Source organism: Methylomonas stagni (genome assembly GCF_050154735.1).
GTDB classification, from domain to species: domain Bacteria; phylum Pseudomonadota; class Gammaproteobacteria; order Methylococcales; family Methylomonadaceae; genus Methylomonas; species Methylomonas koyamae_A.
Genome location: NZ_CP189557.1, coordinates 3,490,462 through 3,548,132, shown reverse-complemented (window position 1 = coordinate 3,548,132; position 57,671 = coordinate 3,490,462). Strand labels below are relative to the sequence as shown.

Here is a 57,671-nt window from a genome sequence, read left to right as displayed (position 1 = left end):
CTGGGCAGTAATCTGGAAGACTCGGTAGCTCACGTCACGCAGGCCAGAGGCGAGATTGCCGAGCTAGCCGAGGTTGTCGAACTGGGTTTTTCGGCCTTGTATCGCAGTTTGCCGGTTGGACCGCAAGATCAGCCTGAGTATGTCAACGCGGCAATGCGGATCGCCACCGCGCTGCCGGCCATCGATTTACTGCGCCAATTGCAAGCCATCGAAAACCGCCACGGCCGGGTGCGTGGGCAGCGTTGGGGCGCTCGAACCCTGGATCTGGATCTGTTGCTCTACGATGCCCAGATCATCGAACAACCGGATCTGATCGTACCGCATCCCGAATTGGCCAAGCGTGCCTTTGTCCTGTATCCGCTGGCGGAGCTTTCAGTACCGGATTTGACGGTGCCCGGTCTCGGCTCGCTGGCCGAACTGATGAGCCGCTGTCCGCCGGACGGTTTGACCCAAATCGATTCATGACCCTGTACGGCGAGACCACCAAAATGTTGACGGTCAGCGATCTGGCGGCAATGAAACGCGCCGGCGAAAAGATTAGCTGCCTGACCGCGTACGACGCGAGCTTCGCGGCGGTACTCGATAACGCCGGCATCGACGTGCTGCTGGTTGGCGATTCGTTGGGCATGGTCGTCCAAGGCGAAGCGAGCACATTGCCGGTGACTATCGACGACATGGTCTACCACGGCCGCTGTGTCGCGAAAACGCGTCGCCGAGCATTTTTGATCGTCGATCTGCCATTTGCCAGTTACGCACTGCCCGAGCAAGCGCTGAACAATGCCGCGCGGCTAATGCGCGAGGGCGGCGCGCAAATGGTCAAGCTGGAAGGTGCCAAGCCTGCCATCGTTGCCTTTTTGGTCGAGCAAGGCATCCCGGTTTGCGGACATCTGGGCCTGCTGCCGCAATCGGTCAACCGATTGGGTGGGTATCGGGTGCAAGGTCGGGACGCCGATCAGGCCGAGCGGATCCTGGCCGACGCCGAGGCGCTGGAACAAGCCGGCGCCGGCGCCCTGGTGTTGGAGTGCGTGCCGGCCGAGTTGGCCGAGCGCATCAGTCGGCGGTTGGCGATACCGGTAATCGGCATCGGCGCGGGCGCGGCTTGCGACGGCCAGGTGTTGGTGTTGTACGATATGCTAGACATCGGCGCAGGCAAACGGCCGCGTTTTTCGAAAAACTTCATGGCCGGCGCGGCCGGTATCGCGGATGCGGTCGGCCGCTACCACGCCGCCGTCAAATCCGGTGAATTTCCCGGTTCCGAACACACCTACTGAATGATGCAAACCGTCGAACGCATCGAAGCATTGCGAACGCTGCTGAAACCCTGGCGACGCGCGGATTTGAAAATTGCCTTCGTCCCGACGATGGGCAATCTGCACGCCGGACATCTCCGGCTGGTCGAGGCTGCCCGCCGTCATGCCGACAAGGTTGTGGTCAGTATTTTCGTGAATCCGACCCAGTTCGGTCCGACCGAAGATTTTGCCAGTTACCCGCGCACCGAAGCCGACGACTCGGCCAAGTTGAGCGAAGCCGGCGCCGATCTGCTGTTTCTGCCCGGCGTCGCGGAAATCTATCCGCGGGCTTCCCTGACGACTATCTCGGTTGCCGGTTTGTCGACCATCCATTGCGGCGCCAGCCGGCCCGGCCATTTCGACGGTGTGGCGTTGGTTGTCTGCAAATTGTTGAACATGGTTCAGCCCGATCTGCTGCTGCTTGGCGAAAAGGATTTTCAACAATTGACGCTGATTCGGCGCATGGTGGCCGATCTGAATCTACCGGTGGCAATCCAAGGTATCGCGACGGCGAGGGACGACGACGGCTTGGCGCTGAGTTCGCGTAACGGCTATTTGACGTCACCGCAGCGCGCTAGCGCGCCTGAGTTGTACCGATGTTTGCGGGCCGCTGGAGATGCGATACAGCGCGGCGAGCGCGATTTTGCCGGGATAGAAGCCGCCCAGTCGCTACGCCTGACACAAGCCGGGTTCGTGGTGGATTACTTTACGATTTGTCGCGCCGCCGATCTGGCGCCCGCCACTTCCGGCGACATGGATCTGGTGATTCTTGCCGCGGCCAAACTCGGCAATACCCGCTTGATCGACAACCTGGTTTGTCGTTCAAATGGTTGACGAGACAAGGCTTTCCGGCGATAAAGCCAATGCCGATATTTGATAGCCCGTTCAATTTCAGGCATAATCGCCATCCCTGTCTTCGAACTTGTTTACCATGCAAACCATCATGCTTAAAGCCAAGTTACACCGTGCGCGGGTAACGCATTCAGAACTGGATTACGAAGGATCCTGTGCGATTGACGGCAAGATTTTGGATTTTTCAGGGATTAGGGAATACGAGCAGATCCATATTTATAACGTCAACAATGGCGAACGCTTCACGACGTACGCGATTCGCGCTCAGGACGGCTCCGGTATTTTTTCGATCAACGGCGCGGCGGCTCGTTTGGCGTGTCCCGGCGATCTGATCATCGTCGCGGCTTACGTCAGTCTCGACGAAAAAGAGTTGAAAAACTATCAGCCGACGCTGGTGTATTTCGATGGCAATAACCACATCAGTCATTCCAGCCACGCCATTCCGGTACAAGCCGCATGACCTAAGCAACCGCCGCATTGCGTCGGCGGTTGCCGAAGGGCTTTACGCTTCCGATACGTCGATTTCGCTGACTTTCTCGGTTAGCGTGATGCTTTGTTCTATCGTCACCAAAACTTTCTGATAGCCGATGCGCTTGTTACTGTTGATCAGTAGCGGCGCTTTGATAGACCCCTTGATGGTCGGCTTGCCGTTTTCCTGTTCGTTATCCTTGTGCAGTAAAATCAAAATCAATAAATCGTCGCCTTCCTCGATCTTCAACAGCGCTTCTTCGTCGTCGGTCAGCGTGAAGTTGTAATTGATGTTGAAATGGGCCGGATGCGCGACCGAGAATGTCAATTCCGCGTTATCCACCGCTTGCAGCCAATAAACGATTTCGCTGCCTTCCTGATGAAACAGCTTGAAACGGGTTTGATCCTCGAAGCCAGGAATACCGCGCGGAAAGGTGATAATGGTGTCCGGATTGATGTCTTGGTTGCCTAGCAATTTCGATTGAATTTCCATGATCCCGCCAGTTTCTATTGAAGCCTTCTGAGCGGCTTCGTTGATAAATGCCCCAAGTTATAGCATGTAACCGGTGATTTGCAATCCTTACCGGGAGACTTGCCTTGCGCAAACGACTATTCCGGCCTAAAATCGCCTTCCCTCTTTCAGGTGTCCTGGACCGTATGGTCCGGCTTAAACAGGAAGTCGGTGAGCCGGTGTCATCCACCGTTCATGCCGACGCTGCCCCCGCAACGGTAGATAAGTCAAGAATTGCGAACAAGCCACTGTGCGATTGCGCATGGGAAGGCCGCAACTTCAGGCCGCTAAGGCCGCTTATGAGCCCGGAGACTGGCCCGAAAGATCATTCGAGACAGCGGAGGGCTGTTTACGGAATGGTCGCAGCCTGTCTACGCCTTTTTCGTGCCCCGTTCTCCTCTGTCGTTTTTATACCCCGAATGCGCGGTGGGCGCAGAGGACAACCATGCACAAACCTTACTATCCCTTGCTGGCGTTGGCGGGAGCCGGCACCGTATTTTCCGGGGCGACACCGGCCGAATCGAGCGTTAATTTGCCGGATACCGTCGTTACGGCGACTCGCACCGCCACGCTTACCGACGAACTCGCCAGCGCGACCACGGTATTTACACGCGCCGACATCGAGCAATCGCAAGTCAAAACCCTGCCCGATCTACTCAAAACCGCGCCCGGCCTGGACATTACTCAGAACGGCGGCTACGGTCAGCAAGCGAACGTCTATATGCGCGGCACTAATTCCGACCATATTTTGGTGTTGATCGACGGCATCAAGGCCGGTTCGGTCACTTTGGGCACCACGGCGTTTCAATGGTTGCCGATCGATCAAATCGAGCGGGTCGAAATTACCCGAGGACCGCAATCGGCGCTCTACGGTTCGGAAGCGATCGGCGGTGTCATTCAGATTTTCACCCGCAAGGGCGCTCGGTCCGAAACCCCCAGCATCAGTCTGGATGCCGGTGCCGGCTCGTTCGATACCGTCAACGGCGCGGGCTCTATCAGTGGCAAATGGGGCGACAACTGGTATAGCCTGGGCGCTTCCCACCTGGGCAGCCAAGGTTTCAATACCCGCAGTATCGGCACGGAAACCGATAGGGATGCCTATTACAACACCGGCCTGAACGCCCGTGTCGGCCATCGTTTTGCGAACAACGCGGAGGTCGAAGCCTTTTTCATGCGCGCCGAAGGCAAATCCGAATACGACGGCACACCGAATCGAACCGATTTCGTCAATCAAGTGGTCGGTACGACGGCCAGCTTCGACGTAATGGAACATTGGCGCTCGATATTCCGTTTCGGCCAGACCGAGGACAGGGCCGACAATTTCAACGCTAACGGCCAGTTCAACAGCCAATACAACACCACCCGCTGGAATGCCAGTTGGCAGAACGAATTTCGCCTGACCGAAGCTCATCGTCTGACCTTGGGTAGCGATTATCGCCTCGACGAAGTGCGCAGTTCGGTGAACTACAGCGAATCCTCGCGCTATGACGTCGGGGTATTCGCTGATTTGCACAGCCGGCTATTCGATCGCCATTTCATCAACGCGGCCTTACGCTGGGACGAGAACCAAGCCTTCGGCGACCGGGTGACCGGCAATTTCGGCTGGCGCTTTAATTGGGATTACGGTTTGAGCGCGTTCGCCAGTTTCGGCAACGCGTTCAAGGCGCCGACCTTCAATGACTTGTACTGGCCGCACAACCAGTCCGACTTTGCCGGCTTTACCTACATCACCGAGGGCAATCCGCGTCTGAGGCCCGAGGAATCGACGACCTTCGAAGCCGGTCTCGCTGGACAGCATGACTGGCTGAATTGGCAATTGCGCGCCTATCACACCAATATCGACAATCTAATCGATTGGGCCGGCGAAATCCTGAATTCGACCACCTATCGCTATCAGCCGCAAAACGTCGATAAAGCCCAAATCGACGGTCTCGAGGCGGAACTGGGCGGCCAATGGCTGGGTTGGCAAAATAAGTTGAGCATGAGCTTGCTCAGCCCGCGCAATCGCCAAACCAATCTGGATCTGGCCCGGCGCGCCGAGCAAAGTCTGTCTTATGATTTGTCGCGCTCGTTTGGTGCCGTCGACGTTGGCGGCCATGTGCTGGCGCAAGGCCATCGCTACGACGACCGGGCCAACACCCGGAAAGTCGACGGCTTCGTGACCGTGGACTTGCGCACCGCCTTCCACATCGACAAGCATTGGACGCTGAGCGCGAAATTGAACAATCTGCTGGATAAGCAATACCAAACCGTCGATACTTATAATACCGCCGGCCGGAACTTTTACTTTTCCGTACATTACAACAATTGATTTCCTTGGAGACCTCTCGATGACCATGCCTAGTTTTGCCGTCAAACCCGGTGCCGTCGCGTTGATGGCGCTGATGGCCGCCACCCGCTTTCACCATTTCGGCACGCCGTTCGCGCTACCCGATGCCTCGTTGGCGATTTTCTTTCTGGCCGGCTTATGGCTCGGCGGTCGCTATCTGTTCGCGCTGCTGTTGCTGGAAGCCGGGTTGATCGATTACCTGGCCATCACCAAGCTGGGCGTTAGCGATTTTTGCGTATCGCCCGCCTACGGATTTTTGATTCTTGCCTATGGAGCGATGTGGCTGGGCGGGAAGTGGTGCCGGCGATACAGCGGCCTTACCGCCGCCAATGTCGCACAGCGCTTCGCGGCGCTGGTCGTTTCGACATCGGCCGCCTTTTTGATTTCCAACGGCAGTTTCTACTGGTTGTCGGGCCGTCACGCCGAAACCTCGCTGGCTCAATATGCCGAAGGTTTAGCGAAATACTATCCATCCTATTTGTCGGCCACCCTGATTTACGGCATTGCGATTTTTGCGGCGGTCTCGGCCGTCAAGGTACTGTTAGCCCAGAAAGCGGCACGCGCGGCGATTTGACAGCCTTCGCGAGTGCTGCTCGCGATTCGGCCGCTAAGCGGTTTGGAGCGGTAATCCCGATTCACCGCTCCGCCGCTCGGTCAAGATTACATGATTCAGTTTTGCACCTGCCATCCCGAAAGGTCGGCCTCGCCGCATACCTTCATCCCTTAACCGCATGACCTTGACCCTGATCGTCCTTTTAGCCGTCGGGCTGGACCGCTGCCTGGGCGAGCCGCGCAATGCGTTGCATCCGTTGGCGGCATTCGGCCGCTGGGCCGGCATCCTGGAACGAAGTTGGCTCGATCTGGCCGCCTCCCCGGCCAAGCAACGCGGGGCAGGCATCCTGGCTTTGCTAGGCGCGGTGGCGCCGGCGTTGTCGTGCTTGTTGGCGCTTCCGGCGATACCGGCACTGCAAGCCGGATTGGCGGTCGCGATCCTGTATTTTTGCATCGCCGCCCGTAGCCTGGAGCAACACGCCACGGCCGTTGCCTCTGCTTTGGAAGCCGGCGACTTGGCATTGGCCCGGCAACGGGTCGGTTACATCGTCAGCCGTCAAACCCAAACAATGTCCGAGGAAGACGTGCGGCGAGCCGTAATCGAATCGGTATTGGAGAACGGCGCCGACGCGGTATTCGCGCCGCTGTTCTGGTTTGTACTGGCCGGCCCGGCCGGGGCGGTCGTTTATCGGCTGGTCAACACCCTGGATGCGATGTGGGGCTACCGGAATACTCGCTATCGGTATTTCGGCTGGCCGCGGCGCGTTTCGACGATGCGTTGAACTGGCTGCCGGCGCGGCTGACTGCGTTGAGCTATGCGGCGTTGGCCGACACGGGACGGGCACTACGCGCGTGGCTGCAATTCGCGCCGTTACTGGATAGTCCGAACGCCGGTCCGGTGATGAGCGCCGGCGCCGGCGCGTTGAATCTGCGGTTGGGCGGTCCCGCCGTCTATCACGGCCAGCTCAAGCAAAAACCCTGGTTCGGCGGCGACAGATCGCCCGAGTTGGCCGACATTGCCCGCGCTTGCGGCTTGGTGCAACGAACTTTGTGGTTGTGGCTGGCGGCGATCGCGCTGGGAGACTACCTTGCTTGAGCACGGCGGCCGATTGCGCCGGGCCGCTCGGTATTACGGCATACCGCTGGCCGATTGGCTGGATTTGTCCACCGGCCTGAACCCAAACGGCTGGCCGGTGCCGGCCATTCCGGCCGAATGCTGGCAACGCCTGCCCGAGGATGACGACGAATTGCCGGATGCCGCGCGTCGTTACTACGGGAATCCCCACATTCTGGCGGTGGCCGGTTCCCAGGCCGCGATTCAAGCCTTGCCGTCGTTGCGCCCGCCGGGGCGAGTCGGCGTACTGCATCCGGCTTACGCCGAACACGCCGCCAATTGGCAACGCGCCGGCCACCCATTAGTCGTGTTGAGCGAAGCGGACATCGAACCGGCACTGGACGACTTGGACGTGCTGATTGTGGTCAATCCGAATAATCCGACCGGTAAGTTATGGCAGCCGGCCCAATTGCTGGCTTGGCAAATTCGTCTCGCCGAGCGCGGCGGCTGGCTGATCGTTGACGAGGCGTTCATGGACAGCCGGCCCGAATCGAGTTTGGCGGGCTTGCCGGTGCGGCCGGGCTTGATCGTGCTGCGCTCGCTGGGCAAGTTTTTCGGGTTGGCCGGCCTGCGTTGCGGTTTCGCGATCGCCGAAGCGGACTTGCTGGCCAGACTGGCGGAAACGCTGGGGCCGTGGCCGATCAGCCATCCCGGCCGCTATGTCGCGACTCAGGCCTTGGCCGATACGGTTTGGCGGCAGGCGACCATCCGGCACTTGCATAGCCAGGCGGCTCGGCTGGCGGCGTTGCTGAGCGACCACGGCTGGCCACCCGACGGCGGATGCGATTTGTTTCAATGGCTGCGTTGCCCGGCGGCGCCGGCCTTGCACGCCGCGCTGGCCGAGCATGGCATTTTGACCCGTTTGTTCACCGAACCGGATGGCCTACGTTTCGGCTTACCGGGCGACGAGGCGGCCTGGCAGCGACTGAGTCTGACCTTGGCCCGGCCGGAAATTCAAGCATTGCGCCGTTACTGAGCCTCGTGCCGCGAGGCGGCCGGCGCCAACTGATATTCCTCGCCTTCCTTGGCCAGATAAATTGGCGGCTCGCTGCCGATGTTTTGCAGGATGGCGTTATAAATCGATTCCAGATCGGCGTCGCCGCGCGTTGGCTCGTGGTGGGTCAGAAACAGGCGCTTGGCGGCGGCCTGCTTGGCATGCGCTATCGCCGAGGCATAGGTGCCGTGGCCCCAGCCGCGCCGATGGGCGTATTCGGTTTCGGTGTACGACGAATCGATAATCAGCGCATCTACTCCGCTCATCGCGGCGATAACTTCGGCCAGTTTTTGTTCGGTCAAATCCTGCATTGCTTGAAAGCCGGGATGGTCGCCGCAGTAGGGATTGGTCGGCGGTTCGTAGTCGCCGGTAAAGAACAGCGAGCTGCCGTCGGCATCCTCGATCCGATAACCGAAGTTATAGACCGGGTGGTTCAAGACCGTCGGCGTGACTTTCACCCCGCCAACCGCCATCGTTTCGCCGGCTTTTAGCGTGAAATAGCGGATGTCGGCTTGCAACTGGGCTTCGCTGATCGGGAAATAGCTGTGTTGCAATTGCACGTTCATCGCCCGCTCTATGCCTTGCTGGGTGAAGGGATCGAGTCCGCCGTAGATGTTGATGCGATTGCCGGCCTTGAACATCGGCAGAAAGAAGGGTAGGCCCTGGATGTGGTCCCAATGGGTATGGGTAATCAGAATGTGCGCGGTCAGCGGCTGACGGCTCTCCAGGCTCTGAGCCAGCGCGTGGATGCCGGTGCCGGCGTCGAGAATGATCAAGTCCCCGGACGAGCTGGCGATTTCGATACAGGTGGTATTGCCGCCGTATTTGACCGTATTCGGGCCGGGGGTCGCGATGGAGCCTCTGACACCCCAGAATTTGACTTTCAACGCCCGTCTCCCATGCCGATCAATGCGCCTCGTCCCAATTCGCGCCGGTTCCGGCTTCCACGAGCAGGGGCACGGCCAACTCGGCGGCGTTGGACATGATGGCGACGATTTGGGCGATGCTGGCGTCGAGCTGGGTTTCGGCCACTTCGAACACCAATTCGTCGTGTACCTGCATGATCATGTTCAGGTCGGCGCCGCTGGTTTCTATCCAGTGATGGCAGGCGATCATCGCCCGTTTGATAATGTCGGCGGCGCTGCCCTGCATCGGCGCGTTGATCGCGGTGCGCTCGGCATATTGGCGCTGGGCGGCGTTGCGGGCGTTGATGTCCGGCAAATACAGGCGGCGACCGAAGATCGTTTCGACGTAGCCAAGGCGCTTGGCCTGTTCGCGGATGTCGTCCATGTAGCGTTTGACGCCGGGATAGCGGCTGAAATACAGATCGATGTAGGACTGGGCCTGATTGCGCGGCAGACCCAACTGTTGCGCCAGACCGAAGGCCGACATGCCGTAGATCAAGCCGAAATTGATGGCCTTGGCCGAACGGCGCAAATCGTGGGTAACTTGGTCCGGCGCGACTTCGAACACTTCGGCGGCGGTGGCGCGGTGAACGTCTTCGCCGTCGGCAAAGGCTTTCAGCAAGCCGGCGTCGCCGGACAAATGCGCCATGATCCGCAGTTCGATCTGCGAATAGTCGGCGGCGACGATTTTATAGCCGGGTGGAGCGATGAAGGCCTGGCGAATTTTGCGGCCCTCTTCGCTACGGATCGGAATGTTCTGCAGATTGGGATCGGTGGACGACAGCCGGCCGGTCGCCGCGACCGCCTGATGGTAGGAGGTATGCACCCGGCCTGTCTTAGGATTGATCTGTTGCGGCAGTTTGTCGGTATACGTCGATTTCAGCTTGCTCATGCCCCGATGCTCCAAAATCACTCGCGGCAACGGATAATCGATTGCCAGTTCCTGCAGCACCGATTCATCGGTGGACGGCTGGCCTTTCGGCGTCTTCTTAAGTACCGGCAATTTTTGGCGGTCGTACAGAATTTCCTGGATTTGCTTGGGCGAGCCCAGGTTGAAGGTCGAACCGGCCAGATCGTGGGCCTGGATTTCCAGGCCTATCATCCGATCGGCGAGTTCCTGGCTTTGCTGCGCCAGCATATCGCTATCGATCAACACGCCGTTGGCTTCGATGCGGGTCAACACGTCGATCAGCGGCACTTCGATCTCGTTATACAGCGCCCAAAGACCGGGTTGCCGTTGCAATTGCGCCGACAAGGTTTGGTGCAAACGCAAGGTGATGTCGGCGTCTTCGGCGGCATACTCGGTGGCTTGGTCGATGGCGACCTCGGCAAAGCCGATCTGCTTGGCACCCTTGCCGCACACGTCTTCGAAATGAATGGTTTCGACGCCGAGGTAGTGCTTGGCTAGGTCGTCCATATTGTGCTTGGTGGCGGTACTATTGAGTACGTAGGATTCCAGCATCGTATCGTGGCGGATGCCGCGCAACGCGATGCCGTGGTTGGCCAGCACGTGGGCGTCGTATTTCAGGTTTTGGCCGAGCTTGGCTTTCGCGGGATCTTCCAACAGTGGCCGCAAGGCCGCCAACACACTTTCCCGGTCGAGTTGGGCCGGCGCGTCCGGATAATCGTGCGCCAACGGCAAATAGGCGGCCCGACCGGCTTCCACCGCGAACGAGACGCCGACGATTTGCGCGTCGCTGTAATTCAGGCCGCTGGTTTCGGTGTCGAACGCAAACAGATCGGCTCGCGCGAGCGCCGCCAGCCAGGACTCGAAATCGGCTTGATCGAGGATGGTTTGATACTCTCTGCTCAACGCGGCGGCGGATTCGGAGCTTGCTCCAGCGTTTCCGTCCAGGCTCTCCGCAATGTCGGAAACCGCGGTAGTCGAAGGCGCGGCGTCGCCGTTCAAGGTCTTTAGCCAGCTGCTGAAGCCGAGTTGCCCCAACTGGTTTTTCAGGGCCGGGATGTTCGGTTCCTTGCGTTTCAGGTCGTCCAGCGTGTAGTGCAGCGCCACGTCGCATTTGATCGTGGTTAGCTCGCGCGATAGCGGCAACTGACCCAGCGCGTCGCGGAGGTTGTCGCCGATTTTGCCTTTGATGTCGGAGGCGTGGGCGATCAGATTGTCCAGCGTACCGTATTCCTGCAACCACTTGGCGGCGGTCTTCGGGCCAACCTTGGGCACGCCGGGAATGTTATCGACCGCGTCGCCCATCAAGGCCAGATAATCGATGATTTGCTCGGGCTTGACGCCGAATTTGTCGATCACGCCGGCGATGTCCATCCGGGTATTGGTCATTGAATTTTCCAGGATGATTTGATCGTTGACCAATTGCGCCATGTCCTTGTCACCGGTGGAAATGACGACCTGGAAGCCCTGGCGGGCCGCGCTTTGCGCCAAGCAGCCCAACACGTCGTCGGCCTCGACGCAGTGCTCGATAATCAGCGGCAGCCCCAGCGCCCGAATCAGTTCGTGCAAGGGTTGGATTTGCACCCGCAAATCGTCCGGCATCGGCGGGCGATGGGCCTTGTATTGCTCGTACATGTCGTGGCGAAAAGTCTTGCCCGGCGCGTCGAACACCACCGCGAAATACGGCGTGTTGTAATCGTTGATCAGTTTGCGCAGCATGTTGGAAACGCCGTAAATCGCGTTGGTCGGTTCGCCTTGCGCATTGGTCAGCGGCGGAACGGCATGAAAGGCGCGGAACAGGAACGACGAACCGTCGACCAGGATCAGTTTTTGTGTGGCGGAATCGGACATGTGAGCTTATCGGCGCAAAGATTCGGGCAACGATACAGGGCCGAATCAGGCCCTGCAAGTGTTGAATATCACAGACCGGTGGCGATTGGCGCGAAACTCGCGTGTTGCGCGGCATATCCCGGCCGGCGGCTTACTCGGCTTCGGCCGGTTCGGGCTGGTTCACCAAGGCGGCGATCACCAAATCGCCGCTAACGTTTAGGGTAGTCCGGCACATGTCCAAGAAACGGTCCACGCCCAGGATCAGCCCCATGCCTTCGGCCGGAATGCCGACCTGTTGCGTCAAAATCATAATCAGCGGCAGCGAGCCGCCCGGTACGCCGGCGGTGCCGATGCCGGCCAATATCGCCATCATCACGACTCTAACCTGTTCGGCCATCGACAGATCGACCCCGTAGACCTGGGCCAGGAACAGCACGGTAATGCCCTCGAACAGCGCGGTGCCGTTTTGATTGGCGGTCGAACCTATCGTCAGCACGAAGCGGGCGATTTCCGGTTTGATCGCCAAATCGCGCTCGGCCAGTTCCAGCGAGCGCGGCAGTGTGGCATTGGACGACGCAGTCGCGAAAGCGTATAGATAGACTTCCCGACAATCCCGAAAAACGCCAGCGGCGACCGCTGGGTAAAGGTTTTCAACAATGCCGAATACACCAGGGCTTGCTGCAGCAGCAAGCCGCCGACGACAACGGCCACGTAAAATCCCAGCGACACCAAAATGTGGTGGCCGAATTTGAAAGTCGATTGAAACACCAACGCGAATACCGCCAACGGCGCCAGACGCATCGCCCAATCGACGACGACCAAGCTGGCGGTATAGCTTTCTTCCAGCAATTCGACCCAACGCGACGCCTTGCCGGCCGTGATCGCGGCCAAGGCCGCGCCGAACACCAGCGAGAAAAACATCAGCGCCAGCATTTCGCCTTCCAACGCTTGCGAGGCGGTCGCGAATGGATTCTTGGGAATAATATCCAACAAGGTTTGTTCGATGGGTTTGGCTTGTTCGGCGTTTCGGCGGATGCCGCCGACCGCCGTGGTTTCGCCGTTTTGGGGAATTTCGACGCCGACACCGGGTTCGGCGATATTCACCAGAGTGATGCCGATCGCAACCGATGCGGAACTGGCCAACAACGTGAACAGCAGCGTGCGCCGCGCCACCCGCGCCAGGCCGTGGTGGCTGCTGAGTTGGAATACCCCCAGTATCAGGCCGCTGACGACCATCGGCACCACGACCATGAAAATCAGCCGCAAAAAGATTTGCCCCAACGGTTCCAGCACATAGCGAACGCTCAGTTGCAGCGGCAACCAGCCTGCGTATTCGTGGCCGATCAATCCGGCCGCGGCGCCCAGTACGAGGCCAAGTAACAAGCGATGGTGATTTTTCATGGCGGTCTAGGACGAAATCGCAAAGTTCGGATGATACTGCGAATCGGCGCGAGGACCGAGATTGGATTGTTATGTTTGGGAATGGGTGCGGATGGCACGATGGGTCGTCCCTGCCTGGATAAAAGCCGATGTCCAAGCTTTTATCCAGGTATTCCTTGGCGTCGTTGTTTTCCATGTTCACGGGGGAGAGAACTTAACATCCTTGATGCCGCCTTTAATTTAGCAAGTGGTATGCCAAAACAACCAGGCCAAGCGCGATGCGCCATGCCTAGGTCGATCGACACGGAATTCGTTAAAAACTATGTTAAATTCCGTAAAAAATACAAATCGTAGCGGCATTTCCCGCACTTCGGTCGCTCTGGCGCGAATCATGGATAATGTCCGGGAAATTTACCGCCGCCGAACTTAGCTTGAGACATTTCCGACATCCCGAACGTTACCGCACCCCGGCCCGCCGCTTTCGGCCGGCCGCGGCTTCATCTTGGTGGCGTTCTCTGAAACGGGGATTCGGCTATGCGCTTGCCGCTTTCGTCGTGGGGTCGGTGCTGAGCGTCGCGGTATTGCGCTACTTACCGCCGCCAACCTCGGCTTTCATGTTGAACCGGCATTGGGAAGATTGGCAGGCAGGCAAGGACTATCGGCCGATCTCCCAGCAGTGGGTCGACGGCGGGCGTATATCCCCGCATGCCTATGCGGCGGTGGTGGCTTCGGAAGATCAATTGTTTTTTCAGCACAACGGCTTCGATGTCGAGGCGATCGGCAAGGCATGGTCGCACCATGCGCGCGGTGGCAAGCTGCGGGGCGCCAGCACGATCAGTCAGCAAGTCGCGAAAAATTTGTTTCTGAGTCCGGCCCGAAATTGGACCAGAAAGGCACTGGAGATTTGGTTTACCGTGCTGATCGAGGCGTTCTGGAGCAAACAGCGGATACTCGAGATCTATTTGAACATTGCCGAATTCGGCGATCATTTATTCGGCGTCGAAGCGGCCAGCCGCCGTTATTTCGGCGTTCCCGCCCAACAGATGACGCCGGCGCAAGCCGCATTGTTGGCCGCGACGCTGCCGAATCCTCTACTGCTGAAAGCCGATAGACCCAGCGCTTATGTCGCTAGGCGGCAGAGCTGGATATTGGCGCAAATGCGCGTGGCGGGTCGCTGAGGCGGACCCGTTCGGGCTCATTCGATGCTTTCGGTGTCGTCGTCGGATTCGCTTTGGTAGGCCGCGCCGGCATCGGCGATCAGCTGTTTCAAGTATTGATACAGCTGCCTTGCGGCCTTCGGCGGTTTGCCATCCTTCGCTTCTTTCTGAGCATTGCGTTGCAACTGACGCAGATGCTGGGTGTCGGCGTCCGGATATTCGCCGACCAATTCGGTAATTTGACCGTTACCGGAGTCGGCCAATAATGCGTCGCGCCAGCGTTCGGCCTGGTGGTGCTCGCGCACCGCATGGGCGCTGCGGTTTTTGAGGCGGTCCAGCTTTTCGCGGATCGCGTCGGTATCGAGCTCGCGCATCCGCGCGGTGATGTATTTCAGCAGACGCTTCTTGGCGGCGTTTTGCCCCATTTTGCCGGCATCACGCAAGGCTTGCTCTATCGGTTCCGGCAGCTCGAATTCGGCGATTTGGGCTGCCGACAAGCCACAGATTTCCTCGGCCATCGCAAACACTTCGGCGATTTCCTTTTTGATGCGCGTCTTGTTTGGGCGTACCGCGTAATACTCGACTTCGTCGTCTTCGTCTTCCAGATAAAATTCTTCGTTCATTTCAAACCATTGCGATGAGGAACAGCACAAACATCACGACCATGACGAGCGGCACGATCAAGCCGCCCCAGTCGGATGGTGCTTGCCGGCTGCGGGCCAACGCGGCTTTGATGCCGGGTTGCATCCAGAATAAAATCAAAAGCGCCATGGCGCCAATCAGCAGATTTTCCCAAGTGGAAAGCATGGTGTCGCCCCAGTTACGGCCGATAGACGGCGGCCGGAGTGCCGTGTTCGGCATATCTTAACAAACCTGATGGAAAGCCATGGTCAGGTTTTGTCCGGCGCTTTAGGATAGTCAGGGAGTTGTCGCCGATAAATGATTGCCCCGGCAGGGAAAAGTCCGGATAGTCACAGAAGCTGTGGATAAGTCTGTGAGTTGAGCGGCGATTTCCGGTCGAATTCCCCGGTTTTCCTGAAGCGAGCTTAAATTGTACAGAAATTGGCCAATAAAAATACATTATTTATCAATGGCTTGTCTTTACTCTTTTGAATTCAACGAGTTATTTTGTCAAGCTTTTTTACAGTCTCGTCTTTAATGGCTAAATGTGAATAACTGATAATGAAGCGATCCGTCCGACTTGGACGATTCGGCGGTTTCCCCAATTGGCCAGTTCTAAGGATTCAACAAATTTGCGATAATGGCCGGTTTTTGACAGAGTCTTTTCATGTGGTTTAAGAATCTTGCCGTCTATCGGTTTTCCGAGCCGTTCGAGTTGTCCGCCGACGCCGTGCAACAAAAACTGGCTGAGTCTCCTTTCAAGCCATGTGGTAGCCACGACACCTTCAGTTTCGGCTGGACTTCGCCGTTGGGGCGGGCGTCCGACGACCTCGCGCACGTCAACAATGGCTTTTTGATGGTTTGCGCCAAGAAAGAGGAAAAGGTGGTTCCCGGTTCGGTCGTTAACGAGATGCTACAGGATCGGATTACTGAAATCGAAGAGCGCGAAGCTCGCAAACTGCCGGCCAAGGAACGCAGTCGGCTGAAGGACGAATTAATTTTTGATTTATTGCCGAGAGCCTTTTCCTTTTCCAAAAAGACCTATGCCTACATCGACAGTCGAGGTGGTTGGCTGGTTGTTGACGCTGCCTCGGCGAAGAAAGCCGAGGACTTATTGAGCCTGTTACGCAAATGCCTGGGCTCGTTGCCGGTGACGCCGATTGCCGGCAACGGCATGGCCTCCAGCGTGATGACCCGGTGGCTGCTATCAAACCAAGCCCCTGGTGACATTGTCATCGAAGACGAATGCGAATTGCGATCACCCGAGGAAGAGGGCGCAATTATTCGCTGCAAGCGCCACGACCTGGGTTTGCCGGAGATCAAAAATCATTTGGATACCGGAAAACAAGTCATTAAATTAGCGATGAATTGGACGGATAGGCTATCGTTTGTGCTCGACGAGAATTTGGCGATTAAGCGCCTGAAATTCCTGGATTTAGTGCAGGAACAAGCCGCGAATATCGAGGCGTTCGACGAAGTCGAGCAATTCGATGCCGATTTTTCGATTATGACCGCGGAACTTGCCCAGTTCCTGCCGCGTCTGCTCGAATTATTTAACGTTGAAGGTAAGGTTCAATGAAAACCCGATTATTGATAAGCCTGTTGATAGGTGTGGTCGCGGCCGTCCCGTCGGCCTCGGCCTTGACCTTGCCGCCGCCGGACCGGCCCGGCGATAGCCTGATCGGCAATCCGCCGCACGAGGTCAAATATGTTGCGGCCAAACAAGAAGACACGTTGATCGATATCGCCGTCAATTTCAGGCTGGGGCAGGATCAAATTGTGTTGGCCAACCCTTACGTCGACCGCTGGTTGCCGGGCGCCGGCGCTCAGGTGCGTATTCCCAGCAGTTTTTTACTGCCTAATGCGCCCCGCGAAGGGATTGTGATCAATTTGCCGGAAATGCGAATTTACTACTTTCCGGACGCTACCAAGGTAGTGACGTATGCGATCGGCATAGGCAGGGAGGACGACTGGAAAACGCCGCTTGGCAAAACCCGGATTCTCGGTAAAACCGAGCGGCCATCGTGGACGCCGCCTAAATCCATCATTGCCGAACATTTGGCCGATGGCGATGTTCTGGAGCCGTATTACCCGCCCGGTCCCGACAACCCGTTGGGGTTGTACGCGTTTCGCCTGGGCATTCCCGGTTATTTGATCCATAGCACCAACAAAACCAATGGCGTCGGCATGCGCGTCAGCCATGGCTGCATCAGGATGTATCCCGCCGATATTGAGCAGTTCTTCCCGATGGTGAAAACCGGTACCACGGTCAATATTGTCAATCAGCCGATCAAGGTTGGCTGGTATCACGATACCTTGTATCTGGAAACCTATCCGCAAATGGAAGAGACGCCCGCGACTTTCGAGCAACGCTTGCATGTGGCATTGGATTTAATCGAACAAGCCAATGGCGGCAAGATGCCGGTCATCAAGGGGGCGATTTTGAAAGCCGCTCTCGAAAAAGCCAGCGGCATTCCGATTGCGATTTACGAGAGACCCGTGCAAACGCCGGCTATCGTACAAAGTCAGGCGCACTGACCGCTAACTCGGGACAACAAAAAAAGCCCGTGAACCTTTCGGTTCACGGGCTTTTTTAATCGGCAACTCAAATAATAAAGCTTATTTGTGTTGTGATTTTTTGAACATGCGGTCCAATTTGCTGTTGGTGTCTTGAGCATATTGAGCGGCACGGTTAGCAGCAGCTTCGGCAGCGGCAGCTTTAGCAGCGGCTTCGGCAGCGGCAGCTTTGGCGGAAGCGGCGTCAGCAGAGGCAGCGGAAACTTGTGGTTTCAGGCTGTCGATTTGACCTTGCAGGTTTTCGATATCTGAAGTGCTGGCGCAACCAGTAGCCAGAGCTGCAACGGCAACAACTGCTGATAATTTAATGGCTTTCATCATGGTGTTTTCCCCTTGATTGTGGTTTCAAAAAATAAAATGAAAAAACGGTGGCAATTGTCCAACATTTTTTTGGTTTTTACCAACATTATTTCACGGTGACAAGCGTCCCTTTTTCCACCCATTGACTTAACAAGTCTATTTGTTCGTTAGTCAATGCGATACATCCGTGTGTCCAGTTTGTGGTTTTATGAATGGCGAGATTGGCACTACCCAAGCCATGGATACCAATCTGACCTCCCAATTCGGTGTTTTGCGGCGGAATTTGGCCGGCAGTATGCGCCCGGGCGATGGCTTCGTAGGTGCCCAAATCGATTTTGCCTTGTTTCAAGGCTTCGTCGGCGTGGTCGACATCCGGATAGGTCAAGCCGAAAAACTTACGAAACGAGCTTTTCTGATTGATCCAGCCGATACGGTAGTTGCCGAGCGGTGTCACATCGTCGCCGCGATGGCTTTTCTTGCCCGCGCCGCTACGGCCTATGGCGATATTTTCCAGCACGGCAAGCGTTTTTTCGCCTTTCTTGACCTCCATGTTCAGCTTTTCGGTATCGACCAGCAGCCAGACGTCCGACGCCAGACTTACCGAGGACCCTAGACAGCCAATTAGGACAAAAACCTTCGATAATTTTTTCTTCAGCATGGCAATCTGTAAATAACCGGGGTTTTGGTGTAATTTAACCCTTTCGAAACGCGGTAAAACAAAGGGTAGCATATGACAATAACAATCACCAAAACCACTGCCTATGACGATCAAAAGCCCGGCACATCGGGGCTACGGAAAAAAGTAAGCGTTTTCCAACAACCGAATTATCTGCAAAACTTCGTCCAATCCATATTCAATAGCTTGGACGGCTTCCAAGGCGACACCCTGGTCATCGGCGGAGACGGTCGCTATTTCAATCGACAAGCCATTCAGATCATCATCAAAATGGCGATCGCCAACGGTTTCGGTAAGCTCATTATAGGCCAAGGCGGCTTATTGTCCACCCCTGCCGCGTCGAATATTATCAGGAAATACAAAGCCTTCGGTGGCATAGTTCTATCGGCTAGTCACAATCCCGGCGGACCTGACGAAGATTTCGGCATCAAGTACAACGTCGGCAACGGCGGCCCGGCCCCGGAGAAGTTCACCGATGCACTCTACGCTAATACCAAAGTTATTGCCGAATATCGGAGCGCGGAGGTCGCGGACATCGATCTGGATACGCTTGGCGAGCAACAAATCGCCGGTGTGAAGGTTAGCATCATCGATCCGGTGGCCGATTACGCCGCGTTGATGGCCGACATTTTCGATTTCGAATTGATTAAACAAAGCATTGCCGCCGGTTTGATCACGCTAAAGTTCGATGCCATGCATGCCATCACCGGTCCCTACGCCAAAAAAATATTGGAAGAGGAGCTTGGCGCTACGCCGGGCTCGGTGTTCAATGCCGTACCGCTGGAAGATTTCGGCGGCGGTCACCCTGACCCGAATCTCGCGCATGCCCATGAGCTGGCCGAAATCATGTTCGGCGCGGACGCCCCGGTGTTCGGCGCGGCATCCGACGGCGATGGCGACCGCAACATGATCATGGGCGCCAATATTTTCGTCACGCCCAGCGACAGTTTGGCGATCATGGCCGCCAACGCCAAACTGATTCCGGCCTATGCCAAGGGTATCAGCGGCGTGGCTCGGTCGATGCCGACCAGCCAGGCTGTCGATCGAGTCGCCGACAAACTCAGCCTACCCTGCTACGAAACCCCAACCGGCTGGAAGTTTTTCGGCAATTTGCTCGACGCCGACAAAATCACGATCTGCGGCGAAGAAAGCTTCGGTTCCGGTTCCAATCACGTGCGCGAGAAGGATGGCTTGTGGGCGGTCTTGTTTTGGTTGAACCTGATCGCCCGCAAACGCCAACCGGTCGCCGATATCGTCCGCGAACATTGGCAAACGTATGGCCGCGACATCTATTGCCGGCACGACTATGAGGCTGTCGATAGCGATATCGCCAACGGCATACTCGATCACTTGCGCGGCCTGCTGAACGGCTTGCCCGGCAAAACTTGGGGCGATTACACGGTCAAATGTGCCGACGAATTCAGCTACACCGATCCGGTGGACGGCAGCGTCAGCAGCGCGCAAGGCATACGCATCGGCTTCGCCAACGGCTCGCGTATCGTGTTCCGTTTGTCGGGCACCGGTACGGTGGGCGCCACGTTGCGAATCTATCTGGAGCGTTACGAACGCGACGTCGCCAAACACGATCAGGATGCTCAAGAAGCCTTGGCCGATTTGATCGCGCTCGCCGAGCAGTTTTGCGAAGTCAAACGGCGTACCGGCCGTAACGCACCTGACGTGATCACCTGATTCGGCGTTTTCAGGCGCCCCGGAATTTGGGTCGGTGCCGAGCGGCGCGGTTTTCTCCTCGGGTCGAACGCGGCAAGCCGCGCTTCGGCCTGCTAACATTAACGGCCAAAAGCCGGCCGACGCAGTTGGCGGGTTAGGTATCGCCGTCGCGATTGGCGCCGGCGGCTTTGCTGTTAACGCAGCGTCGAATGCGGCGCATTCGAAGTTCGGGCGATAGAACGGGGAGGAAGGGACATGTTGGATATTTTCGGTCCAGGTAGACGGGCGGACTCGTCGATTCGAGCTTTCGCTCGATGGGTATTTTCAACTTGTCCGGCCGCGGTCCCCGATAATCCGCGCGTCGCAGCGCTCTCAATCGGGCTATGCTGGACCCTCGCCGGGTTGCTGACGCTGGCTTGCGCCGGACCAGCCTGGGCCGGGAGTCCCTTTACCTGACCGCCGAGCGCAGCTTTTCCAATACCGAGTCGCCGGCCGTACGCCTCGATTACACCGTCACCGACCAGCCCATGTTGCTTCGGGTATTGAAGGCCGACAACCTGGAAAATTTTTTGAATGGTCAATTCAATGTCAGTCGCAGTTACGAACAACCCGTTAACGAACTCAATCCGGGCCACTATTTCGCCAAGGGTCTGAATAACGCCCAATCGCCGTTGAAGCTGTTGCGCGGCCTGTTGGATGTGGAGTTCCGCAAGGCGTTGAAAGAAACCAACTTTAGCGGCTCGGTACTGACCGTCACCGAAAAACCGCTGGTCTCGGTGCCGCAACAGATTTTGGTCGCGGCGCCTAAAGGTTTTAGCGTTGTCAGGGAAAGCTATCTGGATTTACAACGCAACGGCCGGCAAACCCACGATTTGGGTTGGTGGTTTAACGAAGACGCCTGGAGTGAAAACCGTTACAAGGTTAGGCAAGTCGCGCTCGAGCCCTTGCCGGACGGCCTTTATTTATTGCAGGCCGTGCAAGGCAAAACCGAGGCGCAATGCTTGATTCAGGTCAGCAGCTTGGCGGTCCAAGTCAAGCAATCCAGCGAGCAATTGCTGGTGCGGACGATGAACCGCGATCTGCAACCGGTGGCCGGCGCCAAGGTCAGCGTTCGCGACGGGCGCGGGCGTTGGCGGGCGATCCCGGGTGCTTCCGATACCGTCGGCGAATTGCGTTTCGACAACCCCGACGGAATTCTGGACGGCAAATTGCTGGTCAGGGTCGATGCGCCGGCCGGCAAGCCGGGCGAAGCACCGCGCACCGCGCTGACCGCGACGGACTTTCTACCGACTCAGGCCAAGGACGACGCGGTGTTTGTCATGACCGACCGGCCGATCTTCAAGCCCGGCGAAACCTTTTTCTACAAGGGTATCGTCCGCAACATGCAGGATGGACGGTTGCAAATACCGGCTTTTCAATCCAGGCAAACCGACGTTTCGTTGCTGCGCGCCGACGGCAACGCCACCGGTTTGCAAGGCCAAACCCTGTTGACCGATTTCGGTTCGTTTTCCGGCAGCTTCGATTTGGACCCCGCACAGACGCCGGGCTTGTACCGCTTGCTGGCCCAGATCGACCAAAAAGCCTATGGCGGCGAATTCCGGGTGCGCGATTACATCAAGCCGACTTTTTATCTGGAATGGCTGGATCGCAGTTCCAGCGTGCAACCCGGCCAAACCTTTAACTTGAAATTCCGCGCCAAGCGCTACAGCGGCGGTGCACCGCAGAACGTCAAGTTCGAGGTGTTTCTGTACCGTAAGAAATTCGAGGTGCCGCAATTCGTCAGCGAGGCCGGCGCCGGTTTGACGGCCGGCAACGATTATTTTGGTCAGATCAAATCCGCGGCACCGCTGAGCCAGCCGCAGCGATTGTTCAGTTCGATCGAAGCGCGTCAAGCCGTCGATGCCAGCAACCCGTGGGAAACCGCCGCCAAACTGGCCGAAAACGGCGACGGCAGCTTCGAATTCACGGTGCCGGTCGAGGCTCAAGCCGATGCCAAACAGCCCAAACCCGAACAGGAATGGATTTATACCCTGATGGTGCGCGCCCAGGATACGGCCGGCGGCAGTGCGATTTTGACCGACAACCTGTACGCGACCCTGTCGGAAGCCCAGCCGGCGTTACGCTTCAATAAAACCGTCGCAGCGGTTGGCGACAACGATCTGCAACTGTTGCTGCAAACCAGCTATCCGGACGGCAATCCCGCCGCCGGGGCCGGTGGCGTGGTCGATGTTTTGATTGACCAACCCGGTTCGGCTAAGCGCGGTCTGGTCAAACTGGAATTCCAAACCGACGAACGCGGCCAGCAAGTATTGACGATCCCGGCCCTGCAACAATACGGTCGCTTGTCGGCGGTCGCCCGCTTGGAAACCTTGGCCGGCAGAGTGATGAACCATGCCGCGGAGTCGCAAGCGGCAACCTTGATTGTCGCCGGCAGCGGTGGCGAAGCGGTGGCGGACAATCCGGAACTGGAGTTGTACACGCCGACCACTATTCTCAGCCCCGGCGAGCAAGCCAGGATCTTCGCGCTGCTGCCCAAGGCCTGGGGAAATAACGAGCGCGGGGCAATCTGGGAAACCGTGGCGGGTGCCAAGTTGTTCGATAGCCGTAGCGCTCAGGTGCAAGGCCGCAGTCGATGGTTCGACGTGACCGCCAAACCCGAATTTGGTACCGGCTTTTACCATACCGTGACCGTGCCGGTGGCTGGCGGCAAATTTAAGGAACAGACGCTGGGTTTCAGAATCGTGCCGTGGGACAAGCGTTTGCAAATCGCCATCGAACCGGCCCAAGCCGAAGCCGAGCCGCTGAAGCCGACCCAAATCAAACTTCAAGTCAAGCGCGCCGACGGCACGCCGGCCGCCGACACCGAATTGGCGGTGTCCATTGTCGATCGCGCCGTTTACGCGGTGCAAGCTGAATTCCGGCCCGGCATTTTCGACTTTTTCTACCCGCTGCAACGCAGCAATTTATCCACTTTTTACTCCGATGACCTGCAAGGCTACGGTTACGCCGATTTGTTACGCAAACCCAATTTCGCGCTGAGTGCCTTGAAAAGTCAAAGCAAGCTGGCGAAGAAAGCGATGCGCGATACCGCCGGCTGGTTTCCGCATGTCGTTACCGATGCCAACGGGGTTGCCGCTATCGATGTCGATATGCCTGCCAACGTCACCGAATGGCTGGTCACCGCGATCGCCAGCGACAAGGACGGCAGGCTCGGCGAAACGACCGGCCAATTTCGCACCAAGACCGACATCGCCGTCGATACCGTCGGCCCGCAATTTTTGCGCGGCGGCGACGAAGTCGAATTGGCCGTGAAGTTGACCAACCACTTGGCCGATCCGGTTAAGCTGACCGGCGATCTGAGTCTTTCGGAATCGCTGCAGCGACAAAGCGGTGAGCTTGCCTGGGCTGCCGAACTGGCCGGCAAGGCCGAACAACTGTGGCCGCTGCGTTTACGGGCGGCCGTCGAATCCGGCAACGCGTCCCTGAGGGTGGGTTTGACCGCGCCGGCGCCGGTCAAGGTCGGTGGTGCCGAGACCTTCGATCTGTCTATTCAGCCGGCCGCGCTACCGCAAGTCTATGCAGCCGAACGCCGCGATGGCGGTTTGCATTTCGATATTCCGGAACCAGCCCAAGCCAAGCAACTGACGGTGCGGGTCAATTCCGGCTTGCTCGGCGCGGCCTTGCAAGCAGCGGCCATGCTGGCGCAATACCCTTACGGCTGTACCGAACAATTGGCGCATAGCACGGTGCCGAATCTGGTGCTGCTGGACTTGATCGAGCGGGCCGGTTTGAAAGCCGAGCAACTCGGACCGCTCGAAAAGCCCTTGCAGCGTGCCAAGCAAAATGCCGCGCTGGGTATCCGCAAATTGATACAAAACCAAAAAGCCGACGGCGGTTTCGGATTGTGGCCCAACGACAGCGCCGCCAGCGTACCGGTTACCTTGATTGCGATGCAGGCCTTGAAATACGCCGAGGAGTTGAAGATCGACGGCGCCGCCTCCGCCTACGGGAAAGGCGTGGTCTGGCTGGAGCAGCAGGCCGCTAGCAACCAAGCTTCGGACGGTTTTACGCTGGCCGGCTACACCGCCGCCACTTACATTTACCAAGGGCCATGGCAGCAGCAGGCCGATTTCGTCGCCCGAGTGTATGCCGACGATCGGGCCGGTGCCGCCGACTTGACCGCCGCGCTACGTTTGGTCACCGCCTATCGAACCATTAGCTGGCACAGTTTCAATCAAGCCTTGCAGGACAAATCCGATCTGCAAAAACGCTTGGTTGCCCGCTTGCAACAAGCCTTGGACGCGATTGATCCGGGTACTTATCAGTCCGAGCGCGGCGAGTTGTATGGCCGATTGGGTTTTGGCTTCGGATTGCCCAGCGCGGTTTCCGAAGGACTAGGCGTTTTGTTTACGGCCGGTGAACTACCTCAGGCTCTGGAAACCAAACTCAAACGCCTGCTGCTGCAAACTCAGCAACACGGCTATTGGACTTCGACTTACGACACGGCCCAAGTGATCTTCAACACCCGCGAACTACTCAGCAAGGAAGCCGCCGCCGCGCAAAACGCCAAGGCAAGGTCCTTGAAAGCCAGCGCGGCCGGCCGCGTGCTGGGTAATTTGAATCGAATACCCGGCGGTTATCTGGGGCGTTTCGACTCATTGCCGGCGGCCGGCGAGCTGGCGGACATCCGCATTGCCGAGTTAAGCGATACCGACGTGGCCTCGGCCAGCTTGCAAGTGGATGTGCCGTATCCGGCGGTTAGCGCTCGCGCGGCCGGTCTGACCGTCGAGCGGGTTTTTCGCCGCATCACGTCGAGCGGCAACGAATCGATCGACTTGAACCAGCCGCTAAGCCTCGGCGATGTGGTAGTCAGCGAAATCCGGATCAAACGGCATGACGAGCCGGGTCGTTTGCCAACCGGCAGCGAATTCGTCGTCGTCGAAGATGGAATTCCGGCGTTGGCGGAAGGCCAGGAGAACGACCAAACCTACTTGGCCGACGCCAAATTGCAAGCCAGCGACGACAACTATTGGGCCAACGTCAAGGAAACCCAGCGCTACCCGGACCGCATCGTTCGCGTCGCCAAGCTACAACCCGGTGGGGATTTAACCTTATACCAAGTTTGGAAAGTCGGCCGTCCCGGTAATGTTGCGATACCGCCGGCCAGCGGCTTCGACATGTATAACGAGGCGGTTAGGGGGAATAGTCCGGCCGGAAGAGTGATTGCGCGTTAGAAAAGAGGTGCCGGACTATCCGCCAAGCTCCGGCTCCGACCCGGAGCATCCGGCAAACCTGGTTTTTGACGGTGGCTTGTTGGAGCGTAACACCGGAGGATTTGCCGCTATTTTGGCGTTAGCTGGTGGCGAGCTTAGCAGTGGCAAACCGTCGCCGCCTGAAAACAAAAATCGAATAACAAGCGCCATTCCAGCGCTTGAATCCGTCGGCACAGCATTTCGATTTCCGCGTCACCCTTTCGGCCCAGCTCGCACAGGTCGACGAAACCGTAGGCGTCCCATTCGGGCAGTTTACCCAAAAAGCCCGCCATGCCGGGCAATTCCTGATCGGCAAGCAACCGTTGAACTTGCCGGTTCAAGTCGGGAAAAATCGGGTGGCGGCCGGTGCGATCCAGCCAATACTTGCTGTTGCCGCTGTCCGGTTCGCGGCGGTGCATGATCGCGTGCCAATAACTCCCGGAAGGCCCGGTTATTTTTTGGCTGATTCGATGGCTTTGTTCGAGATAGTCGTAATACAGCCAAAGCCCGGCAATACACAGCGCCGCATAATTGCTGTCCTTGACGACGCGCGGTGCGAATGCCGTTTCGGTTTGCAGTGAGTTCAAGGTGTCGTAAACACTCGGTTCAGGCTGTCCCGGACCTAAATCCATCAAGCGCTGTTCGGCCAGCAATTGACCGAAAACCGGGCCGTAAAATTGGCTGTCGAAGGTCATTTCTTATCTCATCCGTCCCATCGATCTATACAACCATGCCGCCGATTCCGTTTGCACCCTGAATTCTATCGACTGAAGCGAGCTACCCGAACATAACCCCGATTGTAACTCGCATTCTAATGCGCGATCTTGTAGCCAAAAATGGAAACCTGTCTACAACAACAAGCGCCGAATATCCGCCAGATTGGCTTTCAGCGCTTCCATGAAACGCGCGCCCTCGGCGCCGTCGATGACGCGGTGGTCGTAGGTGATGTCCAAGGGTAGCATCAGTTTCGGTTCGAATTCCTTTCCGTTCCAGATCGGTTGCACCTTGGAACGAGTCACGCCCAGGATCGCGACTTCCGGGGCGTTGACGATGGGCGTGAACGCGGTGCCGCCGATGCCGCCCAGGCTGGAAATGGTCATGCAACCGCCCTGCATGTCGGCGGGTTTCAACTTGCCGAGTCTGGCCAGTTCGCTCATTTCGGCCAACTCGGTCGACAGTTGGAAAATGCCTTTCTTGTCGACGTCCCTTATCACCGGCACCACCAAACCGTTCGGGGTATCGACGGCGATGCCGATATGGAAATATTTCTTGAAGTACAGCTTGTCGCCTTCCGGAGACAAGGAACTGTTGAACGCCGGATACTTTTGCATCGCCGCGACCAACGCCTTCATGATGAACACCAGGCCGGTCAGCTTGACGCCGTCCTTGCCTTGGCCGGCGTTGACGGATTTGCGGAATTCTTCCATCTCGTCGATAGAAACTTCATCATGGTAAGTCACCAGCGGCAGGTTCAGCCAGACGCGGGTCAAGTTTTGGCCGGTCAGACGCTTGATTTTGCTTAACGGTTTTTCCTCGATTTCACCGAACTGGCTGAAATCGACGGCCGGAATCGCTGGTATGCCGGCACCGCCGGTTGTCGCCGGCGCCGAGGTCATCGCTTGCTTGACGAAGTTTTTCACGTCGTCTTGCAGGATGCGTCCCTTGCGGCCGCTGCCGGCGGGAATTTTGCTCAAATCGACGCCGAGTTCGCGGGCGAACAAGCGCACGCTGGGCGTGGCGTGAGGTTTAAAGCCTTCGGCGCTGGCAACGACCGGAGCGGCAGGCGCTGGCGCCGGTTTAGCCGCTTCGGGTTTGGGCGCTTCGGCGACCGGAGCGAGAACGACTTCGGCGGGTTCCGCTGGGGCCGGCGCGGGCGTTGCCTCGGCAACCGCGGGCACGGCAGCGGCTTCGCCGACTTCGACGGTGGCGATCAGGCTGCCTTCGGCGACTTTGTCGCCCGGCTTGATATGCACGGCCTTGATGATGCCGGCCGCGCTGGATGGCAGGTCCATGGTCGCCTTGTCGGTTTCCATGACCGCCAGGGTTTGCTCGATGGCGACGACGTCGCCGGGCTGGACCAATACCTCAACAATGTCGATTTCCGGCACGTTGCCGACGTCGGGGACTTTTACTTCGATTAAAGAACTCATGTGTCGCTTTCCGTTAAATCAGCCGTTAAATCAACCAGGGCGCGGTGACGTTGGGATTGATATTGTATTTGGCGATGGCCACCTCGACTTTCGCGGCGTCGAACTCGCCGGCTTGGGCCAGCGCGTGCAGCGCGGCGACGGCCACGTGGTAGCGGTCCACCTCGAAGAAACTGCGCAAATTGGCGCGGGTGTCGGACCGGCCGAAGCCGTCGGTACCCAAGACCGTGTAAGGTTGTTTGACCCAAGGCCGAATTTGTTCGGCAAAGGCGCGCATGTAGTCGGTCGCGGCGACGATAGGGCCTTTCGCGCCGCCCAGACAATGTTCGATATGCGTGGTACGCGGCTTTTCGGTGGGATGCAGCCGGTTCCAGCGCTCGCAGCTTTGACCGTCGCGCGCCAGTTCGGTGAAACTGGGGCAACTCCACAAGTCGGCATCGACGCCCCAATCGTCGTGGAGTAATCCGGCGGCTTCGATGACCTCGATAAAGATCGTGCCGGAACCCAGCAGCTGCACGCGCGGCTTTTTGCTGTTCGGGCCTTTCTTGAACAAATACATGCCCTTCAGAATATCGGTTTCCGAACCTTCGACCAACACGGGTTGATCGTAGTTTTCGTTCATCAAGGTGATGTAGTAGAAAATGTCTTCCTGTTCGACGTACATGCGGCGCAAGCCGTCGTGGACGATCACGGCCAGTTCGCAGGCGAAGGTCGGATCGTAGGAATAGCAGTTCGGTACGGTCGCCGCCACCAAATGGCTGTGGCCGTCTTCGTGTTGCAAGCCTTCGCCGTTCAAGGTAGTGCGACCGGCGGTGCCGCCTAGCAGGAAGCCGCGGGTGCGTTGATCGGCGGCGGCCCAGATCAAATCGGCGACGCGTTGGAAACCGAACATCGAGTAGTAAATGAAGAACGGAATCATCGGCACGCCGTGGGTCGAATAGGCGGTACCGGCCGCGATCCAGTCGCACAGACCGCCGGCTTCGTTGATGCCTTCCTGCAACACTTGGCCGTGCTTGTCTTCCTTGTAGAACATCAGTTGTTCGGCGTCTTGCGGCGTGTAAAGCTGGCCGACCTGCGACCAGATGCCCAATTGGCGGAACATGCCTTCCATGCCGAAGGTGCGGGATTCGTCGGGGACGATGGGCACGACCCGCTTGCCGATTTGCTTGTCCTTGACCAGGATGTTGAGGATACGGACGAAGGCCATCGTCGTTGAAATCTCGTGACCTTCGCCGGTGCCTTCCAGCAGGGCTTTGAAGGCCGGCAGAGCCGGAATTTCCAGAGGATAGGATTTAGGGCGTCGCGCGGGCAAATAGCCGCCCAGATCGACGCGGCGTTGCCGCAAATATTTGAGTTCTTCGGAATCTTCCGCGAAGCGGATGTAGGGCAAATTGGGTAGTTCTTCGTCGCTAATCGGCAATTGGTAGCGGTCGCGGATGGCTTTGATCGACTCCAGACTCATCTTCTTTTGCTGATGGCTGGTGTTTTGCGCCTGGCCGGAATCGCCCATGCCGTAGCCTTTGATGGTTTTGGCCAGAATCACGGTCGGCTGGCCTTGGTGGTTGGCCGCCGCGTTGTAGGCCGCGAACACCTTGATCGGGTCGTGACCGCCGCGATTCAGTTCCCAGATGTCCCGGTCGGTGTAATCCTTAACCAATTCCTTGAGTTCCGGCGTATTGAAGAACTTTTCCCGGACGTAGGCGCCGTCCTTGGATTTGAAGGTCTGGTAGTCGCCATCGACGCATTCCATCATGCGTTTGACCACCAAGCCGTCCTTGTCGCGCGCCAGGATGGCGTCCCAGCGCCGGCCCCAGATGACTTTGATGACGTTCCAGTTGGCGCCGCGGAAGTTGCCTTCCAATTCCTGAATGATCTTGCCGTTGCCGCGTACCGGGCCGTCCAGACGTTGCAGGTTGCAGTTGACGACGAAAATCAGATTATCCAGTTTTTCGCGGCCGGCCATGCCGATCGCGCCCAGGGTTTCCGGCTCGTCGGTTTCGCCATCGCCGAGGAAGGCCCAAACTTTGCGGCCGTCGGTATTGGTCATGCCGCGATCCTGCATGTAGCGCATGAAGCGGGCTTGGTAAATCGCCATGATAGGCCCCAGGCCCATCGACACGGTCGGAAATTGCCAGAACTCCGGCATCAGCCAGGGATGCGGATAGGACGACAAGCCGTTGCCGCCGACTTCCTGGCGGAAATTGTCCATTTGTTCTTCAGTCAAGCGCCCCAGCAAGAAGGCGTGGGCATAGGTGCCGGGCGCCGAATGGCCTTGCGAGAAAATCAGGTCGCCGCCGTGTTTGTCCGAAGCGGCGTTCCAGAAATGATTTTGGCCGACGTCGTACAAGGTGATCGCCGACGCGAAGCTGGCGATATGGCCGCCGACATTGGTGTATTTGTTGGCGCGCAGCACCATCATCATCGCGTTCCAGCGCACGTAGGAGCGGACGGTACGTTCGATGTCGGTGTTGCCGGGGTATTTCGGCTGTTTATCGACCGGAATGGTGTTGATGTAGGGGGTGTTGGCGGAGAAGGGTATGTCCAGACCGGATTGCCTGGCGGTTTCAAGCAGGGTTTCGATCAGGTAGCTGGCGCGGTCGCTGCCTTCCTTTTCGATGACCGCCTGTAGCGCCTCCATCCATTCTTGCGTTTCCGCGGGGTCGATATCGTGTTTGCCGGCAATGTCGGTATTGTTGGTCATTTCGGAACCTGGAATAACGTGGGATGAGCTTAAAAAGGATACCCGAAATGGTCGGCGCAAGCATGTTTTTTGGGAGGCTTTCGGCCAATTTGTTGGCTTTGCGCCGCGATCGAAAAATCGCAATCGGCGGCGGCTTGCCGCTTGCGGACCGATACCGAACATTCCGTATCGTAAAGAGACGAGTTTCCCGTTAGTCCAGTGGCCTGCCGAGCGTGGATCGCGTAGAATTGGACCATCCTTTTTAGTCATGGGTAAGTCCTTATGCAGACCACGTTATCCAAACTCTTCGCCTTGCTGGGAATGGCCTTCGCCGCTTCTCACGCGAATGCCACCACGGTTACCTACACCCCGCCCAACCAGGTTACCTACACTTCTGAAGTCTTCTCGCCGAGCAATACCGCCAGAACCTTCGACTTCGAAATTCCAGAAGCCGTCATCGCCACCTTCATTGATGGCGTGTTCACGATCAGCGCCACCGGCGATTACACGATCGACGCCGCCAACGAATCGGTCAACGCCGTCGTGCTCGACAGCTACGTCCCCGGCGACGATTACTATCTTTACGATTGGGATGCGCGGCCGCAAACCGGCTACGGCACGGCCACCGAATTGGGCGCCGAGGGCGGCGACATTTCCTGGGTACGTTGGACCAGAAGTTTCGATATTAGCGGCGACGACATCGTTAACTGGACTCAGGACGGTCGGGTCGTGATTCGATTGACCTTGTCCGATGGGGTCGATCTGGATTTGTTCAACAGCGGCTTGTCCGACCAATTTCCGCCATCCTTGCAAGCGACGCTGACTTATTCGGTGGCCGCGGTACCTCTGCCGGCCGCGACTTGGCTGTTTACGACCGGCTTGCTCGGTGTGTTGGGCGTTGGCGGACGCCGGCATTTGATTTAGCGTTACGCTGTCAGCAAAAAAACCGGCGCGAGCCGGTTTTTTTATGCCTGGAGGTTTCGATTTTACGGCGTGGACAGCGCGTGCAAGCTATCGGGGTGTTCCAATACGCTGGCCGGGGTTTGCAATTGTGTCGTCAGCAAGGCCCCGGTGTCGACGGTAAAGCTGCCGGTCACGCTGTCGCCGTCGCCATCGGTCGCGGTAAAACCGAATTTCAAATCGAGCTGCTGGGTGTTGGGCAAATTCAGGTATTTCAGACCGCCAACCTCGAAACCGCCGGAGATCACCTGAATCTTCAGCGTATCGTAACCGCCGTCCACGGTGATCGCCGGCGCGTAATCGCCGCCGGCCGTCGCGGTAAAACTCACAGTCTTACTACCGACCACGGCGCCGTCGCGATAGGCGGTCCAGCGAAACGCATCGGCGCCGCTATTGGTGTTGAATTCCTGCAACTGTACCGAATTCACCAATTGTTTGACGGATACATCGAAGTTATCGACCGTTCCGAACTGGTAGGTAATCGATTCGCCCTTGTCCAGGCTGGCGTTGCCTATCCCGATGTGACCGTTGGCGACATTAAGGTCGCTGCCCGTCACCAGCAGAGAATTGCCGACCGCCACTTGTCCGGCGGGCCCGGTGCTGGTGGTGCCGAAGCCGAGCGTCACGCTATCGGCCGGGGGCAGATCCAGTACTTGGTAGAGCGTTAGCGTGTAATCGCCGATTGCGGAGCCGTTTTGCGTCGGCGTCAACGTAAACACCATCCGGTCGCTGGCATCCAATCCCTGAGGGCCTTTGTCGATGAAGGCGTAGATTTCGTCCAAGCCGTCCGCGTTGGTGTCGGCAACCGCGAAGCTGACCGCGTCGGCGTCCGACGTCAATTGCCAGGGCGCGCCGTTAGCGGAAATTTCGGGCAGGTTCAGCGTAACACTGCCCAAGCCGTCGAATCCCAAGTCGTAATCGATCAACTGCGTTAACGCTTCGCCGACGGAATCTTTCAGTTGACCGTTGGCATTGGTGATGGTGGGGCCGTCGTCGTAAACCGTTACGGTAAAATCGGTATTCGCGCTACTGCCATCGGCGGCGGTCAAGCTTGCCGAGATGTCGAATGCCAGTGGGTTGCCGCTGCCGGTGTGGGCCAGCGGTTGTAGCAGTGTAAATTGATAGGTGCCGTTTTCGACCTTCACGGTGTAATGGCCGCCATCATCGGTCAATGTCTGCGTCGCCGGGTTCCAGGTGGCGCCGGCGGCGGCCAACGTGACCGAAGCCGGCGCCGCGCCGTCTATCGTCAATGCTGCTGTCACGGATCGGTCGGCGTCGCTTTCGTCGACAGCCGAATCGAGCGCGGTGACCGCCGGGGCGTAATCGACGCTGACCGTGGCCGGCTCCGAACGCAAACCCAGATTATCGGCGATGGTGTATTGAATCGGGGTCGGGTCGCCGATGAAGCCGGCGACCGGCGTAAACGTGATGGTGCCGGACTCGAGGTCGACACTCCAGGTGCCCTGGCCCGCGACCACTAGCGCTTGGCCCGGCGCCGACGTGCCGACAATCTGAATACTGGTCGGATCGACGCTACCGTCCGGGTCGCTGTCGTTGCTCAATACCTTTAATGTCGCGGCGTTGCCTGGAACTAGGCCGGAGATGCCGTCGTCGCCGGCCACCGGCGGTAGGTTGTAGTCGATACTGACCGTGGCTGGATCGGAACGTAGGCCGAGATTGTCCGCGACGGTATATTGGATCGGGCTCGGATCGCCGACGAAGTCGGCGGCGGGGGTAAACGTGATCGCACCGCTGACGGGGTCCACACTCCACACGCCCTCCCCGGCCACCGTTAGTGACTGTCCGGGCGCGGCGGTGCCGACGATTTGCACGCTGGTCGGGTCCAGGCTGCCGTCCGGGTCGCTATCGTTGCCGAGCACGTCCAAGGTGACCGGCGTGCCGGCCGGCAATCCGCTCGAGCCGTCGTCGACCGCGATCGGCGGTTGGTTGAGCCCGCCGTCCGCGGTTGCAGGCAGGCGGCGCGGATCGAGTAGCAGGACTTGCGGGGCGATGTCGTTGAACGCCACGACCGGGCCTATCGTATCGAAGCCGTTGTTGACCGGCGCGACGGGATTTAAATAATCGATGCTGACGATGCCGTGGCCTTCATTGCCGCCGCCGGGTCCGCCGCCGGCCGCCGGTGCGCCGGCCGCGGTGGGATCGGCAACCTTGGTCGGATCCTGGCCGGCCAACAACGCGGCCTGAATGTCTTCCACGCTAGGGCCGCTGGCTTGCGCTTGGCCGTTGCCGGTTATATCGCCACCGTCCGGCAACGCGTCGCCAAGCGCCATCCGGTCGTTACCGCCCATGTCCAGACTGCCGCCGCCATCCAATGCAACCACCAGGCTGGCGCCGTCGGCGGTCTCCAAGATGTCCGTCGCGTCGATGCGGTCGCCCACCTGCAGTATGCGCCGGCCGCCGTCGGCGGAAAGCGCGGTAACGGTGCCGGTGACAACAGTAACGGTTCCTACGGCCATGAGAGCTCCTTTGAATGCCTCAGCGAAAAATCAAGCGACAATGATAAGCCATGTCGGGTTACGCGCCAGTGTCACGACGCCGAAAATTACGAACTACACGAGAGCATCGAACAACCGGCGCGTTCCTTAGCCCAATCCGGCCGCTTCGCGGCGAACCGATCGCGCTCGGGTTGCTCGGCATACGGCGCGCGCAATAAATCCAGCAACTCCCAAACCAGGCTGAAATCGCCTTGTTCGGCCAGATCGATGGCTTGTTGAGCCAAATAATTGCGCAACACGTATTTGGGATTGACCCGATTCATGATTTCGCGGCGCTCGCTTTGCGGCAGGCCGTCGCTTAACAGCCTTTTCCGATAATCGCCGAACCAGCGCTCGGCCATTTCGACGACGGCTTCGCTCAAGGTCTCGTAACTGTTTCGTTGCAACAGCTCGATAAATTCGGCATTGGCTTGGTCGTCGGCCGATCCGGCGATATCGACATCGGCCAGTTGCCGGAAGAACAGCGTCATGTCGGTTTCGGCATTCTGCAACAACTTCAACACCCGATGGGTCAGGGCCTCGTCGCCGGCATCGGCATCGAATGCCGACAGGCCGAGTTTGGCGGCCAATGTCGCCTGCCATTGCCGGTCGAAGGTGTCGGTAAAGCTTTGCAGGGCCTGCTGCAAGCCCTCGGCGCGCTTAACCAGCGGATACAAGGCGTTGGCCAGTTGCACCAGATTCCAATAGGCGATTTTGGGTTGGTTGCCGTAACGGTAGCGGCGGCCTTGGGCATCGGTGGTGTTGGGCGTCCAGTCCGGATCGTAGTTTTCCAGCCAGCCGTAGGGGCCGTAATCGATGGTCAAGCCCAGAATCGACATGTTGTCGGTATTCATCACGCCGTGGACGAAGCCGACCCGTTGCCAATGCACCACCATATCGGCGGTTTTCCGGCAGACTTCGGCGAACCATTGCAGGTAAACGGCGGTACACGGTTCGCCCAATTCCGGAAAGTCGTTGCGTATCGTGTAGTCCACCAAGGCTTTCAGCGACTCCAGGTCGTCGCGGGCGGTGAATAATTGGAAGTTGCCGAAACGGACGAAGGACGGCGCGACCCGGCACACAATCGCGCCCGGTTCCAATTGCGGATTGCCGTCGTAAAACATGTCGCGCACCACGGTTTCGCCGGTCAAAACCACGCTGAGCGCGCGGGTGGTCGGCACGCCGAGGTGGTGCATCGCCTCGCTGCATAAAAATTCCCGAATCGACGAGCGCAATACCGCCAGGCCGTCGGCGCTACGCGAATACGGGGTCAGGCCGGCGCCCTTCAATTGCAGGGTTTGCCGCGAGCCGTCCGGGCAGATCACTTCGCCGAGATTGATGGCGCGGCCGTCGCCCAGTTGTCCGGCCCAATGCCCGAACTGGTGACCGCCGTATCCCATCGCGAACGGCTCCATCCCGGCCGCCAGCCGGTTGCCGGCGAAGACTTGGCAAAAATCGTCGGAGCGACAGACCTCCTCGGCAATGCCCAGCGCCGGGGCCAGGTCGGCGGCGTAGGCCACTAGTCGCGGGTTCTTGACCCTGCTGGGTGTGACTTTCGAATAACAGGCCGCATACACTTGGCGGCGAAAATTGTCGGGTTCCGGGTCGCCCGGCAACTCGCGGACGAATCGGTTGTCGAAGCGCAGGCTATCGAGGGGGAGGCTATCGGCTGAGGCTGGCATGGTAATCGACTCACGGGCTAAAAATTACGAATCGTTGCGCGAACCGGCTAAGATACGCGGCGTTCCGCTACTTATATCAATCAATTTCCCTATCAGGCAATGCTTATGAGAAATATCGCGAAAATATTCAGCTTGCGGGCTGTTTCCCTGGGTTCGGCCCTGATGCTTTCCGGCCTGTCGGCACTGCCGTTGAGCGGTTGCGTCACGGTCGGTCAGGAATTCGCCGCGTCCAGAGTACCGGAAATCAAAGTCGGTCAAACCCGCAAACAGGACATCACCGAACTGTTCGGCACGCCCTGGCGTACCGGCATGGAAGACGGCCGGCCGACTTGGACCTACGGCATCTACAAATATTCGCTGTTCGGCGGCGACGACACTCAGGATTTGCTGATTCGCTTCGATAACCAGGGCGTCGTCAAATCCTACACGTTCAGCTCTACCCGGAAGTAGTTCGCGGCGTGTCGGCGCGCGGCGGCTTGGCGATGGTGCTGGTGCTGATTTGCGGCGGCGCCGACGCCAAAAAACTTTACAAATACCGCGATCCCCAGGGCCTCTGGCATTACAGCGACCAGGCGCCGCCGGACGCCGGTCCGGTTGAGATTCGGCAAATGAAGCCGGCCGCCGCTCAGAGAGTGTGGCTGGAAAAATCCGGCGACGACCGACGCGCGGCCTTCGCGGTTCGCAACACCTATCCGGGACCGATTGAAGTCGAGATCGACTGGCGGGACGGCGAAAACGTCGAGGCCCAGCCAGCGCTGCCGAGCCGTTTCGTTGTCGGTCCCGGTCTGTCCGCGCCGCTGTTCGCGGTTGGCGCCGTTCCCGGCGCCGGCCGATGGCACTACGGTTTGCAATATCGCTACGTGCTCGGCCAGCCGCTGGCCGAAGCGCCGGGGGACCCCGATTACCGCCCGCCGTTGGCGTTGGGAAGCCGCTTTCAAATCACCCAAGGCTTCGGCGGCGAATATAGCCATACCGACGACCAGAATCGGTACGCGGTGGACATCATGATGCCGGTCGATACTCCGGTGCATGCGGCGCGCGCCGGCGTCGTGCTGGATGTCGAAAACGATTTCGACGGCAACGGCACCGAACCCGCCTATGCCGGCAAAGCCAACACGATTCGCATCGGCCATGACGACGGCACGATGGCGGTCTATGCCCATCTTGCGTTGGAAAAAGCCCTCGTCAAGGCCGGCGAGCGGGTCGCGGCCGGACAATTGATCGGGTTTTCGGGAAATACCGGCCTTACCACCGGTCCCCACCTGCACTTCGCGGTGCAGGTCAATCGCGGCATGGCGTTGGTGTCGGTGCCGTTCCGTTTTGTCGACGCGCAAGGCCGGCGCTTTACGCCGGAATTGGGCCGGTGGCTGGGCGATCAGCCGTCTCCGGCCGGCGTCGCGGCCGAGTCGCCGTAGAACCGATAACAGCCCTTGCCGGCGCATTTGGCTTGGTACATCGCTTGGTCGGCGTGCTTCATTAAAGTTTTGACGTCGGCTCCGTGATTGGGATAAATCGCGATGCCCAAGCTGGTCGAAATATTCACCGCGTATTGCTCGAGCGAAAACGGTCGGCTTAAGGCTTCCAGAATCTTTTCGGAAATCGCCACCACATCGCGTTCACCGTCGATTTGCGGCAGCAGAACCACGAATTCGTCGCCCCCCAGCCGGGATACCGTATCGGATTCGCGGCGGACGCAGGCCCGTAGCCGGCAGGCCACGTCTTGCAACAGCAAATCGCCGATGTCGTGACCGTAACTGTCGTTGACCGGTTTAAACTGGTCCAGGTCCAGATATATCAAGGCCAGCCGGGTTTGCTCGCGTCTGGCTTGCGCCAGCGCCTGACGCAAGCGGTCGCTGAGCAGGATGCGATTGGGCAGATCGGTTAGCGGGTCGTGGTGGGCCAAATGGTGGACGTGGTCTTCGATGGCCTTGCGCTCGCTGATGTCGGTCATCGCCGCGACAAAATGGGTGATGGCGCCGTCCGCGCCTCGCACCGCGGTCATGGTTTGCCAGACTGGAAATACCGTGCCGTTCTTGTGCCGATTCCACAGTTCGCCCTGCCAGACGCCGTTACGGCGCAAGCCGCTCCATACTTCGTCGTAAAAGCGGCCGTCGTGAATATCCGAATGCAACAGGTTAAGGTTGCGGCCGACCGCGTCGGCCGGGGTGTAGCCGGTCATTTCGCTAAACGACAGATTGATTTTCAGGATCACCGCGTCGGCATCGGTGATGGCCATGCCTTCTTGTGACTCGAACGCGGTGGCGGCGATGCGTAACTGGGTTTCGGCTTGTTTGCGTTCGCTAATATTTTGCGCGAATGCAAACATCAGCGAACGATCGCCGTAACGGATGTAATGTCCGGTCACTTCGACCGGCACCAGCGTACCGTCTTTGCGGCGGTGCCGGCTCTCCAGCACGACGATTTCCTCGGCTTGTAGACGTTGCCACAACATCGGCCAGTCCGCTTCGCTCAAATCGAGGTTGAACTGCCAGGGGAACATGCCCAACAATTCGGCGCGGCTGTAACCCAGCGTTTCGCAGGCGTAATCGTTGATATAGGTGATACGGCCGTTTTCGTCCAGCCAGTAGAACGCGGTCTTGCTTTTATCGACCATGGCTCGGGTAAACCACAGCTCGGATTCGATTTGCTTGAATTCGGTGATGTCGTCGTAAACGCCCAGCACGCCGATGGTTTCGCCGCGTCGGTTACGTAACGGCGCTTTCGATGTGCGCAGCACACATTCGCCGTGATCGGACGTGATTTGTGGTTCTTCGTAAGCCAGTTTCGCTTGACCGGACTCAATGACCCAACGGTCGTCGCGCCGGTAGAGCTCCGCTTGCCGGTACCACGCCAATTGAGTGTCGACCTTGCCGATCACGGTCGCCACGTCCGGCGCGCCGCTGTCCTCGGCGAACAAAGCATTGCAGCCCAGATAACGGGAAGCTCGGTCCTTCCAGAATACGCGCAACGGGATGGTTTCGATCACCAGTTGCAACAAGTTGCGCGACTCGGCCAGCGCATTCATCGCCTCGACCCGCTCCGACACGTCGTACAGCACTACCAAGTGGAGGTGGTCGCAGAGCGGCCCCAACGGCGTTACGGTGACGACCACGTTTTTGGTTATGCCGTTCTTGCAAAAAACCTTGAGTTCCAGCGGTTCGAAGCGGGGCGGCTCGCAATTCAGCCGGCGCTGCCATTCGTCGGTTACCCAATAGCGATAGTCGCTGTCCGGATAGGCTTTGCGGCGCCAGGTTTCGACATCGGGAAGATCGGCCGCCAGGTAGCCGAACGCGTTGCTGAAGGCCGGATTCAGGCGTAATATCCGGCGATCGGCGTCGAACAAGGCGATCGGTATCGGCAGGGCGTCGATGATCGTGTTCAGTTGCAAAATGTTGCGGTCTAGCGAAGCCATTTTCTCGAGGAGCAACACCGTGATGCCCGACACCAGAGACGCGACGATCAGCGACGCGACCAAGCCGGTCAGCAAATAATCCCAAGTGATTACGCCGCGCAACAACCAGCTCATCGCGGCGACGATGGTTTCGGTCAGCAGCAGCGCCAGTACCACGGCCAGCAGCCAGACCTGCCATTTGCGAGAGTGTTGCAGAGCGGGGATGGGAGCGAAATTCACGGACGGCCTCGAACTGGCGATACGACGGTCGAACGCCGTCGCTTGTAAGTGTTAACTTACACTTTACGTCCGGCTTTGGAAAGAGGGCGATCGCTTGCCCGCCGTGTCGAGCGGAATACTCCCGGCCTTTTCAATGACGCGTGCGACGATCGAGTCGCAGCATCAGCCAGGCGGCGGCGGAGAAGATCGCGCCGGCCACGAAAGTCAGCGCCGCGCCGTGGCTATCCCACAGCCAGCCGGCCAAGACACTGGCAGCCAGCATTGCCAGGCCGGAGATCAGATTGAAAAAGCCGAAACCGGTGCCGCGTAAATCGGCCGGCGCGGTGTCCGCTACCAGTTTGGTGAGCAGACCTTGGGTCATCCCCATGTGAACGCCCCATAAACCGACGCCGGCCAGCGTCGCCCGCCAATCGGCGCTGCTGGCCAACACCAGGTCCGCGCCGATCAGCACCAGCAAGCCCCAGCTCAGCAAGCGCGCCGGCGAGATCCGGTCCGACAATTTCCCGAACGGATAGGCGGTTGCCGAATAGACGATATTCATCGCCACCATCACCAGCGGTACCAGCGCTAAGGCTATGCCCCCCTGTTGCGCCCTGAGTACCAGGAAAGCCTCGCTGAAGCGCGCCAATGTGAACACCGCGCCGATGGTCACGACCCGCCAATAGGTCTTGCCCAAGCGGCGCAGATTGGCGCGGCGGATTGGATTGCCGTGCCTGGCCTTGACCAGATGCTTGGGTTCCTTGACGCCGACCAGCAGCATCAGTACCGCCAAGGCGCCCGGAATCACCGCCACCCAAAACACGGCCCGAAAGTCATTGTCCCACCACAGCATCAAGGTCACCGCCAACAAAGGGCCCAGAAACGCGCCGATATTATCCAGTGACTGCCGCAAGCCGAAGGCCGCGCCGCGAATTTCCGTCGGCGCCAGGTCCGCCACCAGCGCATCGCGCGGCGCGCCGCGTATGCCTTTGCCGACTCTGTCCAGCAAGCGGGCGGTCAGCACCATGCCGCTACTGGCGGTAATGGCGAACAGCGGCTTGGTCAGCGCGCCCAGACTGTAACCGATCAACGCCAGACTTTTGCGCTTACCCAGGTAATCGCTGGCGACGCCGGAAAAGACCTTGACGATCAGCGCGGTGGCTTCGGCTGCGCCTTCGATCAAGCCGACGCTCAGCGTGCTGGCGCCCAGCGTGCCGACCATGAACAACGGTAGCAGGCTGTGAATCATTTCCGAGGAAATGTCCATCAACAGACTGACGAAGCCCAGCGCCCACACGCCGCCAGGGATTTGCCGCCAAACGGCGACGGGTTTCGATGGGTTCATTTCGTTGATCGGTCGGGACTGTGAGGCGCCGGCGGCGCCGATTTCGGTGGCATTTCAACACAGATTGCGATAAAAAGCCGGTCCGATCATTTTTGCAACTAGGAGGAAACCATGAAACCCATTTGGCTAGTGTTAAGCCTGTTGATAGCGAGCGGCGCGCAAGCCGCGTTGCGCGAGCGGACCGTCGAATACAGTGCCGGCGATACCCGGCTGCGCGGCTATCTGGCCTGGGACGACGCCAAGGGCCTCAAGCAGCCGGGCGTGCTGGTCGTCCACGAATGGTGGGGCTTGAACGACTACGCCCGCCAGCGCGCCAAAATGCTGGCCGAGCTGGGCTATACCGCGTTGGCGGTGGATATGTACGGGGACGGGAAGTCCAGCGAACACGCCGCCGAAGCGTCGGCCTTCATGAAATCGGTGCTGGAACGGGCCGACATCGCCAAGCAACGTTTTTTGGCGGCCTTGCAATTCTTGCGTGAGCAACCCAACGTCGATGTCGGCAAGATTGCCGCGATCGGCTACTGTTTCGGCGGATCGACTGTGTTGAACATGGCGCGGCAAGGCGTCGAATTGGCGGCCGTGGTCAGCTTTCACGGCAATCTGGTGACCGATACTCCGGCCAAACCCGGCAGTGTCAAGGCTAAGGTGTTGGTGTTGAACGGCGCGGCCGACGGCTTCGTGACGCCGCAAAGCATCGCTGACTTCGAAAAGGAAATGGCGCTGGCCAAGGCGGATTATCGCGTCGTCAATTATCCGGGGGCCAAACACGGTTTTACCAATCCGGATGCCGACCGTCTCGGCAAGGCCAACCAGTTGGACGTGGCTTACGACGCGGAAGCCGACCGGCTATCCTGGACGGCGATGCAAGAACTGTTCGATTCGCTATTTAAATGATCGCGGCGGCCGTTCCGGTGGAGCGGCCGCGCCGATGGTGGGCGTTGGACGGATTTAGCGGGTGCCGAACACGACGATGGTTTTGCCGTGGGCGGTGATCAAGCCCTTGTCTTCCAGCTCCTTCAATACCCGGCCGGCCATTTCCCTGGAGCAGCCGACGATACGACCGATTTCCTGACGGGTGATGTGCAATTGCATGCCGTCGGGGTGGGTGATCGCGTCCGGCTCCTTGCACAGATCCAGTAAGGTCCGGGCGATACGTCCCTCGACGTCCATGAAGGCCAGGTCGCGGTATTTGCGGCTCGTAATCAGCAAACGGGTGGAGAGTTGCTCGCCGAGCACGGTCAGAATTTCGACGGCCTGATCGCGCAAATCGGCGTTCAGCAATTGCTTGAAACGCTCGTAACCGATCTCCGCCATCTGGCACTTGGTGCGGGTTTTCACCAACACGCTACGGGTTTCGGCATTTTTGAACACGCCGATTTCGCCTACGAAATCGTGCTTGTTCAAATAAGCCAGAATCAGTTCCCGGCCTTCTTCGTCTTCGACGCTGACGCTGACCGAGCCGTCGACCACAAACAACAACTTGTCGCCGACGTCGCCGGGGCGGACGATCGTGATTTTGGCCGGATAGGTCCGGACATGGCAGAAGCGCAAAAAGGCTTCGAGAGCGGATGGCGAGATCTTGTTTTGTTTAACGAAGCTCATAATTTGTAATAATTCTGTGAACTGATTTGGCTACCTTATCAAGGTGCAGGAGTTTCGGAAAAAAATCAAGACATTTGACGGGTTCGTTGTAAAATCCGCGTCAATTTTGGTTTCGACTTGGGTTAGAGGATGCAAGCAACGATTAAATGGGTCGACGGCAGATTGTTCGTCGGCGAGTCCGGCAGCGGACACACGGTGGTGATGGACGGTCCGCCCGACCACGGCGGTCGGAATTTGGGCGTGCGTCCGATGGAAATGCTGCTGATGGGCGTGGGCGGCTGCTCGTCGTTCGACGTGGTCGACATCCTGCAGAAAGGCCGCCACGACATCGTGCATTGCAGTGCCGAATTGACCGCCGAACGCGCCGACGCCGTGCCGGCGGTGTTTACCAAAATCCACCTGCATTTCAAGGTGACCGGGAAAAATCTGCCGGCATCGGCGGTGGAGCGGGCGGTGAAACTGTCCGCCGAAAAATATTGTTCGGCATCCATCATGCTGGGCAAGGCCGGCGTGGAAATCAGTCACGATTTCGAAGTTATCGAGGGTTAAGCGGTTGAGCAAATTACAATTACACGGGTTTAACAACCTGACCAAATCGTTGAGCTTCAACATTTACGACGTTTGCTACGCGCCCAAGGAGCAAGAAAAAGCGTACATCGAATACATCGACGAAGCTTACAACGCCAAACGCCTGACCCAAATTTTGAAGGATGTGGCCAACATCATCGGCGCGCAGATTTTGAACATCGCTCATCAGGATTACGACCCGCAAGGCGCCAGCGTAACGATGTTGATTTCCGAGGGCGCGGTGATCCCGGCCGGCATGAATTCCGAGTCGCCGGGCCCGTTGCCCGACACGATTTTGGCGCATTTGGACAAGAGCCACATCACCGTGCACACCTATCCGGAAAGTCATCCGGATACCGATATTTGCACGTTTCGGGCCGACATCGACGTATCCACCTGCGGACAAATTTCGCCGTTGAAAGCCTTGAATTATCTAATACATAGCTTCGAGTCCGACATCGTCATCATGGATTACCGGGTGCGCGGTTTCACCCGCGACGTGACCGGCCAGAAGATCTATATCGACCACAAGATCAACTCGATTCAAAACTACATCGCCGAAAGCACCAAGGAGCTGTATCAAATGATCGACGTCAACGTCTATCAGGAGAACATCTTCCATACTAAGATGATGCTGAAGGAAACCGAACTGGAAAATTACCTGTTCGAAAAGGAAAGTAATTTCAGCGACGAGGAGCAGGAAGAAATCCAGGAAATGCTCCAGGAAGAAATGGCCGAAATCTTCTACGGCCGCAATTTTTCGTAAGCCATTACTGACTTGATAGCATCGATGCCGTCGATTCCGGCGGCATCGCTCGATAGCCTTCGGCATAGCCGGTTGCCGGTTTTCAAGGCTCGATCACCGGTTTCCCCGTCCATCTACCCACTCCATGCATCATCCCCCTCGGCTAGGCGTTTGCGCGCTTGCCACGCAATTGTCGCGCTAGCGTCATCGGCTTTTCATATTCCCGGTTTGTAATGCCCAGCGGTGGCTGGGACGGAATCGTCCCTGCCCCTTCAACGGCATCTTTCAAATGGGGTACAGACTTATGTTCAAACCAAGATTTTTCGCGGCCGTGGCGCTGGCATTCGCGCTACCGGCTCAGGCCCAAACGGTCGCTTTAGCCGTCGACGGCAGTTGGAGCGAGTTCGTTGTCGATGATTTTTCCGCCGAATCCGGCATCGATCCGCTCAGCTGGATTGCCGACGACGGCTCGGCCATCGCATTCGATTTCACGTTGAGCGCTCCGGCAATTCTGAAAGTCGTGGACGCCGGCTTTTCCGGCGATAGTTTCCAGGTTTTCGATAACGGTATCAGCTTGGCCTTTACTAGTGCCGGCATCAATAATTATCGGGATGGCGCTACGCCGAGCGTGATCGATTTCGATACGGCCTGGAGTCAAACCAATTTCAGCCGGGGCTTGTTTCAGCTCGGCGCCGGCAGCCACCATATCACCGGCCTGTTGGCGGTGTCCGCGCTGGATGCGGAGGGGTTGCCCTTCAACGCCACCCTGGGCGGCGTCGCTCTGACGGCGGTTCCGTTGCCCGCCGGAGCATGGCTGATGCTGTCCGGTAGCGGACTGTTGGCTGCCGCGGCACGGCGCCGTTCGGCTTGATTGGGAGAATCGCCATGAGAAACAAACAATTGATCGCCGGTATCGGCATCGCGTTGGCGACGCTGGGTTGTGCGCAAGCCGCTACCAGCACCGTCAAGATCGTCGCGTTCAACGACTTCCACGGCAATCTGCAATCGCCGGGCAATTTCGGCGTGCAGGCCGGCGGCTCCGGCACCGCGATCGTCAGCAAGCCGGCCGGCGGCGTCGACATGCTGGCTGCTTACGTCGATGCGTTGAAAGCGGAGAATCCGAATAGCGTCGTCGTGTCGGCTGGCGACCTGATCGGTGCCAGCCCATTGATCTCGGCCTTTTTTCACGACGAAGGTACGATAGAAACGATGAACCGCCTGGGCCTGGAGTTCAACGCGGTCGGCAACCACGAGTTCGACGAAGGCAAGGACGAGTTGCTGCGGATGCAGGCCGGCGGCTGCCATCCGACCGACAGCAACACCTGCAAGGGCGCGGAAGTCGGCACGCCGGTACCGTTCGAAGGCGCAAAATTCAAGTTTCTGGCCGCCAACGTGGTTAACACCGCGAACGGCAAGACCGTGTTTCCGGCTTACGCCATCAAAAGCTTCAATACCGCCGGCGGCAAGCTCAAGGTCGGCTTCATCGGTTTGACCTTGAAGGAAACCCCGACCATCGTCACGCCGGCCGGCGTGGCCGGTCTGGCGTTCAAGGACGAAGCCGCCACCGTCAACGGCTTGGTGCCGAAATTGCGCGCGCAGGGCGTCGAAGCCATCGTCGTGCTGCTGCATCAAGGCGGCTCGCAAGGCAGCGCGGCGCCGAATTTCATCAACGATTGTTCGGCGGCCTTGCAAGACCCGACCACGTCGCCGGTCAAAGGCATCGTCGCCCAACTGGACAACGCGGTGGACATGGTGATTTCCGGCCACACCCACACCGGTTTCATCTGCCAGTTGCCCAACAAGGCCGGCCGCGCGATTCCGGTGACCCAGGCCAGTTCGTTCGGCCGGGTGCTGACCGACATCGACCTGACCATCAACCACGCCAACGGCGATGTCGTCGCGGTCGATGCGCATAACATCACCGTGGACAGGACGGACGCCAATTATGCGGCCGACGCCGAAATCAAAGGCATCGTCGATGGTTATGCCGCATTGGTGGCACCGCTGGCGGCCCGCACGATAGGCACGATCACCGGCCCGGCCACCAACTCGGCGAACACCGCTGGCGAAATGGCGGCCGGCGATTTGATCGCCGATGCGCAATGGCAAGCCACCTCGGCGGCGGCATTCGGCGGCGCCCAGTTTGCGCTGATGAACCCCGGCGGCGTGCGTAATCCGGGCTTCACCGCCGCCGGCTATCCGCACGACGTCAGCTACGGCGAAGCGTTTACGGTGCAGCCGTTCGGCAATAGTTTGGTAACGCTGACCTTGACCGCCGCGCAATTAAAAGATGTGCTGGAGCAGCAATTCATCGGCGGCGGTTGTTTGTTGTCCGACGGCGTGACCAAGAACAATCAAACCTCGCAACGCATCCTGCAAATCTCCAACGGCTTGCATCAGGAATGGAGCGAATCCGCGCCGGCTTGCGCCAAGGTACGCAATGTATCGCTGAGCGTTTACGACGCCGGCGGCAATCCGACCGCCGCCGACCTGATTGTCAGCAACGGCGCGGTGATCAACCCCAGCCAAACCTACCGGGTCACGGTCAACAACTTCATGGCGACCGGCGGCGACAACTATAGTGTGTTCACCCAGGGCGGCGACATGCTAGGCGGCGCGCAGGACATCGACGCGCTGATCGATTACCTGGGCCGCTATCTGCCGCCGCATTCTGCCTACGATCCAAGCGCCGCGACGCTACACGCGCCGCGCACCGTCAAACTGCCTTAAAACGCTGGGGTCGGTCGGACTGGACGCCGACCGGCCCTTTTACGCCAAATCCTCGCCGCGTTCGCCAGAGCTGATTCGCCCGCCCTTGTGGACCTCCAGCATGTAGACCTTGCCGTCGCCGTGGTGGCCGCTGTGGGCCACGCGCATCACCGTGGTAAAAATCCGCTCGGCCAGTGCGTCCGGCGCGAAAATCTCGATGCGCTTCTTGGGCAAGAAGGGTTTGTAGTCCTGAATATGTTCGGTCCGTTCCCGGCCGAAACCTTCGCAATCCATGACCGACATGCCGGGAAAGCCGGGAATCTCCAATAGCGCCAACGTCAAGGGATTGAGTTTATGCGGTTGGATGTAGGCGCGTATCTCTTTCATGGGCAGTCCTAGGGCTCGTCGGCTTCGGAAAAATAACGGTACAGGGCCGGTAGTAGGGTCAATGTTAGAACGGTAGCGGTCGCCAAACCGCCGATAATCACCACAGCGAACGGTTTGGCGGTTTCCGAACCGACGCTGGTAGACAAAGCGGCCGGCAGCAAGCCCAGCATCGCCATCAGCGCGGTCATGACCACCGGCCGCAAGCGGCTGACCGAGCCGTTGACGATCGCGTCGTGCAGGGACTGACCTTCGCGGCGCAATTTGTTCAACTGCGATACCAGAATCACGCCGTTTTGTACCGCGATGCCGAACAGCGCGATAAAGCCGACTGCCGCCGACACGCTTAAATTGATGCCGGTCGCCAGCAGGATCAATAAACCGCCGATCATCGCGAACGGCACGTTCATCACGATCAACAATGCGTTTCTGACCGACATAAAGGCCCAGAACAGCAAGACGAATATCAATCCCAGACTGATCGGAACAATGATGGCCAGGCGTTTCATCGCCCGTTGCTGGTTTTCGAACTGGCCGCTCCAGACGATATGATAGCCCGGCGGCAAGGCCACTTGCTCGGCGACTTTTTCCCGAGCTTCGGCGACGAAGCTGCCCTGGTCGCGGTCGATTAGGTTACATTTGATCGCGATCCGCCGCATGTTGTCCTCTCGGCTGATGCGCGACGCGCCCTGATTGACCTTGATCGTCGCCAGTTGCGCCAACGGAATCTTTAAGCCGTCCGGCGAGCTGACCAGCAAATTCTCCAGGCTGGCGATCGAATTGCGGGCGTTCTCCTGATAGCGCAGCGTGATGTCGAAGCGCCGTTCGCCTTCCAGAAACTGAGAAGCCGCCTTACCGCCCATGCCGATTTCCATGACCCGCTCCACGTCGGCGACGTTGATGCCGTAACGGGAAATCTTGGCGCGGTCGATCTCGACGATGGCTTGTGCCAAGCCGGCTTGCTGCTCGGCGGCCACGTCAGTGGCGCCGCGGATCGAGGCCAGGATTTGGGTAATTTGATCGGCCTGGTCTTGCAAGGTTTTCAAATCGCCGCCGAACACCTTGATCGCGATTTCGCCCTTGACGCCGGAAATCGCCTCCTCGACGTTATCCTGAATTACCTGGGAGAAGTTGGTCATCAGGCCGGGATAAACCGCCAAGGCCTTATCCATCGCCTGCACCAGTTCGTCCTTGGAATGGTAACGCCAAGTCGATTTCGGGTTTAGATCGATTAACGCTTCCAGGTTATTGAAGCCTTTGGGATCGGTACCGTCCTCGGGCCGGCCCAACTGGGTCAGCACCATTTTCGCTTCGCTAAAGGTTTCCAGCTTGGCGCGCACCCGCCGTTCGATGTCCTTCGCGGTGGTCAGCGACACCGGTGTCGGCAGCGTGATGGTCAGCCAGATGTTGCCCTCGTCCAGTTTGGGCATGAATTCGGTACCGATCAGCCGGACGGTCATGAAACTCAACACCAGCGCCGCGACCGCCGCCGTAAACACGATTTTGGCGTGGCGCAACACCAATTCCAGCAGGCGCCGGTAGTGGCGTTCCATCGCGTGTACCAACGGATTGTGGCGCTCGCCGATGTTCGGCCCGAGCAAATAGGTCAGCATCGCCGGCACGAAGGTCAGGCTGAACAGCATCGACGCCACCAACGCGAAACTCAGCGTGTAGGCCATCGGTGAAAAGATTTTGGCTTCGACGCGCTGGAACGTGAAAATCGGCAAAAAGGCGATGATGATGATGGCCTTGGAAAACAAAATGGGCCGGCCCATTTCGGTGGCGGTATTCAACAGCGATTGACGCAGATGGCGCAGGTCGGCCTTGCGCTGCAAATCCAGCGTAATTTGCACCATCACCGCTTCCACCAGCACTACCGCGCTGTCGACGATAATGCCGAAATCGATCGCGCCCAACGAAATCAGGTTGGCCGAGACGCCGCCGGCATCGACCAGAATAAACGCGAACAGTAAGGACAGCGGAATGATCAAGGTGACCAGCAAGGCTGCCAGGAAGCGGCGCAAAAACACCAGCAGAATCACCAGAATCAATGCCGCGCCTTCGATCATATTGTGTTCGACGGTATGCACGGTATGGCCGACCAGCTCGGTGCGGTCGTAAATCGGCGTGATTTTGACACCGGGCGGCAGGCCGAACTGGTTCAGTTCGGCGATCTTGTCCTTGACGCCATTGACCACTTCCACCGCGTCGCGGCCCTTGATCAACAGCACGATGCCTTCGACGATGTCGTCGCGCTGATTCATCGCCACGATGCCGGTGCGCGGTTGCGGGCCGACCGCGATTTCGGCGATGTCCTTGACCCGCACCGGCACGCCGTCGTGGCTGGCGACGACGATATCGCCGATTTCGTCGGCCGACTTCAGCAAGCCGACACCCCGCACTACCAAGGCTTCGTCGCCGTCCTCGATATAGCCGCCGCCGGTGTTGGTGTTATTGGCGGCGATCGCCGCGTACACTTGGTTCAAATCCAGTTGGTAATTCTTCAGCCGATCGGGTTTGACCAGCACCTTGTATTCCTTGACGCCGCCGCCGTAGGAAATCACGTCGGCCACACCCTGCACGGTGCGCAACTTCGGTTCGATCACCCAGTCCTGCAACGCGCGCTGCTCGGTCAACGGCAGATGTTTGGCGTCGATCACGTAGCGGTAAATCTCGCCGACGCCGGTCGACAGAGGCCCCAACTGCGGTTTGACCTCGTCCGGAATGTCGGCATTGTGCAGGCGCTCCAGTACTTGTTGGCGCGAAAAGTAATCCTCGGCGTCGTCGTCGAAGGTTAACGTCACCACCGACAAGCCGAAGATCGACACCGAGCGCATGTTTAGCAGATGCGGCAGACCGTTCATTTCCCGTTCGATCGGCAGCGTGACCAACTTTTCGACCTCTTCCGGTGCCTGGCCGGGATACTGGGTAACGACTTGGACGAACACGTTCTGCACGTCGGGAAAGGCCTGAACCGGCAGTTTTTCGAAGGCAATGATGCCGGATACGGCGACGGCCAGCGTCATGCCGATCGCCATCAAGCGTTGCTGCAAACAAAAAGCGATGATGCGCGCGATCATGAGCTATCCCGGTCAATTGGCCTGAGTGTCGGCATCTTCCTCGGCGCGCAGCACCAGGGCGCCTTCGGTGACTAGGCGCTCGCCGGGCTGTAAGCCTTCCAGAACGACGCCTTGGTCTTTCAGGCGCAGGCCGATTTTGATCGGCTTTTGCTTGAAACGATTTTCCCCGGTCGCGACGAATACGTAATCGGATTCGGCCTCGGTAAATACCGCCGTCAGCGGAATCACGATCGTCTGTTGAGACGGGTCGCTTTCCAGAGTCACGCTGGCGTACATGCCCGGCAGCAGGCGGCCGTCCGGATTGGCCAGCTCGCACCGCACTTGCACGCTGCGGCTGGTTTCGTCCAATACTTGGCCGATATAGCGCACCACGGCCGGAAAACGTTCGCCCGGATAGGCGGGCACTTCGACGCTGACTTGCTGATCGACCTTGATCTTGCTCAGATGGATCTCGAACACCTCCAGCACCGCGCTCAGCCGGCTCAAGTCGGACACCACGAACAATGGACGGTCGGTGTCCGGGCCGACTTCCTGACCGGGATTGACGTTGCGCTCGACGACGCTGCCGGCCAACGGCGATTTCAACGCAAACCGGCCGTTGGCTTGGCGACCGGCCAGATGCAGATTTTTCAAGCGGGTTTCGGTGCGTTGCAGTTCGCTGCGCGCCCGCTGCAAATCGTCCTCGGCTTGCTCGAAGTCCTTGCGGGCGACGACCTTGCCTTCGTAGAGCTCGCGCTGGCGCTGATAGGCCCGGTTGGCCAGCGTCGATTCGGCCTGAGCCTTGGCGAAATCGGCTTCGGCGTCGGCGACATCGGGGCTGTGCAATTCCAACAGCGTCGACCCGGCGGCGACTTGGCTGCCCAAGGCCAGCGCTTGGCCGACTACCCGGCCGGCGACCGGCGAGCTAATCCGCGAGGTCAGGTTTTCGTCGTAGGCGATCTTGCCGGCCAGAGGCTCCATCGTCGGCGGCCGGCTGTAGGCCACTTCGCGAATCTTGACGTAGGTTTTTTTCGGCGAATCGGCTTGCAACACCACCTCGCCCGGCGTTTTGGCGGCTGGGGGCGGCGGAGTTTTATCGGCGGCTTCGTTGCACGCGGCCAGCGCCAGCAAGCCCGCCAGCAGCGCGGTCCGAATCGGGACGTTAAAATGGCGTTTAAACACGGTGGTCATCAGGGCTTGGGAATGGAATTTGAATCGGCGGTCGGATGGCCGAGCGGGGTTTCGTCGCCGACGGCTTTGGCCAAGTCGTAATAGGCGTTGGCACGACCGACGACGGCCGCGAAGTAGTCGCGCATCGCGGTTTTGTAACTGCGTTGCGCCTCGATAAAATCCAACACGCTGATCGCGCCTTTTTTGAAAGCCAGTTCGGCGCTGTCTCGCACGGTTTGGGCATCGGTCAGCAAGCCGTTTTCGTAGCGTTGGGCGATTTTATCGGCGCTGCGCCAGGCGGCCAGCGCATTGGCCACGTCGCTACGAATCGCCAGTTCGGTTTGTTCGACCGCCAATTGCGCTTGATTCAAACCGACCGTCGCCTTGTCGGCTTCGCCCTGGTACTGATAAAACACCGGTACCGGCACGCTGACGCCGACGAAAAACGAGTTGAGCGCGTTGTTGCTGGGGTCGCGGGCGTAACCGGCGTTAACCGTGACGTCCGGGTATTTCAAGCGGCGGGCCAATTCCAGCTCCTTTTGCGCTTGCTCGGCGCGGCGCCGGTCGGCCTGCAAATCCCGCCGCTGACGCAAGGCTTGGTCGAGCAATGCGGTTTCATCGCCGTGCTGGCCGATGTCGCTGAGCGCCGGCCAGACTTCGGTGGCCTCGAATTGCCAGTCCGGCTCCGGCCAACGCAGAACTTGCGCCAGCGAGGTTTGGGCCTGACGCACCGCCGCCTCGGCCGCGTCCAGATCCGCTTCGGCGCGGGTGGCTTCCATTTTGACCCGTAAAAAATCCGCTTCGGCGATGTCTCCGCTGTTTAGGCGCAGCTTGTTGGCCACCGCGATGTCCCGATAATGGGAGACGGCTTCCTGGGCTAGCCAGCGGTTTTTTTGGGCCAGCAACAGATCGAAGTAGGCGTCCAGCACCATATTGCTAAAGATACGTACTGCATCGCGTAGATCGGCTTCGGCGGCTTGCGTCGCGAAGCCGCTGCTTTCGATGCGCAAACCGCGTTTGCCGGCCATCTCAATCAACTGGCTGAACGAAAAGTATTCGGCGGGCCCGCAAGAGACCGACGGATTGTGATTGCAGCCGCGCGCCGCCGAGCCCATGTTGGGATTGTCGCCGATTTCGGACAACTGGAAATTGAAATCCGGATTGGGGATGGCGCCGGCGATGACTTCCTGGGCGCGCGCCTGATCGATGTTGTACTGGGCGGCGATCAAATCCAGATTGCGCTGAAAGAACAGCGCCAAGGCCTGTTCGGCGGTCAGCGCGCGAGTTTGCGCCCACGCCGACTGCCCGCCGAGCAGCGCCAGGAGGCAACAGAGTTGCTGGAATCGTTTTCGCATCAATTTCGCCGTGATTGATTAAACCTCCGGCCGCGCCGGAGCAGATTCAGTTTAGCAAGAGCTTTGCCATTACCGAGTCGGGGTTACGGTCCGTGCCGACACCCGCCGTTCGCGGGCCGCGCATGATAGCAGACTATTATCGATACGCTATCTTTTTCCGGAAAAGCCTTTTTTGGGTAAAATCCCCCAACCTGCGGTTGATTTCAACCGCGCGACGTCAGAATTCGAAATGGGCGCGCAGTCCGTAAACGTCGACCGGACCTCGATCGGCATTGTAGGCCGGATTGGCGATGTGCTGGTAGTCGGCGGTCAGCCACACCGAGGGCCAGGGATGGAATTTATAGTAAACGTCTACCAACTGTTCCGGCCGGTAGCGGATGGTGCCGTCGCCGATAAAGCCGTCCACGCCGCCCAGGCGCAAATAGTCGACGTGGCTGGCCGACAACCAACTGCTGGCGAAGCCGACCCCGACCGTGTCGCGGGCTCGGCCCCAATATTCGCCGTCGACGGCCGCGCCCAACGACAACGAGCGGTCGGCCGAGGTATAGGAATACACCTCGGTTTGCCCGTCCGAAACCATGCCGCGTAGAAATATCCCGATCGCGCCAGTCAAGCGCTGTTCGATATTGATGCCGATGCCGGTTTTGACGTTGGGTCGGCGCACCCAACACAGATCCGGCGCGCCGGCGTTGGTCGAGTCGTAATGAAAGCCGCCGCAAGCCGCGGCGTTTTTGCTTGGGTCGTCCTTCAGCGCCGCGATGGCCGCGTCCCAGCGACCCATGATTTCCCGATTGCGGTAGGCCAACAGCCGCACCGCGCCGTCTTGGCCGTACAGCGTGTGGCGGTGTTCGATCTCCAGTTGATCGCCGTAATGGTTGAACACGTTGAAATCCAACGGCAGATCGTTGGGATTTTGCGGCGTGGTGAAGCGGCCCAGCCGCAAGGTCCACGCGCCGAGATAATATTCGCTGGCCAGACCGACCGAATAACCGCGCGCGTCGGCGGCAAAGTCGTAAGCCGCGTGGCTGAGAAACGCCATGTTCAAGAACTGCTGGCGCAAGTCGGCGGAAAAGCGGTTCTTGTCGAAAATGTCCAACACGCTGAGATTGCCGAAAGTGACCACCAAGCGGTGGCTGTCCAACGCGCCGGCCAGTTGCAAGGGCGCGGACTCGTTGCGGCCGTCGTCGTCGCCGAAGCCAAAGGTTTGCTTCAGATATAACCGCGACTTGTACCAGGTCGCGCTGACCGAGCCGGTTTTTTGCAATTCGAAGTTTTGGATGCCGCCGCCCAAGCCCTTCAAGTCGGACAGCGGCAGTTCGGAAATCATTTCCGGCGCCAGATAAATCTCGCCGCCCGGCCAGGCTTTCAAACCGAAATAAGCGGTAAAGGTGCCGGTAAAACTGCGCTCGGCATTCGGACTGAGCGAATGCGGCGTGCCGTTCAGATTGGTGTAAGCCGCCGCGAAGGCCGGTTTCCAGCTGGAGATGTAGGTGGCCTGGGCGTAAGCGTTCCAACGCTCGTCGTCCAGGTCGTGCCAGCCCTGGTCGGCCAGGGCCTGCATTAACGAAAATTCGTCGCCCGCCAAGCCGGCCACGGGCGCCAGCAGCACCAGCAAGCACCATCGCCAACAACGGACCGCCCCCAGGATATTCGCCATCGCCCCGCTCCCCATCGGTGAAAACCGGCGGCACTATACCAGTCTCCGTCGTGCGCGCGTGAAAGACGTAAACCCGTTTCGAGTAAAAAAGGGTTTGGTCGGTCTAAGCCGGCCCGGCAGCGGCGAGCATCAGCGAATCCGAAGCTAACGGACTTAGAAAAACAACTCGCGCATCTTCTTACCCGGCGATTCGGCGCGCATGAAGGCTTCGCCGACCAGGAAGGTGTATATGCCGTTGTCCTGCATCAGTTTGACGTCGGCCGGAGTGTGGATGCCGCTTTCGGTGACGATCAGTTTGTCGGCCGGAATCGTGTTTTTCAGGTCCAGCGTGGTTTGTAGGGACACTTCGAAGGTACGCAGATTGCGGTTGTTGATGCCTATCATCTGGGTGTTCAGCGCCAAGGCCCGTTCCAGTTCCTCGGCATCATGTACTTCCACCAACACGTCCATGCCCAAACCGGTCGCGGTGTCGGCCAGTTCCTTCAGCATCGCATCACCCAACGCGGCGACGATCAGCAAGATACAGTCGGCGCCCAGCGCCCGCGATTCGTGGATTTGATACGGATCGATCATGAAATCCTTACGGATCGCCGGCAGCGGGCAACGTTCGCGGACCATTTGCAGATTGGCTTCCGAGCCCTGGAAAAATTCCTTGTCGGTCAACACCGACAAACAGGTCGCACCGTTGAAGGCATAATCGACCGCGATTTCCACCGGCTTGAAGTCCTCGCGGATCACGCCTTGGCTGGGCGAAGCCTTTTTGATTTCGGCGATGATTGCCGGTTTTTGCTGGTCGGCCTTGTTGCGCAAGGCCTGGTAAAAGCCGCGCGGAGCCTGCACGGTGCCGGCCAATTCTTGTAGCATAGCCAACGGTGTGTTGTTCTTGCGGCGCGCTACTTCTTCGGCTTTTTTGGCGAGGATGGTTTTGAGGATGTCGGGTGTGTCGGTCATGTTGTGTGGTTTGGCTAGGTGATGTATCGCTAATGCTCGGATTATATTGCAAAGTGTTCCGGACTCGGCGTCAAAGCCATTCGGCTTGATTCTTTTTATTCGCTCGCGGCAACGGCGCGTTAGACGATTTCAGCCGCAGGGGCTACAAGCGCCTTTTCCAACCAAGCCGAAATAGGCCGGTTGTTTGCCCTGTCGCAGTGGCTTGCCGGATTGTTCCTGAATAAAGATGGCGGTTTTTTTATAGGGGCGCCAGAGCGTCGGCGCTTCGGCGTGGGCGCCGACGCGGTAGTACTTCATCTTTCGCGCTGTTTGTTGGACTGAGAACGGCATTGTTATCAGTCCAGCAGCAACAATGCTCGGGGCGGAACTATGGAGTTCTATCTGGCCGGGTTAGCGAGTATCCAACCCGGCTTTTCCGGCGTCGCAAGCTAAACAAACACCTTCGCAGTCCGGGCTTGTTGCTTAGAGCCGCTTAACACCCAGCCTATTAACAAGACCGACAAGGGAAGCGCTAACGAAGGAATAGGCACTGGAACAGGTAACAGAAGCGGCGTAATTCCAGCCAGCGCGGCTTGCGGCGACAATGGTTGAGCAAGAAATCCGCTCGACGTAGTTTGATCCGCTTCAACGAAATTATAGCTTGCTTGTCCTGGAGACCAATGCGAGTAATAACTAAAAACTCGGTTTGAACTGTCAGGCGTAACGCCGTCGTAACTCCAGCGTATATATCCAACACCCTGACCCAGGTTAAACAGATCGGTATTGCCAATTTCCAAATTCCAACCGCTCGGTCCCGATAACAAACTAATTTCTTGATCCGAGAAATACGGAATAGTTAATGCGGCGTGTTCGTTGATTTGCTGGCCAAATATTTGATAGCTATATTGCCATAAGCTTTCAGCTTCGTTATAGCCCAATCGCTGGCCAATAAGGACAGGATTCGAGGCAGGAACACCTTCGGGTGGCTGTCCTGGCGATATTGTTATACCGGGCAATTCCGGGCGAATGGTTACTTCGGGGACCGTTATTTGATTTGAGTGGATTGGCGTATTATCGATAACTTCGCTAGCGTGAGCATTGAATGAAAATACGCCAATCAATGCCGGCCATAATAATTTCCTGAACATTTTTGTTTCCTTACGTTTGAAAATAGGAGATGTCTGGAAGTAGAGTGTTTCGAGTCTCTACCACGGAGCTTGTCGCGCCGAACTGACTCTAACATATTAACTGATTGCGGAGCAATCCCGATTACCGTTATCGCGCTCCCGCGTGGATGCAATCCAGCGTTTCCCGCATCATCGTCTCGCTAAACACTAGTTCGGCGTTTAGGCCTTTCTGCCAAAATGGGAATTCGCGGTCGTTCTTATGCGCGGCCTTGGCGAAACGCAACTTTTGCAAAAGGCGCTCGGCTTTTGTTGTTGCGGCAGGTCGATGATTCGCCGGTCAGAGTAGGATTTGAAACTGGCGACGCATTTGTCCAAAACCGTAGCCTGGGCGACAGGTTTTCCAGGATCGCGTAAGCGAAGAGTTTGAAATTGGCGTGCTGCCGTTGGTATCGCCAAGTATCCAGAACGATTTGAATGGCATCAGGGCGGGTAAACTCCGGCTGACTTTATTCTCGTTACAGGTTAGAAATGGGGTTTGTCCGGTTTGGTGATGAGGTTGCGGCTGCTGCCCATTTTGCCTCCCTTGGTTACGGACGCTGCTATGCTATAGCGTGGTCAAGCGGTGCTTGCCGCCGCTCGAACCTCTGCGGTTGTAGGAAGTGACCCTGTTGGAGCGGGCTTTGGCAGTTATTCGCTTGCAAACACGACGCCACGCGGGGTGGCAAGGCTATATTGCAGCGACTTTGTCTTCGCCCTGGATGCACAGAAGATGTCGAGATGAGATGTGTATAACGTGAACGCAGAGCGCGGGAACGATGGAAATCAGGGTTACTAATCGGGTTTCGCGATATTACTCGGTTGTTTGCTTTCACTACCAGGCGTTTCTAACGATGATTCCGAATCGGGATTATTAACTCCAGGGAAAGAAGTTACCGCCATTGGTAGCGATCTATCTCCTTTTACAATACTTTCTAAACCAGTTAAAAGATTGAGCTGTATATTTTCAATCGTTCCGTGAGCTTCCGGTCGATAACAGTCCCTTTGAAGCTGAACTTTATCGTAATCATAGTTTAAGGATTGCGCCATTGCATAAAGCAAATCAGTAAACAGCTCATCGCACTTTTTTAGCCATGCCTCACCTGACTCATATGTATTTCTTTGGCCTAGGTGGTTATTATAATTCTTCCAACAATGAGTAACTGCTTGTTCTTTTTGAGTTTGATATCGCGTTCTTATAAGTGGAATCATTCGACCATAAAACTCAATGTCAATCATGTTTAGAGCTTGAACATGGTCTCTATTTAGGCGCTCTGCTCGTGTAGGCATCAAGGTTTTGAACAACCTGACACGACGCTCCCTTTTTTCACTAAAATTTTCAAGAAATTTCTGAGCCTGGACAGCAAGGATTGGCCCCACAATGACTGAAATGGTCATTATCCAATCTTTAGTATCCATATTTAGTTCATTAATCAAAGGCATGGTGCCAAGCCCTAAAAAATTACGAATTAGATGTTGAATGTTTTATTTTTCAGCGCATTTTTACTCCCACTCAATCGTCGCCGGTGGCTTGCCGGAGATGTCGTAAGTCACCCTGGAAATCCCCGGTACTTCGTTGATGATGCGCCTTGAGACCAAGTCCAGAAAGTCGTAGGGCAAATGCGCCCAGCGGGCGGTCATGAAGTCGATGGTTTCGACGGCACGCAAGGCCACGACGTAGTCGTATTTGCGGCCGTCGCCCATCACGCCGACCGATTTGACCGGCAGGAACACCGCGAAGGCCTGGCTGACTTGGTTGTACAAATCATGGCGATACAGTTCTTCGATGAAGATGGCGTCGGCCTTGCGCAGTAAGTCGGCATAGGATTTTTTGACTTCGCCGAGGATGCGCACGCCCAAGCCGGGACCGGGGAAGGGGTGGCGGTAGATCATGTCGGCCGGCAGGCCCAGTTCCAGGCCGAGTTTGCGGACTTCGTCCTTGAACAATTCGCGCAGGGGCTCCACCAGTTTCAGCTTCATGTTTTCCGGCAGGCCGCCGACGTTGTGGTGGGATTTGATCAGATGCGCC

General features: G+C 58.2%; 46 protein-coding genes, 2 pseudogenes and 1 riboswitch (2 of these 49 only partly in view). Of the genes and pseudogenes, 21 read left to right on the top strand and 27 right to left on the bottom strand.

Annotation, left to right across the window (positions count from 1 at the left end; genetic code table 11):
* From folK to panD, 4 genes are all read left to right on the top strand, one after another.
* Positions 1-465, top strand: the 3' portion of a protein-coding gene (gene folK / locus ACP4CD_RS16305) for a 2-amino-4-hydroxy-6-hydroxymethyldihydropteridine diphosphokinase (protein ID WP_064026482.1). The gene continues 39 nt to the left of window position 1, outside the view; the window shows 465 of its 504 coding nt (coding positions 40-504); its start codon lies off the left edge, out of view; the stop codon is at positions 463-465.
* Positions 462-1,271 carry a 3-methyl-2-oxobutanoate hydroxymethyltransferase gene (gene panB, locus ACP4CD_RS16300; RefSeq protein WP_426991662.1) on the top strand — a complete coding sequence of 270 codons (810 nt, stop codon included), beginning with the start codon at positions 462-464 and terminating at the stop codon, positions 1,269-1,271. Before folK ends, panB begins: the two co-directional genes overlap by 4 nt.
* A 3-nt stretch (positions 1,272-1,274) precedes the next feature.
* Complete coding sequence (gene panC / locus ACP4CD_RS16295; protein ID WP_426991661.1) at positions 1,275-2,123, top strand: pantoate--beta-alanine ligase; 849 nt, start codon at positions 1,275-1,277, stop codon at positions 2,121-2,123.
* A 97-nt stretch (positions 2,124-2,220) separates the two neighbouring features.
* Positions 2,221-2,601, top strand: coding sequence for an aspartate 1-decarboxylase (gene panD / locus ACP4CD_RS16290; protein ID WP_064026534.1), 381 nt, complete (start codon positions 2,221-2,223; stop codon positions 2,599-2,601).
* Between the two features lie 42 nt (positions 2,602-2,643).
* Here the strand turns inward: panD and fliW are convergent, their stop codons facing one another.
* Entirely contained in the window at positions 2,644-3,102 is a 459-nt protein-coding gene (gene fliW, locus ACP4CD_RS16285) for a flagellar assembly protein FliW (protein ID WP_064026476.1), read from the bottom strand.
* 131 nt (positions 3,103-3,233) lie between these two features.
* A riboswitch (cobalamin riboswitch) is annotated at positions 3,234-3,455 on the top strand.
* 110 nt (positions 3,456-3,565) lie between these two features.
* Here fliW and ACP4CD_RS16280 point away from each other — a divergent pair.
* The 4 genes and pseudogenes from ACP4CD_RS16280 to cobD all read left to right on the top strand — a co-directional run bounded on the left by ACP4CD_RS16280 (position 3,566) and on the right by cobD (position 8,091).
* Positions 3,566-5,431, top strand: coding sequence for a TonB-dependent receptor domain-containing protein (locus ACP4CD_RS16280; RefSeq protein WP_426991660.1), 1,866 nt, complete (start codon positions 3,566-3,568; stop codon positions 5,429-5,431).
* A 19-nt stretch (positions 5,432-5,450) separates the two neighbouring features.
* Entirely contained in the window at positions 5,451-6,023 is a 573-nt protein-coding gene (locus ACP4CD_RS16275) for a hypothetical protein (RefSeq protein ID WP_426991659.1), read from the top strand.
* 157 nt (positions 6,024-6,180) lie between these two features.
* Positions 6,181-7,097: pseudogene (gene cbiB, locus ACP4CD_RS16270) on the top strand (adenosylcobinamide-phosphate synthase CbiB).
* Entirely contained in the window at positions 7,090-8,091 is a 1,002-nt protein-coding gene (cobD, locus tag ACP4CD_RS16265) for a threonine-phosphate decarboxylase CobD (protein ID WP_426991658.1), read from the top strand. Before cbiB ends, cobD begins: the two are co-directional and overlap by 8 nt.
* Here the strand turns inward: cobD and ACP4CD_RS16260 are convergent.
* The 3 genes and pseudogenes from ACP4CD_RS16260 to ACP4CD_RS16250 all read right to left on the bottom strand — a co-directional run bounded on the left by ACP4CD_RS16260 (position 8,085) and on the right by ACP4CD_RS16250 (position 13,152).
* The gene (locus tag ACP4CD_RS16260; protein WP_426991657.1) at positions 8,085-8,996 is read right to left on the bottom strand and encodes an MBL fold metallo-hydrolase; all 912 of its coding nucleotides are present in this window, start codon (positions 8,994-8,996) and stop codon (positions 8,085-8,087) included. The two genes, cobD and ACP4CD_RS16260, sit on opposite strands and share 7 nt — an antisense overlap.
* Before the next feature lie 19 nt (positions 8,997-9,015).
* Complete coding sequence (polA, locus tag ACP4CD_RS16255; RefSeq protein WP_426991656.1) at positions 9,016-11,772, bottom strand: DNA polymerase I; 2,757 nt, start codon at positions 11,770-11,772, stop codon at positions 9,016-9,018.
* A 130-nt stretch (positions 11,773-11,902) separates the two neighbouring features.
* Positions 11,903-13,152 (bottom strand): annotated as a pseudogene (locus ACP4CD_RS16250) (dicarboxylate/amino acid:cation symporter).
* Between the two features lie 377 nt (positions 13,153-13,529).
* Between ACP4CD_RS16250 and mtgA the strand changes: the two are divergent.
* Positions 13,530-14,309 (top strand): monofunctional biosynthetic peptidoglycan transglycosylase, encoded by a 780-nt coding sequence (gene mtgA / locus ACP4CD_RS16245; protein WP_426991655.1) that lies wholly within the window; start codon positions 13,530-13,532, stop codon positions 14,307-14,309.
* Positions 14,310-14,326: 17 nt separating this feature from the next.
* Here the strand turns inward: mtgA and yjgA are convergent, their stop codons facing one another.
* Both yjgA and ACP4CD_RS16235 read right to left on the bottom strand, forming a co-directional pair.
* Positions 14,327-14,911, bottom strand: coding sequence for a ribosome biogenesis factor YjgA (yjgA, locus tag ACP4CD_RS16240; RefSeq protein ID WP_064026462.1), 585 nt, complete (start codon positions 14,909-14,911; stop codon positions 14,327-14,329).
* A 1-nt stretch (position 14,912) separates the two neighbouring features.
* Positions 14,913-15,149, bottom strand: coding sequence for a hypothetical protein (locus ACP4CD_RS16235; protein WP_426991654.1), 237 nt, complete (start codon positions 15,147-15,149; stop codon positions 14,913-14,915).
* A gap of 427 nt (positions 15,150-15,576) precedes the next feature.
* Here ACP4CD_RS16235 and rdgC point away from each other — a divergent pair, with 427 nt between their 5' ends.
* Positions 15,577-16,488, top strand: a complete 912-nt coding sequence (gene rdgC, locus ACP4CD_RS16230; protein WP_071160101.1) for a recombination-associated protein RdgC — start codon at positions 15,577-15,579, stop codon at positions 16,486-16,488.
* Positions 16,485-17,447, top strand: coding sequence for a L,D-transpeptidase family protein (locus ACP4CD_RS16225; protein WP_064026458.1), 963 nt, complete (start codon positions 16,485-16,487; stop codon positions 17,445-17,447). The genes rdgC and ACP4CD_RS16225 overlap by 4 nt, the downstream gene beginning before the upstream one ends.
* 81 nt (positions 17,448-17,528) lie before the next feature.
* Here the strand turns inward: ACP4CD_RS16225 and ACP4CD_RS16220 are convergent, their stop codons facing one another.
* Positions 17,529-17,807 carry an Lpp/OprI family alanine-zipper lipoprotein gene (locus tag ACP4CD_RS16220; RefSeq protein WP_082885413.1) on the bottom strand — a complete coding sequence of 93 codons (279 nt, stop codon included), beginning with the start codon at positions 17,805-17,807 and terminating at the stop codon, positions 17,529-17,531.
* A gap of 85 nt (positions 17,808-17,892) precedes the next feature.
* The gene (locus ACP4CD_RS16215; RefSeq protein ID WP_064026526.1) at positions 17,893-18,444 is read right to left on the bottom strand and encodes a L,D-transpeptidase family protein; all 552 of its coding nucleotides are present in this window, start codon (positions 18,442-18,444) and stop codon (positions 17,893-17,895) included.
* Positions 18,445-18,516: 72 nt separating this feature from the next.
* On the opposite strand from ACP4CD_RS16215, the gene ACP4CD_RS16210 reads away from it, so the two are divergent.
* On the top strand, positions 18,517-20,151 hold the full coding sequence (locus ACP4CD_RS16210; protein ID WP_426991652.1) for an alpha-D-glucose phosphate-specific phosphoglucomutase: 1,635 nt from the start codon (positions 18,517-18,519) through the stop codon (positions 20,149-20,151).
* Positions 20,152-20,513: 362 nt separating this feature from the next.
* Positions 20,514-25,364, top strand: coding sequence for an MG2 domain-containing protein (locus tag ACP4CD_RS16205; protein ID WP_426991651.1), 4,851 nt, complete (start codon positions 20,514-20,516; stop codon positions 25,362-25,364).
* 134 nt (positions 25,365-25,498) lie between these two features.
* Here ACP4CD_RS16205 and ACP4CD_RS16200 read toward each other — a convergent pair whose 3' ends face one another.
* The 3 genes from ACP4CD_RS16200 to aceE form a co-directional block, all read right to left on the bottom strand.
* Positions 25,499-26,077: a hypothetical protein gene (locus ACP4CD_RS16200; protein ID WP_426991649.1), complete on the bottom strand. Its 579-nt coding sequence runs from the start codon at positions 26,075-26,077 to the stop codon at positions 25,499-25,501.
* 153 nt (positions 26,078-26,230) lie between these two features.
* Complete coding sequence (gene aceF, locus ACP4CD_RS16195; protein WP_426991647.1) at positions 26,231-27,532, bottom strand: dihydrolipoyllysine-residue acetyltransferase; 1,302 nt, start codon at positions 27,530-27,532, stop codon at positions 26,231-26,233.
* 25 nt (positions 27,533-27,557) lie between these two features.
* Complete coding sequence (aceE, locus tag ACP4CD_RS16190) at positions 27,558-30,230, bottom strand: pyruvate dehydrogenase (acetyl-transferring), homodimeric type (RefSeq protein ID WP_426991646.1); 2,673 nt, start codon at positions 30,228-30,230, stop codon at positions 27,558-27,560.
* Between the two features lie 261 nt (positions 30,231-30,491).
* Between aceE and ACP4CD_RS16185 the strand changes: the two genes are divergently transcribed.
* The gene (locus ACP4CD_RS16185; protein ID WP_071160118.1) at positions 30,492-31,133 is read left to right on the top strand and encodes a hypothetical protein; all 642 of its coding nucleotides are present in this window, start codon (positions 30,492-30,494) and stop codon (positions 31,131-31,133) included.
* A gap of 62 nt (positions 31,134-31,195) precedes the next feature.
* Here the strand turns inward: ACP4CD_RS16185 and ACP4CD_RS16180 are convergent, their stop codons facing one another.
* Entirely contained in the window at positions 31,196-33,646 is a 2,451-nt protein-coding gene (locus ACP4CD_RS16180; protein ID WP_426991645.1) for a retention module-containing protein, read from the bottom strand.
* 86 nt (positions 33,647-33,732) lie between these two features.
* Positions 33,733-35,346, bottom strand: a complete 1,614-nt coding sequence (locus tag ACP4CD_RS16175; protein ID WP_426991644.1) for a protein adenylyltransferase SelO — start codon at positions 35,344-35,346, stop codon at positions 33,733-33,735.
* Positions 35,347-35,451: 105 nt separating this feature from the next.
* On the opposite strand from ACP4CD_RS16175, the gene bamE reads away from it, so the two are divergent.
* Positions 35,452-35,796, top strand: a complete 345-nt coding sequence (gene bamE / locus ACP4CD_RS16170) for an outer membrane protein assembly factor BamE domain-containing protein (RefSeq protein ID WP_071160123.1) — start codon at positions 35,452-35,454, stop codon at positions 35,794-35,796.
* 8 nt (positions 35,797-35,804) lie between these two features.
* Complete coding sequence (locus ACP4CD_RS16165) at positions 35,805-36,761, top strand: peptidoglycan DD-metalloendopeptidase family protein (RefSeq protein WP_426991643.1); 957 nt, start codon at positions 35,805-35,807, stop codon at positions 36,759-36,761.
* On the opposite strand, the gene ACP4CD_RS16160 is transcribed toward ACP4CD_RS16165, so the two are convergent.
* Both ACP4CD_RS16160 and ACP4CD_RS16155 read right to left on the bottom strand, forming a co-directional pair.
* Positions 36,722-38,977: a PAS domain S-box protein gene (locus ACP4CD_RS16160; protein ID WP_426991642.1), complete on the bottom strand. Its 2,256-nt coding sequence runs from the start codon at positions 38,975-38,977 to the stop codon at positions 36,722-36,724. The two genes, ACP4CD_RS16165 and ACP4CD_RS16160, sit on opposite strands and share 40 nt — an antisense overlap.
* Before the next feature lie 130 nt (positions 38,978-39,107).
* Positions 39,108-40,301, bottom strand: coding sequence for an MFS transporter (locus ACP4CD_RS16155; RefSeq protein ID WP_426991641.1), 1,194 nt, complete (start codon positions 40,299-40,301; stop codon positions 39,108-39,110).
* Positions 40,302-40,412: 111 nt separating this feature from the next.
* Here ACP4CD_RS16155 and ACP4CD_RS16150 point away from each other — a divergent pair, with 111 nt between their 5' ends.
* Positions 40,413-41,195 (top strand): dienelactone hydrolase family protein, encoded by a 783-nt coding sequence (locus tag ACP4CD_RS16150; RefSeq protein WP_426991640.1) that lies wholly within the window; start codon positions 40,413-40,415, stop codon positions 41,193-41,195.
* Positions 41,196-41,249: 54 nt separating this feature from the next.
* On the opposite strand, the gene crp is transcribed toward ACP4CD_RS16150, so the two are convergent.
* Entirely contained in the window at positions 41,250-41,903 is a 654-nt protein-coding gene (crp, locus tag ACP4CD_RS16145; protein ID WP_064026430.1) for a cAMP-activated global transcriptional regulator CRP, read from the bottom strand.
* A 129-nt stretch (positions 41,904-42,032) separates the two neighbouring features.
* Between crp and ACP4CD_RS16140 the strand changes: the two genes are divergently transcribed.
* From ACP4CD_RS16140 to ACP4CD_RS16125, 4 genes are all read left to right on the top strand, one after another.
* A complete protein-coding gene (locus ACP4CD_RS16140; RefSeq protein ID WP_064026428.1) occupies positions 42,033-42,452 on the top strand; it encodes an OsmC family protein in 420 nt (139 codons plus the stop codon).
* Between the two features lie 4 nt (positions 42,453-42,456).
* Positions 42,457-43,236 carry an adenosylmethionine decarboxylase gene (gene speD / locus ACP4CD_RS16135; protein ID WP_064026426.1) on the top strand — a complete coding sequence of 260 codons (780 nt, stop codon included), beginning with the start codon at positions 42,457-42,459 and terminating at the stop codon, positions 43,234-43,236.
* Positions 43,237-43,519: 283 nt separating this feature from the next.
* Entirely contained in the window at positions 43,520-44,086 is a 567-nt protein-coding gene (locus ACP4CD_RS16130; protein ID WP_064026424.1) for a hypothetical protein, read from the top strand.
* A 14-nt stretch (positions 44,087-44,100) separates the two neighbouring features.
* Positions 44,101-45,945: a bifunctional metallophosphatase/5'-nucleotidase gene (locus ACP4CD_RS16125; protein WP_426991639.1), complete on the top strand. Its 1,845-nt coding sequence runs from the start codon at positions 44,101-44,103 to the stop codon at positions 45,943-45,945.
* Positions 45,946-45,984: 39 nt separating this feature from the next.
* Here the strand turns inward: ACP4CD_RS16125 and ACP4CD_RS16120 are convergent, their stop codons facing one another.
* The 11 genes from ACP4CD_RS16120 to guaA form a co-directional block, all read right to left on the bottom strand.
* Positions 45,985-46,311 (bottom strand): P-II family nitrogen regulator, encoded by a 327-nt coding sequence (locus ACP4CD_RS16120; protein WP_071160130.1) that lies wholly within the window; start codon positions 46,309-46,311, stop codon positions 45,985-45,987.
* Positions 46,312-46,319: 8 nt separating this feature from the next.
* Positions 46,320-49,388, bottom strand: a complete 3,069-nt coding sequence (locus tag ACP4CD_RS16115; RefSeq protein WP_426991638.1) for an efflux RND transporter permease subunit — start codon at positions 49,386-49,388, stop codon at positions 46,320-46,322.
* A 12-nt stretch (positions 49,389-49,400) separates the two neighbouring features.
* The gene (locus tag ACP4CD_RS16110; protein WP_426991637.1) at positions 49,401-50,558 is read right to left on the bottom strand and encodes an efflux RND transporter periplasmic adaptor subunit; all 1,158 of its coding nucleotides are present in this window, start codon (positions 50,556-50,558) and stop codon (positions 49,401-49,403) included.
* Positions 50,558-51,892 (bottom strand): TolC family protein, encoded by a 1,335-nt coding sequence (locus ACP4CD_RS16105; protein ID WP_426991636.1) that lies wholly within the window; start codon positions 51,890-51,892, stop codon positions 50,558-50,560. The genes ACP4CD_RS16110 and ACP4CD_RS16105 overlap by 1 nt, the downstream gene beginning before the upstream one ends.
* Positions 51,893-52,109: 217 nt before the next feature.
* Positions 52,110-53,549 carry a carbohydrate porin gene (locus tag ACP4CD_RS16100; RefSeq protein ID WP_426991635.1) on the bottom strand — a complete coding sequence of 480 codons (1,440 nt, stop codon included), beginning with the start codon at positions 53,547-53,549 and terminating at the stop codon, positions 52,110-52,112.
* Between the two features lie 153 nt (positions 53,550-53,702).
* The gene (gene trpC, locus ACP4CD_RS16095) at positions 53,703-54,500 is read right to left on the bottom strand and encodes an indole-3-glycerol phosphate synthase TrpC (RefSeq protein WP_426991634.1); all 798 of its coding nucleotides are present in this window, start codon (positions 54,498-54,500) and stop codon (positions 53,703-53,705) included.
* A gap of 129 nt (positions 54,501-54,629) precedes the next feature.
* Positions 54,630-54,797, bottom strand: a complete 168-nt coding sequence (locus ACP4CD_RS16090) for a hypothetical protein (RefSeq protein WP_426991633.1) — start codon at positions 54,795-54,797, stop codon at positions 54,630-54,632.
* A 131-nt stretch (positions 54,798-54,928) separates the two neighbouring features.
* Complete coding sequence (locus ACP4CD_RS16085; protein WP_313729344.1) at positions 54,929-55,627, bottom strand: hypothetical protein; 699 nt, start codon at positions 55,625-55,627, stop codon at positions 54,929-54,931.
* A 127-nt stretch (positions 55,628-55,754) separates the two neighbouring features.
* A complete protein-coding gene (locus tag ACP4CD_RS16080) occupies positions 55,755-55,898 on the bottom strand; it encodes a hypothetical protein (protein WP_175463758.1) in 144 nt (47 codons plus the stop codon).
* Positions 55,899-56,437: 539 nt separating this feature from the next.
* Positions 56,438-57,085: a DUF6680 family protein gene (locus ACP4CD_RS16075; protein WP_426991632.1), complete on the bottom strand. Its 648-nt coding sequence runs from the start codon at positions 57,083-57,085 to the stop codon at positions 56,438-56,440.
* A 60-nt stretch (positions 57,086-57,145) separates the two neighbouring features.
* Positions 57,146-57,671 carry the 3' end of a glutamine-hydrolyzing GMP synthase gene (guaA, locus tag ACP4CD_RS16070; RefSeq protein WP_426991631.1) on the bottom strand. Its footprint extends 1,061 nt past the window's final position, so the window shows 526 of its 1,587 coding nt (coding positions 1,062-1,587); its start codon lies off the right edge, out of view — the gene reads right to left on this strand; it ends in the stop codon at positions 57,146-57,148.

Bases quoted from the DNA above. Each gene is read 5' to 3' on its own strand.
- ACP4CD_RS16115 (WP_426991638.1), bottom strand. From the start codon at position 49,388: ATGATCGCGCGCATCATCGCTTTTTGTTTGCAGCAACGCTTGATGGCG.
- ACP4CD_RS16215 (WP_064026526.1), bottom strand. From the start codon at position 18,444: ATGCTGAAGAAAAAATTATCGAAGGTTTTTGTCCTAATTGGCTGTCTA.
- trpC (WP_426991634.1), bottom strand. From the start codon at position 54,500: ATGACCGACACACCCGACATCCTCAAAACCATCCTCGCCAAAAAAGCC.
- panD (WP_064026534.1), top strand. From the start codon at position 2,221: ATGCAAACCATCATGCTTAAAGCCAAGTTACACCGTGCGCGGGTAACG.
- ACP4CD_RS16140 (WP_064026428.1), top strand. From the start codon at position 42,033: ATGCAAGCAACGATTAAATGGGTCGACGGCAGATTGTTCGTCGGCGAG.
- ACP4CD_RS16275 (WP_426991659.1), top strand. From the start codon at position 5,451: ATGACCATGCCTAGTTTTGCCGTCAAACCCGGTGCCGTCGCGTTGATG.
- yjgA (WP_064026462.1), bottom strand. From the start codon at position 14,911: ATGAACGAAGAATTTTATCTGGAAGACGAAGACGACGAAGTCGAGTAT.
- ACP4CD_RS16175 (WP_426991644.1), bottom strand. From the start codon at position 35,346: ATGCCAGCCTCAGCCGATAGCCTCCCCCTCGATAGCCTGCGCTTCGAC.
- ACP4CD_RS16210 (WP_426991652.1), top strand. From the start codon at position 18,517: ATGACAATAACAATCACCAAAACCACTGCCTATGACGATCAAAAGCCC.
- ACP4CD_RS16235 (WP_426991654.1), bottom strand. From the start codon at position 15,149: ATGCCGAACACGGCACTCCGGCCGCCGTCTATCGGCCGTAACTGGGGC.
- rdgC (WP_071160101.1), top strand. From the start codon at position 15,577: ATGTGGTTTAAGAATCTTGCCGTCTATCGGTTTTCCGAGCCGTTCGAG.
- fliW (WP_064026476.1), bottom strand. From the start codon at position 3,102: ATGGAAATTCAATCGAAATTGCTAGGCAACCAAGACATCAATCCGGAC.
- ACP4CD_RS16205 (WP_426991651.1), top strand. From the start codon at position 20,514: ATGCTGGACCCTCGCCGGGTTGCTGACGCTGGCTTGCGCCGGACCAGC.
- crp (WP_064026430.1), bottom strand. From the start codon at position 41,903: ATGAGCTTCGTTAAACAAAACAAGATCTCGCCATCCGCTCTCGAAGCC.
- ACP4CD_RS16105 (WP_426991636.1), bottom strand. From the start codon at position 51,892: ATGCGAAAACGATTCCAGCAACTCTGTTGCCTCCTGGCGCTGCTCGGC.
- ACP4CD_RS16110 (WP_426991637.1), bottom strand. From the start codon at position 50,558: ATGACCACCGTGTTTAAACGCCATTTTAACGTCCCGATTCGGACCGCG.
- mtgA (WP_426991655.1), top strand. From the start codon at position 13,530: ATGTCCGGGAAATTTACCGCCGCCGAACTTAGCTTGAGACATTTCCGA.
- ACP4CD_RS16120 (WP_071160130.1), bottom strand. From the start codon at position 46,311: ATGAAAGAGATACGCGCCTACATCCAACCGCATAAACTCAATCCCTTG.
- ACP4CD_RS16185 (WP_071160118.1), top strand. From the start codon at position 30,492: ATGCAGACCACGTTATCCAAACTCTTCGCCTTGCTGGGAATGGCCTTC.
- ACP4CD_RS16155 (WP_426991641.1), bottom strand. From the start codon at position 40,301: ATGAACCCATCGAAACCCGTCGCCGTTTGGCGGCAAATCCCTGGCGGC.
- aceE (WP_426991646.1), bottom strand. From the start codon at position 30,230: ATGACCAACAATACCGACATTGCCGGCAAACACGATATCGACCCCGCG.
- bamE (WP_071160123.1), top strand. From the start codon at position 35,452: ATGAGAAATATCGCGAAAATATTCAGCTTGCGGGCTGTTTCCCTGGGT.
- ACP4CD_RS16200 (WP_426991649.1), bottom strand. From the start codon at position 26,077: ATGACCTTCGACAGCCAATTTTACGGCCCGGTTTTCGGTCAATTGCTG.
- ACP4CD_RS16125 (WP_426991639.1), top strand. From the start codon at position 44,101: ATGAGAAACAAACAATTGATCGCCGGTATCGGCATCGCGTTGGCGACG.
- ACP4CD_RS16085 (WP_313729344.1), bottom strand. From the start codon at position 55,627: ATGTTCAGGAAATTATTATGGCCGGCATTGATTGGCGTATTTTCATTC.
- ACP4CD_RS16220 (WP_082885413.1), bottom strand. From the start codon at position 17,807: ATGATGAAAGCCATTAAATTATCAGCAGTTGTTGCCGTTGCAGCTCTG.
- ACP4CD_RS16130 (WP_064026424.1), top strand. From the start codon at position 43,520: ATGTTCAAACCAAGATTTTTCGCGGCCGTGGCGCTGGCATTCGCGCTA.
- ACP4CD_RS16150 (WP_426991640.1), top strand. From the start codon at position 40,413: ATGAAACCCATTTGGCTAGTGTTAAGCCTGTTGATAGCGAGCGGCGCG.
- polA (WP_426991656.1), bottom strand. From the start codon at position 11,772: ATGTCCGATTCCGCCACACAAAAACTGATCCTGGTCGACGGTTCGTCG.
- panB (WP_426991662.1), top strand. From the start codon at position 462: ATGACCCTGTACGGCGAGACCACCAAAATGTTGACGGTCAGCGATCTG.
- ACP4CD_RS16090 (WP_426991633.1), bottom strand. From the start codon at position 54,797: ATGAAGTACTACCGCGTCGGCGCCCACGCCGAAGCGCCGACGCTCTGG.
- panC (WP_426991661.1), top strand. From the start codon at position 1,275: ATGCAAACCGTCGAACGCATCGAAGCATTGCGAACGCTGCTGAAACCC.
- ACP4CD_RS16075 (WP_426991632.1), bottom strand. From the start codon at position 57,085: ATGCCTTTGATTAATGAACTAAATATGGATACTAAAGATTGGATAATG.
- ACP4CD_RS16180 (WP_426991645.1), bottom strand. From the start codon at position 33,646: ATGGCCGTAGGAACCGTTACTGTTGTCACCGGCACCGTTACCGCGCTT.
- ACP4CD_RS16225 (WP_064026458.1), top strand. From the start codon at position 16,485: ATGAAAACCCGATTATTGATAAGCCTGTTGATAGGTGTGGTCGCGGCC.
- aceF (WP_426991647.1), bottom strand. From the start codon at position 27,532: ATGAGTTCTTTAATCGAAGTAAAAGTCCCCGACGTCGGCAACGTGCCG.
- ACP4CD_RS16280 (WP_426991660.1), top strand. From the start codon at position 3,566: ATGCACAAACCTTACTATCCCTTGCTGGCGTTGGCGGGAGCCGGCACC.
- ACP4CD_RS16100 (WP_426991635.1), bottom strand. From the start codon at position 53,549: ATGGCGAATATCCTGGGGGCGGTCCGTTGTTGGCGATGGTGCTTGCTG.